Annotated in this window: 61 protein-coding genes (1 of these 61 running past the window's edge); all 61 read right to left on the bottom strand. The window is 43.9% G+C overall.

The window, feature by feature from the left end; all coding sequences use genetic code 11:
* Positions 1-621, bottom strand: the 5' portion of a protein-coding gene (locus tag LZ11_RS06740; RefSeq protein WP_148867138.1) for a competence/damage-inducible protein A. It extends 621 nt beyond the left edge of the window; only the first 621 of its 1,242 coding nucleotides appear in the window; its start codon is at positions 619-621; its stop codon lies off the left edge, out of view.
* A gap of 52 nt (positions 622-673) precedes the next feature.
* Complete coding sequence (locus LZ11_RS06735; protein WP_148867137.1) at positions 674-2,161, bottom strand: AAA family ATPase; 1,488 nt, start codon at positions 2,159-2,161, stop codon at positions 674-676.
* 18 nt (positions 2,162-2,179) lie between these two features.
* Positions 2,180-2,692, bottom strand: a complete 513-nt coding sequence (locus LZ11_RS06730; protein WP_148867136.1) for a hypothetical protein — start codon at positions 2,690-2,692, stop codon at positions 2,180-2,182.
* A 108-nt stretch (positions 2,693-2,800) separates the two neighbouring features.
* Positions 2,801-4,123, bottom strand: a complete 1,323-nt coding sequence (rimO, locus tag LZ11_RS06725) for a 30S ribosomal protein S12 methylthiotransferase RimO (protein ID WP_148867135.1) — start codon at positions 4,121-4,123, stop codon at positions 2,801-2,803.
* Positions 4,124-4,273: 150 nt separating this feature from the next.
* A complete protein-coding gene (locus tag LZ11_RS06720; RefSeq protein WP_148867134.1) occupies positions 4,274-5,128 on the bottom strand; it encodes a helix-turn-helix domain-containing protein in 855 nt (284 codons plus the stop codon).
* 88 nt (positions 5,129-5,216) lie between these two features.
* Positions 5,217-7,388, bottom strand: coding sequence for an FtsK/SpoIIIE family DNA translocase (locus LZ11_RS06715; protein WP_148867133.1), 2,172 nt, complete (start codon positions 7,386-7,388; stop codon positions 5,217-5,219).
* 82 nt (positions 7,389-7,470) lie between these two features.
* Positions 7,471-7,686 carry a YlzJ-like family protein gene (locus LZ11_RS06710; protein ID WP_148867132.1) on the bottom strand — a complete coding sequence of 72 codons (216 nt, stop codon included), beginning with the start codon at positions 7,684-7,686 and terminating at the stop codon, positions 7,471-7,473.
* 17 nt (positions 7,687-7,703) lie between these two features.
* On the bottom strand, positions 7,704-8,414 hold the full coding sequence (locus tag LZ11_RS06705) for a ClpP family protease (protein ID WP_148867155.1): 711 nt from the start codon (positions 8,412-8,414) through the stop codon (positions 7,704-7,706).
* A 175-nt stretch (positions 8,415-8,589) separates the two neighbouring features.
* Positions 8,590-10,257 carry a ribonuclease J gene (locus tag LZ11_RS06700; protein ID WP_148867131.1) on the bottom strand — a complete coding sequence of 556 codons (1,668 nt, stop codon included), beginning with the start codon at positions 10,255-10,257 and terminating at the stop codon, positions 8,590-8,592.
* A 46-nt stretch (positions 10,258-10,303) separates the two neighbouring features.
* Entirely contained in the window at positions 10,304-10,564 is a 261-nt protein-coding gene (locus LZ11_RS06695; RefSeq protein ID WP_148867130.1) for a YlmC/YmxH family sporulation protein, read from the bottom strand.
* 61 nt (positions 10,565-10,625) lie between these two features.
* Positions 10,626-11,075, bottom strand: a complete 450-nt coding sequence (dut, locus tag LZ11_RS06690; protein WP_148867129.1) for a dUTP diphosphatase — start codon at positions 11,073-11,075, stop codon at positions 10,626-10,628.
* Between the two features lie 99 nt (positions 11,076-11,174).
* Entirely contained in the window at positions 11,175-11,897 is a 723-nt protein-coding gene (locus LZ11_RS06685; protein WP_148867128.1) for a polysaccharide deacetylase family protein, read from the bottom strand.
* A gap of 98 nt (positions 11,898-11,995) precedes the next feature.
* A complete protein-coding gene (locus LZ11_RS06680) occupies positions 11,996-14,140 on the bottom strand; it encodes a polyribonucleotide nucleotidyltransferase (protein ID WP_148867127.1) in 2,145 nt (714 codons plus the stop codon).
* A gap of 75 nt (positions 14,141-14,215) precedes the next feature.
* On the bottom strand, positions 14,216-14,479 hold the full coding sequence (rpsO, locus tag LZ11_RS06675) for a 30S ribosomal protein S15 (protein WP_342782604.1): 264 nt from the start codon (positions 14,477-14,479) through the stop codon (positions 14,216-14,218).
* Positions 14,480-14,617: 138 nt separating this feature from the next.
* Entirely contained in the window at positions 14,618-15,586 is a 969-nt protein-coding gene (locus LZ11_RS06670) for a bifunctional riboflavin kinase/FAD synthetase (RefSeq protein WP_148867125.1), read from the bottom strand.
* 13 nt (positions 15,587-15,599) lie between these two features.
* Positions 15,600-16,493, bottom strand: coding sequence for a tRNA pseudouridine(55) synthase TruB (truB, locus tag LZ11_RS06665; RefSeq protein WP_148867124.1), 894 nt, complete (start codon positions 16,491-16,493; stop codon positions 15,600-15,602).
* Entirely contained in the window at positions 16,490-17,461 is a 972-nt protein-coding gene (locus LZ11_RS06660) for a DHH family phosphoesterase (protein ID WP_148867123.1), read from the bottom strand. Before LZ11_RS06660 ends, truB begins: the two co-directional genes overlap by 4 nt.
* Positions 17,462-17,465: 4 nt before the next feature.
* Positions 17,466-17,825, bottom strand: a complete 360-nt coding sequence (gene rbfA, locus LZ11_RS06655; RefSeq protein ID WP_148867122.1) for a 30S ribosome-binding factor RbfA — start codon at positions 17,823-17,825, stop codon at positions 17,466-17,468.
* Between the two features lie 18 nt (positions 17,826-17,843).
* A complete protein-coding gene (infB, locus tag LZ11_RS06650; RefSeq protein WP_148867121.1) occupies positions 17,844-19,835 on the bottom strand; it encodes a translation initiation factor IF-2 in 1,992 nt (663 codons plus the stop codon).
* Entirely contained in the window at positions 19,783-20,163 is a 381-nt protein-coding gene (locus tag LZ11_RS06645; protein WP_148867120.1) for a L7Ae/L30e/S12e/Gadd45 family ribosomal protein, read from the bottom strand. Before LZ11_RS06645 ends, infB begins: the two co-directional genes overlap by 53 nt.
* Positions 20,150-20,425, bottom strand: a complete 276-nt coding sequence (gene rnpM, locus LZ11_RS06640; RefSeq protein ID WP_148867119.1) for an RNase P modulator RnpM — start codon at positions 20,423-20,425, stop codon at positions 20,150-20,152. The genes LZ11_RS06645 and rnpM overlap by 14 nt, the downstream gene beginning before the upstream one ends.
* On the bottom strand, positions 20,415-21,470 hold the full coding sequence (gene nusA, locus LZ11_RS06635) for a transcription termination factor NusA (RefSeq protein WP_148867118.1): 1,056 nt from the start codon (positions 21,468-21,470) through the stop codon (positions 20,415-20,417). The genes rnpM and nusA overlap by 11 nt, the downstream gene beginning before the upstream one ends.
* The gene (gene rimP, locus LZ11_RS06630) at positions 21,467-21,955 is read right to left on the bottom strand and encodes a ribosome maturation factor RimP (RefSeq protein WP_148867117.1); all 489 of its coding nucleotides are present in this window, start codon (positions 21,953-21,955) and stop codon (positions 21,467-21,469) included. The genes nusA and rimP overlap by 4 nt, the downstream gene beginning before the upstream one ends.
* A 121-nt stretch (positions 21,956-22,076) precedes the next feature.
* Entirely contained in the window at positions 22,077-26,324 is a 4,248-nt protein-coding gene (locus LZ11_RS06625) for a PolC-type DNA polymerase III (protein ID WP_148867116.1), read from the bottom strand.
* Between the two features lie 14 nt (positions 26,325-26,338).
* Positions 26,339-27,001 carry an MgtC/SapB family protein gene (locus tag LZ11_RS06620; protein ID WP_148867115.1) on the bottom strand — a complete coding sequence of 221 codons (663 nt, stop codon included), beginning with the start codon at positions 26,999-27,001 and terminating at the stop codon, positions 26,339-26,341.
* Positions 27,002-27,646 carry a glycosyltransferase family 2 protein gene (locus tag LZ11_RS06615; RefSeq protein WP_148867114.1) on the bottom strand — a complete coding sequence of 215 codons (645 nt, stop codon included), beginning with the start codon at positions 27,644-27,646 and terminating at the stop codon, positions 27,002-27,004.
* A 59-nt stretch (positions 27,647-27,705) separates the two neighbouring features.
* A complete protein-coding gene (locus tag LZ11_RS06610; RefSeq protein ID WP_148867113.1) occupies positions 27,706-29,175 on the bottom strand; it encodes a proline--tRNA ligase in 1,470 nt (489 codons plus the stop codon).
* A gap of 16 nt (positions 29,176-29,191) precedes the next feature.
* Positions 29,192-30,628, bottom strand: a complete 1,437-nt coding sequence (gene proS / locus LZ11_RS06605) for a proline--tRNA ligase (protein WP_148867112.1) — start codon at positions 30,626-30,628, stop codon at positions 29,192-29,194.
* A 712-nt stretch (positions 30,629-31,340) separates the two neighbouring features.
* Positions 31,341-31,811: a hypothetical protein gene (locus LZ11_RS06600; RefSeq protein ID WP_148867111.1), complete on the bottom strand. Its 471-nt coding sequence runs from the start codon at positions 31,809-31,811 to the stop codon at positions 31,341-31,343.
* A gap of 235 nt (positions 31,812-32,046) precedes the next feature.
* Positions 32,047-33,129, bottom strand: coding sequence for a flavodoxin-dependent (E)-4-hydroxy-3-methylbut-2-enyl-diphosphate synthase (gene ispG, locus LZ11_RS06595; protein ID WP_148867110.1), 1,083 nt, complete (start codon positions 33,127-33,129; stop codon positions 32,047-32,049).
* Between the two features lie 22 nt (positions 33,130-33,151).
* Positions 33,152-34,153 (bottom strand): RIP metalloprotease RseP, encoded by a 1,002-nt coding sequence (gene rseP, locus LZ11_RS06590; RefSeq protein WP_148867109.1) that lies wholly within the window; start codon positions 34,151-34,153, stop codon positions 33,152-33,154.
* A gap of 21 nt (positions 34,154-34,174) precedes the next feature.
* The gene (ytvI, locus tag LZ11_RS06585; RefSeq protein WP_148867108.1) at positions 34,175-35,233 is read right to left on the bottom strand and encodes a sporulation integral membrane protein YtvI; all 1,059 of its coding nucleotides are present in this window, start codon (positions 35,231-35,233) and stop codon (positions 34,175-34,177) included.
* A complete protein-coding gene (locus LZ11_RS06580; RefSeq protein ID WP_148867107.1) occupies positions 35,230-36,048 on the bottom strand; it encodes a phosphatidate cytidylyltransferase in 819 nt (272 codons plus the stop codon). The genes ytvI and LZ11_RS06580 overlap by 4 nt, the downstream gene beginning before the upstream one ends.
* A gap of 1 nt (position 36,049) precedes the next feature.
* Entirely contained in the window at positions 36,050-36,790 is a 741-nt protein-coding gene (locus tag LZ11_RS06575) for an undecaprenyl pyrophosphate synthase (RefSeq protein ID WP_170240317.1), read from the bottom strand.
* A 259-nt stretch (positions 36,791-37,049) separates the two neighbouring features.
* Positions 37,050-37,571 (bottom strand): ribosome recycling factor, encoded by a 522-nt coding sequence (gene frr, locus LZ11_RS06570; RefSeq protein ID WP_342782603.1) that lies wholly within the window; start codon positions 37,569-37,571, stop codon positions 37,050-37,052.
* 40 nt (positions 37,572-37,611) lie between these two features.
* Positions 37,612-38,325, bottom strand: a complete 714-nt coding sequence (gene pyrH, locus LZ11_RS06565) for a UMP kinase (protein ID WP_148867104.1) — start codon at positions 38,323-38,325, stop codon at positions 37,612-37,614.
* 111 nt (positions 38,326-38,436) lie between these two features.
* Complete coding sequence (tsf, locus tag LZ11_RS06560; protein WP_148867103.1) at positions 38,437-39,051, bottom strand: translation elongation factor Ts; 615 nt, start codon at positions 39,049-39,051, stop codon at positions 38,437-38,439.
* A 77-nt stretch (positions 39,052-39,128) separates the two neighbouring features.
* Entirely contained in the window at positions 39,129-39,830 is a 702-nt protein-coding gene (gene rpsB / locus LZ11_RS06555; protein WP_148867102.1) for a 30S ribosomal protein S2, read from the bottom strand.
* 143 nt (positions 39,831-39,973) lie between these two features.
* Positions 39,974-40,945 carry an acyl-CoA dehydratase activase gene (locus LZ11_RS06550; RefSeq protein WP_148867101.1) on the bottom strand — a complete coding sequence of 324 codons (972 nt, stop codon included), beginning with the start codon at positions 40,943-40,945 and terminating at the stop codon, positions 39,974-39,976.
* Positions 40,920-42,029 carry an acyl-CoA dehydratase activase-related protein gene (locus LZ11_RS06545; RefSeq protein ID WP_148867100.1) on the bottom strand — a complete coding sequence of 370 codons (1,110 nt, stop codon included), beginning with the start codon at positions 42,027-42,029 and terminating at the stop codon, positions 40,920-40,922. The genes LZ11_RS06550 and LZ11_RS06545 overlap by 26 nt, the downstream gene beginning before the upstream one ends.
* Positions 42,001-43,011, bottom strand: a complete 1,011-nt coding sequence (locus tag LZ11_RS06540; protein ID WP_148867099.1) for an acyl-CoA dehydratase activase-related protein — start codon at positions 43,009-43,011, stop codon at positions 42,001-42,003. Before LZ11_RS06540 ends, LZ11_RS06545 begins: the two co-directional genes overlap by 29 nt.
* Before the next feature lie 26 nt (positions 43,012-43,037).
* Positions 43,038-44,489 carry a spore germination protein gene (locus tag LZ11_RS06535; RefSeq protein WP_148867098.1) on the bottom strand — a complete coding sequence of 484 codons (1,452 nt, stop codon included), beginning with the start codon at positions 44,487-44,489 and terminating at the stop codon, positions 43,038-43,040.
* Complete coding sequence (locus tag LZ11_RS06530; RefSeq protein WP_148867097.1) at positions 44,490-44,867, bottom strand: hypothetical protein; 378 nt, start codon at positions 44,865-44,867, stop codon at positions 44,490-44,492.
* Positions 44,868-44,880: 13 nt separating this feature from the next.
* Positions 44,881-45,234 carry a stage V sporulation protein AE gene (gene spoVAE / locus LZ11_RS06525; protein WP_148867154.1) on the bottom strand — a complete coding sequence of 118 codons (354 nt, stop codon included), beginning with the start codon at positions 45,232-45,234 and terminating at the stop codon, positions 44,881-44,883.
* A gap of 22 nt (positions 45,235-45,256) precedes the next feature.
* Positions 45,257-46,267, bottom strand: coding sequence for a stage V sporulation protein AD (spoVAD, locus tag LZ11_RS06520; RefSeq protein WP_148867096.1), 1,011 nt, complete (start codon positions 46,265-46,267; stop codon positions 45,257-45,259).
* A gap of 9 nt (positions 46,268-46,276) precedes the next feature.
* A complete protein-coding gene (gene spoVAC / locus LZ11_RS06515) occupies positions 46,277-46,729 on the bottom strand; it encodes a stage V sporulation protein AC (RefSeq protein WP_148867095.1) in 453 nt (150 codons plus the stop codon).
* 53 nt (positions 46,730-46,782) lie between these two features.
* On the bottom strand, positions 46,783-46,995 hold the full coding sequence (locus LZ11_RS06510) for a dodecin family protein (protein WP_148867094.1): 213 nt from the start codon (positions 46,993-46,995) through the stop codon (positions 46,783-46,785).
* Complete coding sequence (locus LZ11_RS06505) at positions 46,992-47,180, bottom strand: hypothetical protein (RefSeq protein WP_148867093.1); 189 nt, start codon at positions 47,178-47,180, stop codon at positions 46,992-46,994. Before LZ11_RS06505 ends, LZ11_RS06510 begins: the two co-directional genes overlap by 4 nt.
* Before the next feature lie 86 nt (positions 47,181-47,266).
* On the bottom strand, positions 47,267-47,989 hold the full coding sequence (gene sigF / locus LZ11_RS06500) for an RNA polymerase sporulation sigma factor SigF (protein WP_148867092.1): 723 nt from the start codon (positions 47,987-47,989) through the stop codon (positions 47,267-47,269).
* Between the two features lie 5 nt (positions 47,990-47,994).
* A complete protein-coding gene (gene spoIIAB, locus LZ11_RS06495; protein WP_148867091.1) occupies positions 47,995-48,435 on the bottom strand; it encodes an anti-sigma F factor in 441 nt (146 codons plus the stop codon).
* An 11-nt stretch (positions 48,436-48,446) separates the two neighbouring features.
* The gene (gene spoIIAA, locus LZ11_RS06490; RefSeq protein WP_148867090.1) at positions 48,447-48,782 is read right to left on the bottom strand and encodes an anti-sigma F factor antagonist; all 336 of its coding nucleotides are present in this window, start codon (positions 48,780-48,782) and stop codon (positions 48,447-48,449) included.
* Between the two features lie 114 nt (positions 48,783-48,896).
* Positions 48,897-50,066 (bottom strand): D-alanyl-D-alanine carboxypeptidase family protein, encoded by a 1,170-nt coding sequence (locus LZ11_RS06485; RefSeq protein WP_246110739.1) that lies wholly within the window; start codon positions 50,064-50,066, stop codon positions 48,897-48,899.
* A gap of 61 nt (positions 50,067-50,127) precedes the next feature.
* Positions 50,128-51,015 carry a site-specific tyrosine recombinase XerD gene (gene xerD, locus LZ11_RS06480; protein WP_148867153.1) on the bottom strand — a complete coding sequence of 296 codons (888 nt, stop codon included), beginning with the start codon at positions 51,013-51,015 and terminating at the stop codon, positions 50,128-50,130.
* Between the two features lie 58 nt (positions 51,016-51,073).
* Positions 51,074-51,700: a stage II sporulation protein M gene (gene spoIIM / locus LZ11_RS06475; RefSeq protein WP_148867088.1), complete on the bottom strand. Its 627-nt coding sequence runs from the start codon at positions 51,698-51,700 to the stop codon at positions 51,074-51,076.
* Between the two features lie 59 nt (positions 51,701-51,759).
* On the bottom strand, positions 51,760-52,929 hold the full coding sequence (locus tag LZ11_RS06470; RefSeq protein ID WP_148867087.1) for an endonuclease Q family protein: 1,170 nt from the start codon (positions 52,927-52,929) through the stop codon (positions 51,760-51,762).
* Complete coding sequence (locus LZ11_RS06465; RefSeq protein ID WP_148867086.1) at positions 52,929-53,471, bottom strand: NUDIX domain-containing protein; 543 nt, start codon at positions 53,469-53,471, stop codon at positions 52,929-52,931. Before LZ11_RS06465 ends, LZ11_RS06470 begins: the two co-directional genes overlap by 1 nt.
* A complete protein-coding gene (locus LZ11_RS06460; RefSeq protein ID WP_148867085.1) occupies positions 53,414-54,565 on the bottom strand; it encodes a DUF3866 family protein in 1,152 nt (383 codons plus the stop codon). Before LZ11_RS06460 ends, LZ11_RS06465 begins: the two co-directional genes overlap by 58 nt.
* Positions 54,471-55,373, bottom strand: coding sequence for an MraY family glycosyltransferase (locus LZ11_RS06455; protein ID WP_148867084.1), 903 nt, complete (start codon positions 55,371-55,373; stop codon positions 54,471-54,473). The genes LZ11_RS06460 and LZ11_RS06455 overlap by 95 nt, the downstream gene beginning before the upstream one ends.
* An 11-nt stretch (positions 55,374-55,384) precedes the next feature.
* Complete coding sequence (locus LZ11_RS06450; RefSeq protein WP_148867083.1) at positions 55,385-56,098, bottom strand: copper transporter; 714 nt, start codon at positions 56,096-56,098, stop codon at positions 55,385-55,387.
* 11 nt (positions 56,099-56,109) lie between these two features.
* Positions 56,110-57,243: a putative cytokinetic ring protein SteA gene (gene steA, locus LZ11_RS06445; RefSeq protein WP_148867082.1), complete on the bottom strand. Its 1,134-nt coding sequence runs from the start codon at positions 57,241-57,243 to the stop codon at positions 56,110-56,112.
* 118 nt (positions 57,244-57,361) lie between these two features.
* Positions 57,362-57,671: transposase (locus LZ11_RS06440; RefSeq protein ID WP_187695060.1), on the bottom strand; the 310-nt coding region annotated here is incomplete at its 5' end.

Genomic DNA, 57,671 nt, shown 5'->3' with positions numbered 1-57,671 from the left:
TATTGTGGGGTTTGTCTGGCCTTCAATCAAATCCTTAATTCTTTCTTCCAGCATTGATTCGCCGATGCCGTAAAATTTCAATACCCTTGAAAAAATCACGCCGGAAGACTTTTTTGATAGGAACGGGATTACATACGCCTTAAGCATGGGCTCCATCTCAAAGGGAGGACCCGGGAGCATTACGACTATCCTCCCATCTCGTTCCAGCAGTACACCCGGAGCAGTGCCCTTATCGTTCGGAATTGCAATCGCCCCTTCCGGCACCAGAGCCTGTTTCAAATTGTTTTCGGGCATTTCCCTGTCTCTTTTTTCGAAATATTCTCTGATTCTCGCAAGGCTTGGTTCATCCAACACCAGCCGGAGATTCAGGTATGAGGCTATCGTCTCTTTAGTGAGGTCATCCTGAGTTGGGCCGAGGCCGCCAGTCAATATAATGGCCTCGGAGCGGTTCCAGGCTGTGTGAAATACTTCCAGCAGCCGCTCGCTGTTATCTCCCACACTGGTATGATAGTATACGTCAACGCCGATTTCCTGCAGCTGCCGGGAAATTATCCGGGCGTTGGTATTGGTTATCTGGCCCAATAACAATTCGGTGCCTACGGAAATTACTTCTGCTTTCATAAAATCACCTTATAAAAGATTCTCCATTCTTCTCCATAACCCTTTTTTAAAATTACGCCGCCTTAAAATTTTTTAGATCCTTTAAAAAACTTCTGAAGGTTTCTCCGTCGATCTTTTCGTTTTCCATAAGGTAGTCGATGATGGTGTTCAGTTCGCCTTTATGTTTTTCTATAATTTCCTTTACTTTCTCTTTCTGGGTGCTGATTATTTTAGAAATTTCTTTATGAAGTTCTTTCAACGGGATAGAATCTCTATCAACGACACCTATATCGGACATTCCAGAGAATATAATTTCCTTTGCCAGTTCGACGGCGTGATCTATATCCCCGGAGGCTCCAGTGCTGCCGTCGCCGAGCATTATTTCTTCTGCGGCGGCTCCAGCCAGGGCAATAGCAATCTGTGCCTCTAGGTGATTTTTTGTATAAAGATACATATCGTCTTCCTGCTTCTGACGCATGTAACCCAGGGCTTCTCCCCTGGATGTAACCGTTATTGTAGATACGGAATTGGGTTTAAAATACTCGCTGATAAGGGCATGGCCGCATTCGTGAACGGCGATACGTCTCATCTCGTTTTTTGTGGGCTTCCTGTTCATTTTTTCACCCATTATGACTTTGTCGATGGCTTCCATAAAATGGCATTGACTTATAACCCTCTGCCCCGATCGCATAGCCAGGATTGCTGCTTCATTGCATAGGCTTTCCAGGTGAGCACCAGAAAAGCCGAAAGTTTCTCTGGCTATCTGTTCCAGATTCACGTCATCGGCCAGGGGTTTATCTTTGGTATGCAGCTTTAAAATCTGGTATCTGCCTTCTTTATCAGGAAGGTCCACCTTAACTATCCTGTCGAATCTCCCGGGTCTCAAAATAGCTGGGTCCAGGATATCGGGTCTGTTAGTGGCGCCGATCACCAGAATGTTTACATCGTCGTCCTTAGCCGATAAGCCGTCCATCTCCACCAGAAGCTGATTCAGGGTCTGGTCGTACTCCATGTGGCTGGTGTTTATACCCCTGACACCGGCGATTACTTCGATCTCGTCGATGAAAATCACGCAGTGTTTTTTAGAGTTTTTTTTCGCTAGGTCTCTTGCGGTTTTGAATAACTGCCTTACCCTTTGGGCGCCGACCCCCGCGTACATCTCTATAAACTCGCTCCCAGAAGCTGAAATAAAGGCTGAATCGATATAACTGGAAGCTGCCTTTGCCAATAATGTTTTTCCTGTACCGGGAGCACCGGTGAGAAGAATACCCTTAAGAGGCCTTATACCCATTTGCCTGACTTCATCATAGTTTTTTATAAAGTCCAGGGCTTCCAGTAATTCGTTTTTGGCGGTTTCCTGTCCTCCTATATCTTCAAAAGTCACTGATTTACCGCCTGTGGCTACTCTGGAGGGATTTTTTATAATACTGGACTTATCAATATAATTTTGAAGCACATAGGCAAGTAGGCCTATAACTGCCAGGGGCAGCACGTTTATACCGTTTATGAGCAGGAAGACCGTTACCGCCAGAGCTATTCCTATCGCAACTTCCACAAACAAGTTTCTCCCCTCCCAATTCTAACTCCTTTTTATAATTTTATAGAAAACGCTCCGATCGTTTTTTATTTTAAGGTAGAGATTTTCATCATCAAGAAAAACCGCGATGTCAATTTTATATTTGGCTTCCAGTTGATCGAGATGTGATCTCATTTGGAAAAATTCACCGGTTTTAATTCCCTCGTAGACGATAAACTGCACTTCCTGATTATATATATTTTCTAGATATTCGTCGGGCTTGTTTAAAATTTTTATAGCGAAAGGCCGCCCCTTAAGCAAGCCGAACGCGGTGTTGTAAATATCCCCATAAGTTTCCTGCAGGTTGTCCACATCTTTCAAGTAAATTTCGATAATAACCCTGCCGGTCTCTTTTTTAATATTTACTTGATCTACGTATTCTTTCTGGGAAAAAGTCTTCAATAGAGGCCTGTAAGCTACAAATTTAGAAAATAACAGTTGTCCACCCATCAATATTAACAGCGAAAGTAAAAACGCCGCAATAGTGTACCTCAACTTATTTTTATCGATATACAACGATTTCACCCCGGTTATAATTCGAATATATGTTTACATAAGATTATTATAACATACCACTCCCGCTATGTCATAAAAACAAAGAAGGCATTTTATGGAAATGCCTTCTTATGGTACAACTTCTCCCGTAAGGTCGTACTCGAAAGCTTCAGTAATTTTTACCCTGTAAAACCGGCCTAGCCGGCATGCCTCGCCTCGGAACATTACGGTACCGTCGACACCCGGGGCGTCTTTTTGTGAACGGCCAATGAACACCTTTCTTTCCGGGTCGTAACTTTCGGCGAGCACAGTTATTGTGGACCCCAGCATTTTTTCATTGTTCATCTTTGAAATGACTTGTTGAACCGCCATGAGCTGGTTGTACCTCTTTTGTTTAACTTTTTCGGGCACCTGGGGTTTAAGCGTAGCCGCGTACGTGCCTTCTTCACGGGAATACTTGAAAGCTCCCAAACGGTCAAAACGGTACGTTTTTACAAAATCGATGAGCTCTTGAAAATCTAGGTCCGACTCGGTGGGAAACCCCACTATAAAAGTGGTCCTTAGGGTTATATCGGGCACAAAGTGCCTTATCTTTTCGATCAACTTCTTTATCTGTTCGGAATTTAAGGGTCTATTCATAAGTCTTAAAATCCTGTCGTTTATATGCTGTAAAGGAATATCAAGATATTTTGCTATTTTGGTGCTCGATGAGATAAGTTCCAGAAGCTCGTCGTCTATATGTGTAGGATAAGCGTATAATATTCTAATCCAAAATTCGCCTTCGATGTCCACGAGGGCCTTCAGCAGGTCCGGAAGCGAAGGTCTGCCTAATATATCCATACCGTAACTCGTGGTGTCCTGGGCTATAATGTTTATTTCTTTAACTCCCTGTGATACGAGAAGCTCTACTTCTTCTTTTATGGATTCTATGGGTCTGCTCTTATAGGGCCCCCTTATCTGCGGTATGGCACAATAAGAACAGCCGTTGCTGCAGCCCTCGGCTATCTTGACATAGGAAAAATATTTAGAGGTTCTTACCCGCTTTTTAATATCGTAATTTATAAAGCTCCTGTTTTCGGTAATTTTTAACCTTGAATCATTTAACTTTTCAATTAATCCCGGCAGTCTATGAAAATCGCCTGTTCCGATAACGGCATCCAATTCGGGTATTTCTTTTAAAATGTCATCTCCGTACCGCTGGGCCAGACAGCCGGTGGCTATCAACATTTTACATTTACCATTTGTTTTATACTGGGCCATTTCAAGGATGGTTTCTATGGACTCTTGTTTTGCCGAGTTTATAAAACAACAGGTATTTATTATGATAATATCTGCCTCACTAGCGTCGCCCGTAATGACATAGCCGTTTTCCAACAGTGCTCCCAGCAGGTACTCAGAATCCACAAGGTTTTTATCGCATCCGAGTGATACGAGACCTATTCTGGCTTTCACCTTTTTCCTCCCTGTTTCACATATTTCACTGGAGATTTTTATGGCAGAATACCAGCCCGACCATAAACAGAAATTTTCTCAATATAATATAAACCTATAATAGTATACAACAGATTGAAAAGATAAGTAAAGCATAAAAAAATGAGGAAATTATTGTTTCCTCATTATTACCAGATCTTTAGCTTTAGTAGGGTTTTTAGCCGTTAGATTGACTTCTTTACCGTTAAGGTTTACTCTGACAACCGGTGGATTTCCCACCCGGATGGTTAGGCTGTCCTTTGCTTCCCATACCTTGGATTCCCCGGAGCCCAGATGACCTTCGAATTCTAGGATACCGTCCTTTTTTACCCGTATCCAGCATCTATCCCTTTCCACTTCAAATCTAACGTTTATAATATCCGCTTCCACAGTGTAGACAATCTTCCTGCCATCGTCTTCGACCAAGTGTATAACGCTGGTATTCTCTTTATTTTCTTCAGGAGGAGCCTGAACCGGTTCGGTTTCCACTGTCGTATCGCTGTTTGTAGGTGTGGGAGATGCAGGTTCAACAGGTGTTTGAGTGGAGATTATAAATGACGACACGACTCCTATAAGGACTGCCAGAATTAAAATCGCAGCCAAAATGAAGCTAAAATTTTTTAGTCGGGGTCTAAAAATAAATTCCGGCTTTTTCTCTTCAAATAAATGTTGCCGGGGGCTTTCATCTTCTAGAATTTGCCCGGAAAATTCGTCCTCAGTAGGAGTGGGAACCACTATTTCTTTGTACCGCTCCAGGATGGCTTTTGAATCCAAACCCACGGCTTCCGCATAATTTTTCAAAAAACCCTTTATATAAACTTCTCCTCCCGGGATTAATTCAAAACTACCGCTCTCTATTGCGGATAGGTACTTGATCCGAATCTTTGTGTCCTTCTGAATTTGTTCCAGAGATATATTTTTTGAAAGGCGCATGCGTTTTAAATATTCTCCGAGTTCTTTAAAATCTTTTACATCCTCAAGATCCATACTTTCCCCCCTTCTTCGTTAATTTATTATTTCCCAGGTAATAGCAAAATTAACATTTTTTAGATATTTTTCGACTAATAGCTTACTTTTATTCATTAAAATACTTCTCAAATTGTTCCCTTGTTATTAAAATCTGTCGAGGTTTTGTACCTTCAAATCCTCCTATGAATCCCTTTTCTTCCATCTGATCTATAAGTCGAGCCGCACGCGCATAGCCGATTCGCAGCTTCCTCTGGAGCATAGATACGGAAGCCTGGCCGGATTCTAAAACGATTGAAAGCGCCTCTTTGAACAGTTCATCAACGTTGTCATCGCTTTTAACTGATTGGGTCTCTTTAAAATCCGATAGATTTTTTTCGTAGCAAGGTTCCATCTGACTTCTTATAAATTCTACCACAGTTTCCACTTCTTTTTCGCTCAAAAATGCTCCCTGTATTCGTAGGGGCTTGACCGCACCCACGGGGAAAAACAGCATATCACCCTTTCCCAGGAGCTTTTCCGCTCCAGCCATGTCGAGTATAGTCCTAGAGTCCACCTGTGACGACACCGCAAAGGAGATCCTGGAAGGTATATTCGCCTTTATCAAACCCGTTATGACGTCCACCGAAGGCCTTTGAGTAGCCACGATCAGGTGAATTCCTGCAGCCCGGGCCATCTGTGCCAACCGGCATATGCTATCTTCCACGTCTCTCGGAGATACCATCATGAGGTCCGCCAGCTCATCGATTATGACGAGAATTTTGGGGAGTTTTTCTTGGCTGATCTCGTTATACCTGTTTATTTCTCTCACGCCGGCCTGGGCAAAAAGCTGATACCGCCTTTCCATCTCCGATACCATCCAGTTAAGGGCAGCAGCTGCTTTTTTTGGGTCTGTCACGACGGGTGTCAACAGGTGAGGTATGCCGTTATAGGTCGTCAGTTCGACTACCTTAGGGTCTATCATCATGAATTTTACCTCATGGGGAGAAGCTTTATATAAAATACTTGTTATAATGGCGTTTATGCATACGCTCTTACCCGACCCCGTAGCGCCGGCTATTAAGAGGTGAGGCATATCGGCCATGTCAGCAACTATGGGTTTACCGGCTATATCCTTTCCTAGAGCTATGGTCAGCTTTGAAGGGGAGTTTTTAAATTCCGGGGATTCTATGACATCCCTGAAATAAACCTTGGAGATTTCTCTGTTAGGTACTTCTATACCTATGGCAGCTTTACCTGGTATGGGGGCCTCGATGCGGACGTCAGGAACGGCGAGGCTTAGGGCGATGTCATCAGACAGGCTTACTATCCTGCTCACCTTTACCCCAGGTGATGGCTGTACTTCAAATCTTGTAATAGCAGGTCCGCAGCTTACCTGAACCACCCTTGCCTGTATACCGAAACTCTCCAGAGTTTTTTCGAGGATCTGTGCGTTGTTCAGCAGTTCTTTTTCGCTAAAGCTGCCCTGCTTAGACGGGCTTTTTTGGAGAAGGCTCACCGGAGGTAAGCTGTACTCGGAATCTTTAAACTGCTGGTCGACGCAGATGGCGATATCGGCCTTTTCTGCTGTCTTTGCCTTTTTGGAATCCCCATCCGCTCCTGAGATATCGGAGGCAGCTGAAATTAAAGGTTCCTCCTCTACTTTAAGTTCCTTTTCATCCTCTGTATCTGCCTTTTCCACCACCGTTGCAGCGGCATTGTTTACGATCTGAGGCTTTATCGTCGCAGATCTTTCTCTTTTTACGTCCACTATACTCTTTATCATTCCGGAGATGGAGATACTCGTGGCAAGAATCACGCCTATGCAAAGGAGAGCGCCTATCAGCACATAGGTTCCTATGGGTCCGAATAAACCGTAAAGTATCGATGTCCCCAGTTCTCCAAAAAAGCCGCCGCCAATTCCTTTTTCTCCCAAATCCGCGCTTTTTCTTAATCTGTCAAGGAAGCTTAGATGTGATAATTTAATGTGGAGGTTTATATGCAGAACCACTAATGTAGTAGCCATCACCATAAATATTCCATAGATTCTGGGAGTAAGGTTGGGGCTCTTTTTACGTAATATGCAGTATAGCCCCCATGCGAATACGAGGGAGGGTATCATCGGCGCCCCTGCGCCGGCCATCCCTTTAAAGTTTTTTTTCAACAATAGACCGAGGGTGCCCACTGTGTCAGTATATAATGAAATTATTCCCAGTATGCCTGAGCAAATTATTAAAATGCCGTAGATTTCCCATCGAATATCATTATGTACGCTGTGTACGCTTTTCCGAGGATTTTTCACGACAAAACACCTCTATGATTTTATTCTCCACTTTTTTCAAAAATCCTTTATTAAATAAAAAAAGGCTTTTAAGCCTTTTAATTTAACGGGGAACAAACTTTATTATGTTTCCAGGGTATAACTTAGGATTAAGGTACACCAAAGGATCGGTGCTAAATATACTTATTATTCTTCCTTTGTCTACATCCAGCGGCTCCACCAGGAGTTTGACGTTGTCAATCTCTATTTCTTTGAATTCGTATTTTCTGTCCATTCCTTCGAGAACCAGTTCCAGCGGAAGTGCTGTATACAGTATCATTGTTTTATACCACCCATTCACTGGACATTTTTCTTTCTTGCCCTGATAAGTTCCTCTAGTTTCTTAACCGCAGCCCCCAGACCTCCCACTTCGTCTATGAGACCGTATCTGACCGCGTCGGCTCCGACAAGCACGGTACCTATATCCCTTGCCAGCTGGCCGGTGTTAAACATCAGCCTCCTGAAGGTTTCTTCCTCGATTTTCGAGTGCTCCACGACGAACTTTATAACCCTGTCCTGCATTTTATCGAGGTATTCGAAGGTTTGAGGCACGCTTACGACGAGTCCTGTAAGCCTTATCGGGTGTATAGTCATTGTTGCCGTTTCAGCGATAAAAGAGTAATTACTGGCGACCGCTATTGGAACTCCTATGGAGTGACCGCCTCCCAATACCAGTGAAACCGTAGGTTTTGTCATGCTGGCAATAATTTCCGCAAGAGCCAGTCCGGCTTCAACATCACCCCCTATCGTATTCAGTATTATCAGGAGGCCTTCAATTTTAGGATTTTGCTCTATTGCCACCAGTTGCGGAATTATGTGTTCGTACTTGGTGGTCTTATTCTGGGGAGGCAAAATAATGTGACCTTCAATTTGGCCGACGATAGTTATGCAGTGAATGTTGCTCTCGGCTTTGGGTAATTCCAGTTGGCCTAATTGTTGAAGCATTCCTATCGGTGGAGCCGGGATATTTTTGTCGATTGGCTCTTCGGACATATTCGAAAAAATCATCATTTAATCTCATCCTTCCAGGGTATAATAGGTTGTTCAATAATAATAATTGTATATTTTTATCTAAAATATACAATTAAGGTATGACCAAATTTTGGCCATACCTTTCACTACAAAATTTATAGGACTTTACATTCCAGGGTTTTTCCGCTTCTTTCAGCGTCATTTGTATTACTCATACTTCCATTATGATAGGTAAAATCATTGGTCTTCTGCGGGTCTGTTCGAACAGGAATTTCCCTAAGGTATCTCTGACTTGAGACTTTATTGTTGACCATTCGGTGATTTCTTCTTCCTGGCATTTTCTCAAGGCTTGTCTGACAATCTCTCTGGACTGTTCCATAAGTTCCTCCGACTCCCTCACATACACGAAACCTCTTGAGATAATGTCCGGCCCGGCGACGACTTCGGCTGTTTCCTTGTCTATGGTTACTACCACGATCAAAATCCCATCCTGAGCAAGTTGTTTCCTGTCCCTCAAGACTATATTGCCCACATCGCCGACCCCAAGGCCGTCGACCAGGACCTTGCCGGCCGTAACTTTACCAGCCATACGGGCTGCATCCTTTGTAAACTCCACGACCCTTCCGTTCTCGGCTATAAAGATGTTTTCTTGGGGTATGCCCACCTCTTTTGCTAGGTTGGCATGGTGGATGAGATGCCTGTATTCGCCGTGGACAGGAATAAAGTACTTCGGTTTTACCAGGTTGAGCATTAGCTTCAGTTCTTCCTGGCTGGCATGGCCCGAAACGTGGACGCCTGAAATAGCCTCGTATATCACTTCGGCCCCCTGTTTGAACAGATGATCTATGGTCCTCGCCACAAATTTTTCGTTACCCGGTATCGGAGTCGCTGCTATGAGCACAGTATCTCCAGGAATTATCTCCACCTTTTTGTGTTCGCACATAGCCATTCGGGTCAGGGCGGACATGGGTTCACCCTGGCTGCCGGTTGTTATTATTACGACCTTTTCCTTCGAAAGCTTATTTATGTCGTCCAACTCCATCAGCAGATCTTTTGGAATGGAAAGGTATCCCAAATTCAGGGCAATGTTGACCACATTGACCATGCTGCGGCCTACAACAGCCACCTTTCTACCGAATTTAAAAGCGGCATCAAATACCTGCTGTATCCTGTGAATGTTTGAGGCGAAGGTGGCAACTATTATTCTGCCCTTTGCCCTGCTGAATATTTCCTCTATAGTATTTCCCACAACCTTTTCGGACATGGTGTACCCTTGGCGTTCAGCATTGGTGCTGTCGGATAGCAGTACGAGTACACCCCTTGTGCCGAGCTCGGCGAGCTTGTGTAAGTCGGCGATTCTACCGTCCACCGGAGTCTGGTCAAACTTAAAATCTCCCGTATGGCAGACGGTACCTAATGGCGTATGGATGGCAACTCCTATGGAATCCGGAATGCTGTGGTTTACCCTGAAAAAATCTACGGTGAAAGTACCTATTTTAACCGATGCCGGCGGTTTTATCACATTAGTGGCGATATTCTTTTTGAATTTGGTCTCTTTCAATTTGCCCTCAACAAGGCCCATTGTGAGCCTGGTGCCGTACAAAGGGACATTTATTTGCTGCAGCACGTATGGAAGGGCGCCTATGTGGTCTTCGTGACCATGCGTTATAATAATTCCTTTAATTAAATCCTTGTTTTCCACCAAGTACGTGATATCCGGTATCACCATGTCGATACCAAGCATCTCTTCTTCCGGAAACATGAGACCTGCATCAATGACCAGTATTTCCTTTTCGTACTGTACAACTGTCATATTTTTGCCTATTTCGCCTATTCCACCCAAAGGTATGATTAAAAGCTTCTGCTCATTTTTGGACAATAAAAAAACACCTCCACCATTATTCCGAATTTTATTCCGGTAATTATTATATTCCCCTCTCGAGATTGTGTTCTTCAATATTTAATATCACTGTATCCGGTCCAATTTTTTTAATGGACTCCCACGATACTCTGATGTAACTTTTTTCTCCGAACGCCAAAAATCTGCTTCTCCTGCCTGGTATCAGCAAGTACTCAATTTTACCCGTAGCTTCATCTACAAGAAGGTCACAGTAACCCAGAATTCCCAGTTTTACGCCTTTACTGAGATTAATGATCTCCTTGCCGCTCAATTCACCAAGTCTCATTTAAATACCTCCCCATAAATAATATTATGGGAGGTATTGATGGAAAATGCATATTTTTAATTTATACGCCCGTATGCCCGAAACCTCCGTTACCTCTTGTAGTGTCCTCCAAAACATCGATTTCTACCAGTTCGGCTCTGAAAACAGGTGCTATAACCAGCTGGGCTATTCTATCACCTCGCTTTATAGTAAAATTTTTGGTGCCGTGATTAATCAAAACCACCTTTATTTCCCCGCGGTAATCGGCATCTATGGTCCCCGGGCTGTTTAAAAGAGTTATCCCGTATTTGGCCGCAAGCCCGCTTCTCGGGCGAATCTGAGCCTCAAAGCCCGGGGGGATTTCCATTTGGATGCCGGTAGGTATCACTTCGTATTTTCCCGGCTCTATGGTTAAATCATGCTGGATATTCGCGGATAAGTCCATACCTGACGCCAGAGGTGTCATATATCTGGGCAAAGGCAGGTCTTCAGCGCCTTCAACTCGCTTTACTTTGACTTTTACACTCTCCAATGCGATTCTCCTCTCGGTTTTAAGGGGCAGCTTAAATTGGGTCAATTTTTATTAATTAAAAGTATACATGAATTAAACTGGGATTTCAACTTTTTCGCTTTAATGATTATCTGAAAGTAGATCACCGACTGTTGTTATTTTATAGCCTTTCTGCTGAAGATCCTGTATAATGGTCGGTAATGCTGTTACCGTCTCTTCCGTTGGATGCATAAGGACGATTTTGCCACTGCCGGCGTTCTTAATCACTTTGTCGACGATATATTTTACGCCCGGTTTTTTCCAGTCAAGAGTGTCAATACTCCACATTATCAATCGATAGTTCAGCGCCTCCGCAGCCTTAATTGTCTGCTGCGCGAACTCCCCATAGGGCGGCGCGAAAAGCGTAGTTTTTTCTCCTGTAATTTTTTCTATGACCTCCTCGGCCCTCTTTATCTCATTTACATTTTCCTCAAAAGATAGCTTTGAATGATGGGCGTGGCTGTAACCATGGTTCCCTATTTCATGACCCTTGGAATGTATCAGTTTCAGAAGATCCGGATTTTTCTCCGCCCATCGGCCTTCGATGAAGAAAGTAATCTTTACCCCCTTTTCTTCGAATATTTCCAGCATTTTAGGAATAAATTCGTTACCCCACGCTACGTTGCAGGTAAAAGCCATTATTTTTTTGCTGGTTTCGGCTTGATAAATCGGCTTCCCTTCGCTGAAAGTCGCCAGATTTTCGTTCACGAGGCCCGTCTTAACGAACATCCAGACCGCTATCAGCAAAAGTAAAACTGTGAATCTTATGGAGTTTCTAGGAACCTTATAAACGTAAAATCCCATAGGTGCCCCCCCTTTTTTTTAAATCATTCATTCAATAGAATCTTATTTATCTGATAGCGATTTATGACATAAAAAAACATAAACCGATGAGTCTCGGTTTATGCTTCTGCTTTGTTTTTATTTTTCGGGCGCTGTTCTGGGAAAACATCTTTATGGGAGAGGTTTATCCTGCCCTGTTTATCGATGTCCGTGACCTTTACCAGAATCTCGTCGCCGATTTTAACCACATCTTCGACCTTCTTTACGCGCCCCTTTGCCAGCTTTGATATGTGGACCAGGCCCTCTTTGCCGGGTAGTATCTCTACAAATGCACCGAAATTGGTTATTCTCAAGACCTTGCCCAGGTAGATTTTGCCTACTTCCACATCCTGGGTTATATTTTTAATCATATCCAGCGCTTTTTCACCGGCAACTTCGTTGGGCGCGGCTATATAAATTCTGCCGTCGTCTTCAATGTCTATTTTTACACCGGTCTCGGCTATAATCTTGTTGATCATCTTGCCACCCGGCCCTATAACCTCCCTGATCTTGTCAGGGTCGATCACCGTCGTGAATATCCTGGGTGCGTAAGGTGAAAGCTCGGGTCTGGGGCTCGAAATGGTAGCCAGCATCTTTTCAAGGATGAAAAGTCGCCCCTCTCTTGCCTGTTCAAGAGCATTCTTTAGAATTTCTGCATCGATACCTTTGATTTTGATGTCCATCTGTATGGCTGTAATTCCCCTGGATGTTCCCGCAACTTTGAAATCCATGTCGCCCAGGAAATCTTCGATACCTTGGATGTCGGACAGTATGGTTACCTTGTCATCCTGTTTTATAAGCCCCATGGCAATACCTGCCACCGGTGCCTTTATCGGAACACCCGCATCCATTAAGGCCAGGGTTGAGCCGCAGACACTGGCCATGGACGTGGAGCCGTTGGAACTGAGTACTTCGGAAACGAGCCTTATTGTATAGGGGAAGGTCTCTTCTGAGGGTATCATGGGTTCAAGAGCCCTCTCGGCCAGGGCACCGTGGCCGATTTCCCTTCTCCCCGGCCCTCTGAGCATCCTTGTCTCACCGGTGCTGTATGGTGGGAAATTGTAATGGTGCATGAACCTCTTGCTTTCTTCGAGTTCCAGTCCATCAAGTATCTGGACATCGCCCAGTGCTCCGAGCGTCGCCACCGTTAGGACCTGCGTCTGGCCGCGGGTGAACAATCCCGATCCATGAGTCCTAGGCAAAATTCCTACCTCGCAAGAAATGGGCCTTATATCCGTACTTTTCCTACCGTCCGGTCTTATTCCTTCGTAAGTTATCATGTTCCTTACTTCTTCTTTCAAAATATTGTATAGCACATCCGCTATCTCTTTTTCTTTTTCTGGATAGATATCCTGGAAGTGAAGCAGGGCATCTTCGTTAATCTTTTGCAGGTACACTTCTCTTTCCTGTTTGTCATATATTCTTATGGCTTTCAGGATTTCTTCTCTGGCATACTCCCGTACAGCTTTTTCCAGTTCCGGGTCTATTTCCTGAACAGGAACTTCCATCTTGGGCTTGCCCACTTTTGCTATAATCTCTTCCTGAAATTTCACGATTTTTTTAATCTCTTCGTGACCGAAGAGTATTGCATTTATCATCTCTTCCTCGGTTACTTCGTCAGCTCCGGCTTCGACCATCAAAATGGCGTCTTTAGTTCCGGCAACCACCAGCCTGAGGCGGCTTTTTTCGTATTGTTCGACGGTGGGATTTATTATAAAGTTTCCGTCAACCAGACCCACTGAAACGGCTCCAACCGGTCCTTCAAAGGGAATGTCTGATATGCAAAGTGCTATGGAAGCTCCGTTTATCGCTACCACATCGGGAGTGTTGTCCTGGTCTACCGACAGGATTGTAGCTATAATCTGAATATCGTTTCTAAAACCTTTCGGAAAGAGGGGACGGAGCGGCCTGTCGATAACCCTCGCTGACAGAATGGCCTTTTCGCTGGGCTTTCCTTCCCGCTTTATAAAACCACCGGGAATCTTACCGACGGCGTAGAGTCTTTCCTCGTAATCGACGGTTAACGGTAAAAAATCCACACCTTCTCTGGGCTCTTTGGAAGCGGTGGCCGTAACCAGTACCACCGTATCTCCGTATCTTGCGAGTACCGACCCGTTGGCTTGCTGGGCCAGTTTTCCAGTTTCTATAATAAATGGCCTACCTGCTATCTCTGTCTTGAATACCTCCAAGTAAATTGTTCCTCCTTTCCTTTTATAGAAAAACATAATTTTTATTCTACATCATTGTTATTATTTCCTTCTTTGGCTTTAAAAAATTAAAGCGGGGAATCCCCGCCTTTATTATTTCCTGAGTTCAAGTTTTTCAATGATATTTTTGTAACGCTCCATATCCTTGCGCTTCAGATAATTTAAAAGAGCCCTTCTTTTTCCGACCATTTTCAGCAGTCCGCGCCGAGAGTGATGGTCTTTTTTGTGTATTTTAAGGTGTTGGGTCAGTTGGTTGATCCTCTCGGTCAGGATAGCTATCTGGACTTCTGGAGATCCCGTATCACTTTCGTGAGTCTTAAATTTGTCGATTATGTTCTGTTTAATTTCCTTGTCCAGTGCCACTTGTTTCACCTCCTTTTTGTTCTTAAATCCCCTGTTACCCAGTCAATCGACGGAGGCATCGATTAACCGAGAAAGGGTTCATCGCTGTTTTGCAGCAATTATTATAGCACACAAAAAAGCTGATTACAAGCGCTACATGTAAGGTATTGGTTGTTTTGGTTCTTGCATTTTATCCAGGATGGACCTCGCCTTTAAAAAGTCCTGCTTCACCTGTTGTGCAAGGCTTTTTGCATCCGAAAAAAGCCTTTCATCCCTTATCCTCTCGATAAAGTATACCTCCACCTCTTCGCCATAGATCTGTTCATTAAAATCAAAAATATGAACCTCTAGAGTAGGTTGGCTGTTTGAAATTTTGCTTTTAAATGTAGGTTTTTCCCCCACATTGGCTATACCCTTATAAATTTTCCCTGCTCTCGAAACCAGAACTGCGTAAACGCCGTATGCTGGCATGACGATTTCTGGCGAAAATGAGATGTTGGCGGTTGGAAAGCCCAGCTTTCTGCCTATGGCTTCACCCGCTACCACCTTGCCTTCTATACTGAAGGGGCGTCCGAGTAAAGCTCTTGCTTCTCTCATATCGCCCCGTTCGATCATGGACCTTATTAGAGTACTGCTGACTACCTTTTCCTCATGGGTCACCGGGGGGATTATCAAGGTGTCAAATCCTTTCTCCCTTCCCATCATTATTAACTTTTCCACAGTTCCCCGGCCACCGCTGCCGAAGCGAAAGTCATAACCGACGACGACCAGCTTTGCTTTCAATTTATCGATCAAGACACAGTTTACGAATTCCTCGTAGGACATTTGAGAAAACTTCCTGGTAAACGGTACTACCACGAGGTTTTTTACTCCGTAAGCCTCTATAACTTTCTGTTTCTGTCGCAATAAGGTTATGAGCGGAGATGATTTCTCAGGGCATAGAATTTTTGAGGGATGGGGTTCGAAAGTCACAATAAACGACTCGAGCCCCTTTTTATTAGCCATCGTTACCAGCTCGTCTATTAGTTTCTGGTGCCCTAGGTGGACTCCGTCAAAATTTCCCAGCCCACATGCGGTTGGGGTCTCCGCTAATAATGTATCAAGTTCTCTATAAACTTTCATTAGTTCCTCAACCTCATTGAAAAGATTTTACCACTTTAAGGTAGACATTATCTTCCTGTTTCAGTATTTCTCCAACCCCTAAAAACTTATTTTCTTGATCGTAAATTCTAACATATTTACCGTTTGGTTCCATTGAAATCTCTTCTACGGGGAACAAAGCCCCTCTGAAAAAGGATTTTTGATCTCTCAACCGAATTCTGGTGGAGGGCATAAGGGGGGCAAGAGCTTCATCGACGAGCATGAAGATTTTCCAGGCCTCACCCTGGGATACATACATCTTTATATCCTCCAGAGTAATTGAGCTAGATATGTGAAACGGCCCGAGCCGGGTTCTTATAAGACACGAAAGATGAGCACCGCAGCCCAAAGCCCGTCCAATATCCTCGCACAACGTTCTTATGTATGTTCCACGGGAACAGCTGACCCTAAAAAGCACTCTCGGCTTTTCGTATTTTATAAGCTCCAGAGAGTAAATCTCTACTATTCTGGGTTGTCGCTCAACGGTTATGCCCCTGCGGGCAAGTTCGTAAAGTTTGCGGCCCTTGTAGTGTACAGCTGAATACATGGGAGGTATCTGCTCTATCTTTCCGATAAACCTTCTTAATACTTCGAGTATTGAGGACACATCGACATTAACTTCTTTGGTCTCTAGGACATGACCCAGATTATCTCCTGTATCTGTTGTCGTCCCCAGCGTCATTTCGGCTACGTATTCTTTTGTAGTTTCTTCAAACAATTCCACTGCTTTTGTGGCTTTTCCCACGAAAAGCGGTAAAACCCCGGCTGCGCCGGGGTCCAGCGTCCCACCGTGACCGATTTTTTTAATACCGAGTTGTTTTCTTAAGAAATCTACGACATCGTGAGAAGTCATGCCCGGCGGTTTTAAACAATTAATTACCCCGTTCACTGTAACCCCTCTTTTAAGTATTTATTAACTGACGCAAGGATAAGTTCCTGCGCTTTGTCCAGCGGGCCTTTTACGGTACAACCGGCGGCCTTGACATGGCCTCCGCCGCCGAACTCTTCAGCTATTTTACTGACGTCTACCCATTGGTTAGCCCTAAATCCCACTTTTACCTTCAAATTATCCTGTTCTTTAAAAATTATCGCGACTTCGACACCCTCTATTTCCCTGGCGTAATTGATAAAACCGTCGGTATCTTCTTCCCTTGCCCCCGTTTTTATCATCATATCCTTTGTGACTGTCATGTACGCTAGTTTACCGCCTGCGGATACTTTTAAAGTCCCTAAGACTTCTTTTAACAACATCACCGATTCCAAACTCTTCTTTTCAAAAACTTCTCTATTTACAATATCGGGTCTTACACCAAGTTCCACCAGTTCGGCCAGTACCCTAAGGCACGATGGGGTTGTATTGGAATATTTGACGGAACCTGTATCGGTAATAATAGATGTGTAAAGACAAATAGCGATATCGTAATCGATGTTTATATCAAGGCTCTTCAATAGAAAGTATACCATCTCGCCTACGGAAGAATAGCTGTCATCTACTAAATTCAGGTCGCCGTACATGGAATTGCTCCTGTGGTGGTCGATATTGACAACAAGCGGACATATGTCCCGGAGGTCTCTTTTAAATTCAAGCCTTTCCGAATCGCCTGAGTCCAGGCAGACCATTACTTCAGCCTTATCCACCTCCGGGATAAAGGGTCGCACATTCTGAGACCGCGGCAAGAATCTGTATTTTTTCGGAACTGCATCGTTTATAACCGGCAACGCCCTCTTACCGGCTTTTTCCAGCGCCATAGTAAGGGCCAAAACCGAACCGATAGCATCTCCGTCCGGCATTACATGGGAGGTAACTATAAAAGAGTTGTATTCGGTTAACAGGCTTTTGAATATCGAAAAGTCCATACGGTTAATCCTCATTTCCGCTATAATTGATGTCTTTTAACAGTTTTGAAATGTGGATGCCGTATTCGATGGATTCATCCAACTTAAAATTCAGCTCCGGTATAAATTTCAGTCTTACGCGGTTCGCCAGTTCTCTTCTTATAAAACCTTCGGCGTTCTTTATTCCTTCCAAAGCGTTTTGTTTCACGGATTCCTCGCCGTATATACTGAGAAAGATTTTTGCGTGCCTGAGGTCTTTTGAAACTTCGACTTTTGTCACGGATATTAAGCCCTGAATCCTGGGGTCCTTAAGTTCGTTGTTTATTATCTCACTAACTGCCTTTTTTATCTCACCTGACACCCTGTCGGTCCTGGAAAATTCCACCTTACTGCCTCCCCAGTTCTATTGTTGTTCGACGCGCTTATTTATAAAAGCCTCCAGTACATCTCCCTCTTTCAGGTCGTTAAATTTTTCTATCGCTATACCGCATTCAAATCCACTCATTACCTCACGCACATCGTCCTTAAACCTTTTCAGCGAAAGGATCCTGCCTTCATAGACCACTACGCCCTGCCTGATGACCCTGATGGTGGCGTTTCGCGTTATTTTACCTTCGGTTACATAACACCCGGCAACTATACCCACATTTGGCACCTTAAACAAGGCCCTTACTTCAGCCCTCCCGAGTACCACTTCTCTGTATTCCGGTTCCAGCAACCCTTTCATAGCCGCCTGAATGTCATCTACCACATCGTATATAACCCTGTAAGTCCTGATATCTATGTCTTCCTGCTCGGCCAGCTTTTTTGCGTTGGAATCTGGTCTTACATTGAAACCTATGACTATGGCGTTAGAAGCAGAAGCCAGCAGTATGTCGCTCTCGTTTATAGCACCAACGCCACCGTGGATTATTTTCACCTGTACTTGATCTGTGGAGCACTTTTCCAGGGCCTGCTTCAGCGCTTCAAGAGATCCCTGGACATCGGCCTTTAATATGATGTTTAAATCCTTGACTTCACCCTGTTTTATCTTGTCAAAAAGCCTGTCTAGCGAAACCTTAGGGGTCGCTATAATTTCTTTTTCTCTATGAATTTCCTTGGATTTTTCCGCAATCTCTCTTGCTTCTTTTTCGTTGGATACTACTCTGAGAATGTCGCCCGCGTTGGGTACTTCAGAGAACCCCATTACTTCCACGGGAATAGAGGGACCCGCCGATTTTACCATCTTACCACGGGAATCGAGCATTGCCCTAACTTTTCCATAAGACGAACCGGCTACTATCGCGTCTCCAACTCTCAATGTACCTTTCTGTACTAATACTGTTGCAACAGGACCCCGCCCTTTGTCCAACTTGGCCTCAATTATTACTCCAACGGCCTTTCTGTTATAATTGGCCTTGAGTTCAGCCATTTCAGCAACCAGGAGGATCATTTCCAGTAAATGATCTATACCGGTGCGGTTTTTGGCGGAAACATTGACAAATATAGTGTCGCCGCCCCATTCCTCCGGGATGAGACCGTATTCCGCCAGCTGCTGTTTCACTCTGTCCGGATTGGCGTTTGGTTTATCTATTTTATTTACCGCTACTATAATGGGAACACCGGCTGCCTTTGCATGATTAATAGCCTCTATCGTCTGGGGCATTACTCCGTCGTCGGCGGCAACCACCAGAACGACTATATCAGTGACCTTCGCTCCGCGCGCCCTGAGAGCGGTAAAAGCCTCGTGCCCGGGGGTATCCAGAAATACTATGGTCTTTCCATCTTTTTCTATCTGAGATGCCCCGATATGCTGTGTAATGCCGCCGGCTTCCGACGCCGCCACCTTGGTTTCTCTTATGGCATCCAGGAGCGTTGTCTTACCGTGGTCTACATGCCCCATGACGGTTACCACCGGAGGTCTGGGCTTTAAATCTTCAGGTCTGTCCTGTTCTACTTCCTGCTGGTTTGAAAGTTGCAGCTGGTTTTCTTCTTCAGCTTCATAGCCGAACTCCTTTACCAGCTTTTTTGCCGATTCGAAGTCTATTTCGGCATTTATATTAACCATGAGACCAAAATCCATTAATTTTCTTATTAGTTTAACGGGCTCAATACTTATACGGGTGCCCAGATCCTTGATGCTTATTTTGGGGGGTAGTATTACTTTCTGGACCCTGGGCTTGTTAATTTCCTCCTCTGACTTTCTAGGAAGCTCGGCACTTTTTTGCGCCTCGGTTTTAGGTTTCTTGCCGCCTTTTTCTTCGGAGATCAGATCCATTATCAGCTGAGCCATGTCGTCTTCCAAGCTGCTCATGTGGTTCTTTATGTCCACATCCAGGTCTTCGAGTATGGAAATTAATTTTTTACTGGATATTCCCAACTTTTTCGCCAGTTCGTACACTCTTATTTTCGACAATATACCCCACCTCCGTTGATTTTATCGCGTTGAACCGCTTTAATATCTCTTCTGAAAAACACCGATCGATGACGCCGATAACCTTTCTGCCGTCCCTGCCAATGGATCTGCCCAGAATTTCAGAGTGACCGAAAACTATATAATTTACACCGCGGGACCTGCATAAACTACTGAACCGGTCCCTGGTATTGATTGAAGCATCTTCTGATATTATAACCAGACGAACTTTTCCGGAAAATATTGCCCTTTCCACCGTTTCCTGACCGGACACTATCTTGCCGGCTTTTTGAGCAATGCCGAGTAAAGGTGGAATATCACAGGGCCTCACTCTTAATTAAATCCTCCTTCAATTTTCCTATCGTATCACTGGATACTTCGTGATCCAATGCTTTTGAGAGGCGATCTTCCTTTAGAGCTTTTTCCAGACACTTGGGGTCTTTGCAGAAATAGGCTCCTCTGCCGGAACGTTTTCCCGTTAAATCCAGCTCTATCGAGCCGTCCGGTGTTCTTACAATACGAATAAGTTCTTTCTTGGGTTTCATCTGCCTGCACCCGAGGCACATCCTTTGAGGTATTTTTTTAGGACTCATTTTCATCCCCTCTTGGATCGTTTTTTGAACTCTTTATATCTATTTTCCAGCCGGTCAGTTTTGCCGCCAGCCGTGCATTCTGTCCCTCTTTACCTATAGCCAGAGAAAGTTGTTGGTCGGACACCAGCACGCGGGCGATTTTGCTGTCTTCTTCAACATCTACGCTAAGAACTTTGGCCGGGCTGAGCGCGTTGGAGATATATTCGGCTACATTTTTGCTCCATTTTATGATATCGATTTTTTCTCCCTTTAATTCCTCTACAACAGCTTGAACCCTGGTACCTTTCGGTCCAACACAGGCTCCCACCGGATCTACATTTTCGTCCTTTGAATAAACCGCTACCTTTGTTCTAGAGCCTGCTTCTCTGGCGATACTCTTAATTTCGACAATACCTTCGTAAATTTCGGGGACTTCGAGTTCAAAAAGCCTTTTTACCAGCCCCGGATGAGATCTGGATACTATGATAACCGGTCCTTTGGTGGTTTTTTTAACTTCCAGAATGTATACTTTGATCCTTTCTCCGGGAGTATACGTTTCATTTGGAATCTGTTCGTTAGGAGGCAAAATCACTTCGGTTTTTCCCAAGTCGATAATTACATTTTTCTTGTCAAAGCGCTGGACGGTACCAGTAACCAGATCGGTCTCTCGTCCGGCGAACTCCTCGTAAATTATGTTTCGCTCCGCCTCTTTAATGCGTTGCATTACCACCTGTTTTGCCGTTTGAGCCGCAATACGCCCGAATTTTTGAGGAGTAACCTCTACAGAGATTATATCACCTATTTTGACCAGAGGATTAATTTTTTTAGCATCGAAAAGGCTGATTTCTAGAAGAGGGTCTTTCACGTCTTCTTTAACTGTTTTTTGAGAAAAAACCTTTACTTCCCCCGTTTCGCGGTCTATATTTATTTTTACGTTTTGCGACGTGCCGTAATTTTTTTTATAAGCCGAAACTAGGGCGGCTTCAATGGCCTCCAGAAGTATCTCCTTGGAAATACCCTTTTCTTTTTCGATTTGGTCTAGAGCCTCAATAAATTCTATGTTCATTTTTTCCTCTCCTGTCCATCAAAATTAAATTTAAATTTGAGTTTGGCAGAGGATATTTTTTCAAAGGGTATATTTATTATTGAAGAATCAACCTTCAATACCACTGTCCCATCTTTATAATCCATAAGCGTGCCCGTAAAGGCCTTTTTCCCCGATAAGGGTTCGAAGGTCTTAATTTCCACCTCGGAACCAATGTACTTTAAAAAGTCTTTTTCTTTCTTTAACGGCCTTTCAACGCCGGGCGACGACACCTCCAGTATGTAGCTATGGGGGATCGGATCTTCTATGTCCAGACGCCGGCTTATTTCCTCGCTCACTTCCTGACAATCGTCAAGAGTTATTCCCCCCGGTTTGTCAATGTAATAGCGAAGATACCAGGAACCTGCCTCCTGCACGAACTCCACGTCCACCAGTTCAAAGCCCTTGTCGTTTATCACTCGTTCTCCGATATCCCATACCTTTTTCAAAATTTGACTTTTTTGCATTTACATCCACCCTTTTGAAATGATTTATTAATATGAAAGAGTGGGATTTAACCCACTCTCGACGCTACAATTCTAATATTTCCTTGATTATTATAACATATGTTGATTTTTATTACAATATTTAAAAAAGACTTATCTGATTTGTTTCCTGGAGCCCGTTCAGTACCCCGTTCTGGCGGAGGATTTCCACCACATTTCTCGTCACTCTGGTGCGCATCCTAAGGTCCTCGACGGAGGCAAATTCGCCCTTTTGCCTCTCATTGTATATACTCTGAGCCGCCGAAAGTCCCAGGCCCGGTAAAGCGGTAAGAGGGGGGAGTATACCGTCTTTCGTGATTATGAATTTGCTGTAATGTGATTTATACAGATCGATCGGTATGAACTGGATTCCCCTCATATACATCTCGTTGGCCACTTCCAGAATCGTGAGGAGGTTCTTTTCTTTCGGCGTTGCGCTCTTTTCCTTTTTATTTATTTCTTCAATTACTTCTTTTATTTTTTTGGGGCCCTGAAGTATAAGTTCCGCGTCGAAGTCATCGGCTCTAACAGTAAAATAGGTGGCGTAAAAGGCTTCGGGGTAGTGAACTTTGAAGTAAGCTATCCTGAAAGCCATTATAACGTAGGCTACCGCATGAGCTTTGGGAAACATGTACTTTATCTTTTTACAGGAATCTATAAACCATTGTTCAATCCCGTTTTCTGTTAAAATCTGCTCCTCTTCCGGTTTTAACCCCTTGCCCTTTCTAACCCTTTCCATTATGTTAAAAGCCACTTTATGGTCAATGCCTTTTTCTATCAGGTGTATCATTATATCGTCGCGGGTTGCAATCACTTCTTTTAGAGTAGCCACCTTATTTTTTATTAAGTCCTGGGCGTTGTTAAGCCATACATCGGTGCCATGGGAAAGACCGCTTATCCGGATCAGTTCCGAAAAAGTCGTGGGTCGCGTCTCCTCTAGCATCTGCCTCACGAACCTGGTTCCGAATTCGGGGACTCCCAGCGTTCCTACAGTAGTTCCCACATCTTCAAGTTTCAATCCCAGAGGTTCCAGGGAGGAAAATATCGCCATTGTAGCTCTGTCATCCAGCGGAATTTTCTTTGCGTCAATACCTGTCTCCTCTTCAAGCATTTTTATAACCGTAGGATCGTCGTGGCCCAGGAGGTCAAGTTTCAATAATCGCTCGCTTATTGAATGGTAGTCGAAATGGGTGGTGATGACTCCGGATTCTTTGTCGTCGGCAGGGTACTGAATAGGTGTAAATTCAAATATCTCCTTGTCTTTCGGAAGGACCATCAATCCGCCCGGGTGCTGGCCGGTGGTACGCTTTACACCAGTGATACCTGCAGCCAGGCGCTTTATCTCATACTCGGACGCCGTTACCTTTTTTTCTTCAAGGTAAGCTCTCACAAAGCCGTAAGCAGTCTTTTCCGCGATGGTGGAAATGGTGCCGGCACGGAATACGTTGTTCTTACCGAACAGTTCTTCAGTATACTTGTGGGCGATTGGCTGGTATTCTCCTGAAAAATTAAGGTCGATATCCGGCACCTTGTCTCCCTCGAAGCCCATGAATACTTCAAATGGGATGTTATACCCGTCCTTTTTCATGAGGCATCCGCAGGTCGGGCAATTTTTATCGGAAAGGTCAGGGCCCACAATTCCTTCGACATTATCAGGGAAAATAGAGTTTTTGCACTTTGGGCACAGGTAGTGCGGCGGCAGGGGGTTGACTTCCGTAATGCCGCACATGGTCGCCACCAGGGATGAGCCTACAGAACCCCTGGAGCCAACAAGATAACCGTCGTCCAGCGATTTTTTGACAAGTTTGTGAGCTATAAGGTATATAACCGAATACCCGTTACTTACTATCGAATTCAGCTCCCGCTCTATTCTCTTTTTTACGATTTCCGGAAGTTCTTCACCGTAAATTTCTTTGGCCCTGCTATAGGTCATGTTTACGATCTCTTCATCGGCTCCTTCGATTTTGGGAGGGTAAAGTTCATCGGGGACCGGTTTTATTCCGTCTTCTATTTCGTCGGCGATGCTGTTTGGATTTTCGATGACCACTTCTCTGGCAGCTTCCTCGCCAAGGTATTGGCATTCATTCAGCATCTCTTCGGTGGTCTTCAGGTAAAGCCCCGAACTGATATCATTATCCTTATATCCCTGGACCGTCAGCAGAATTTTCCTGTAAGTCTCATCCTCTGGATTCAAAAAGTGCACATCACCGGTAATAACGACGGGTTTATTGTACATTTTGCCCAGCTGGTAAATCTTTTTATTTATCTCCTGTAGTTTCTTCTCGTTTGAAAGTATGCCTTTTTCTATCAAGAAGTTGTTATTCTGCAAGGGTTGAATTTCCAGAAAATCGTAAAAAGATACTATCCGCTTTATATCCTCACAGGAGCGGTGATGGATCAAACTCTGAAATAGTTCTCCCGCCTCGCACCCCGACCCCACAATAAGCCCATCTCTGTATTTTTTCAGGAGGCTTTTAGGAATGCGTGGATTCCTGTAAAAATATTCCAGATGAGAAATCGACACCAATTTATAAAGATTCCTCAATCCCTGGTTGTTTTTAACGAGTATAATAGCGTGATACGAATTGAGATACTGGGCGGCCTTTTTATTAACGCGATTTATCATAGAAAGGTCATCTATTCCTTGTTCTTTCAGTTTCTTCAGCAACTCGATAAGTATCAATGCGGCCGTGTTGGCGTCGTCGTCAGCCCTGTGATGTCTTCCCATATTTATGTTAAATTTTTTGGCTATGGTGTCTAGGCGGTGGTTCTTAAGTTCGGGAAAAATAAGAGCTGAAAGATTTAATGTATCCATTACTTTATTGTTAAATTCTATACCAAATCTTGCGCAATCTCTTCTAATAAAACCCGAATCGAATTCCGCGTTGTGGGCGACGAAAATATCATTGCCGATAAAACGCAGGAAATCAGACATTACGTCTTTAATGGGTGGTGCTTGACTGACCATGGCGTTGTTAATCCCCGTTAAGTTGGTTATATAAGGAGAAACAGGTCTGCCGGGGTTGACGAAAGAATGAAACCTATCTACGATTTGTCCTCTGTAAACCTTAACTGCACCTATTTCAATTATTGCATCCGTATCTAAAGACAAACCGGTGGTTTCAATATCGGTGACGACGTATACAAAATCATCGATGTTTCCTTCGGGAGGTTCGGTCATTACTGGATATTCATCGTCGAATACATAGGCCTCCACACCGTATATCGGTTTGAGCCCGGCGGCTTTTGCGGCTTCATAAACCTCGGGAAAAGACTGGACTACCCCATGGTCGGTAAAGGCCACGGCTTTATGACCCCAGTGTTTGCACAATTCTATTACTTCTTTTGGGGAACAAACCGCATCCATGGCGCTGTATCTTGTGTGAAGGTGTAACTCCACCCTTTTCTCACTGCTGTTGTCCGACCTCATAGGTTTTGGTATTATCTTAATGTCATGAGGTATTAATTCCAATTCTTCGGAGTAGCTGTTCTTTTCCACCCGGCCTCTGATTTTTACCCAGATTCCTTCTTGAATTCTTTCCACTGCGCATTTTTTATCGTTTGATGCAAAGATTTTTACTGCTAGGGAACCCGAACCATCGGTCAGTCCGAAAGTAACCAGTTTGGTATCGTTTTTAATTTCGCGACAGGCTACTTCAAAAACCCGCCCGTTCACGATTATTTCTTTAGCCTCGCCGGCGATTTCCTTTAATGAAACCGGCTCGCCCTCCACATCCCTCCCAAAAATCAGGTCCGCGGAAGTATAGTCCTCCAAGGGGGCTTCTGTTTTAACCTCATCGCTGCTAAGTAAAGCTTCAACCAGCTGCCGGTCTTCTTCGGATATATCGTAATACTCTACCTGTTCTTTTTCTTCAAATGAAACTTTCAGGTTAATGCCTAGTTTTTGAAAAAATTCCTCAATTATGCGGCTGCACTTTTTTTTCTGAAGGTACTCGATTCCGTTTTTCTCAATATAAATAAATAGAGTACCTTTATCGTACTCATATGTGCAGTTAAGCATCCATATTCTTGCGGAAGCCACCTTTCTAAAGAGATTTTTCAAACACTCAGCCCATTTTTCCTGGATAACTTCAGTGGCATCCTCCGATGCGCACAGACTTTTCCCTGAAAAACACAAGTTTATCGCGCAACAGCCTTTAAGTTTTTCCTTTAATTCCTCCCGAACTTTAGAAACCAAATCTTGAGATAGATCTTCCTCCGACGAAAGCTCTATTTTTATTGTTCTCTCGTGGGTACTTACGGCTACTTTTTTCACAGCCGTTTTTTCCAGCAACTGCTTTTCTTTATCGCTAAATTTTGATAGATCAAGCAGTATACCCAACCTGGTCATAAATATCCCCCAGTTTACACTTCAATACTATAAATTCCCTCTGTTTGAGAAAGTCGTGTGATCACTTCATCCAGCTTTACGTTTGACGGCAGCCGCAGTAAAAGCACGATAACCACTCTGCTACCTTCCGTACTTTCAATCCTTATTTTTTTTATGCTAACCCCCATCTCTCCCAGGATTGTGCCTATTCTTCCTATCTGGCCTGGCTTGTCGTCGACGACTAGAGACAGGGATTGCAGCAGCTTTTTTCCAACTATAAAGTTTTCAATTCGCGAAAGGGATATGAGGGTCACGAAGGTGAAGAAGGTGGCGGCGATTGCGGCCAAATAAAATCCGCTGCCCACAGCGAGGCCGATTGAGCCCACGGTCCAGAGGCTGGCTGCGGTGGTCAATCCCCTCACCGTTGGGCCTACTCTTATGATGGTTCCTGCCCCTAAAAATCCGATACCGCTTACCACCTGGGCGGCAATGCGAGCTGGATCCAAGGTTGTGAGCGCGCGGTACTTTTCAAACATGTATATGGAAACCAGCATCGTCAGAGTAGAACCAGTACAAACTAGAACATGGGTCCTGAATCCGGCGGGCCTATTGACACTCTCCCTTTCTATACCGATTATACCTCCCAGCAGTATTGAGAGAAAAAGTCTCAAAATTATTTCCGCTTGAGTTAGCCCCACTTAAAACACCTCTAGCTTCAATTTCAGTATGCAGAATAATATATCCCAGTACATCTTCATGCGGGCCAACCCACCCATTATCAAACCCCGCTTTTCCTCCTTCATAACATGGGTCAGATCCTTCAGTATCACCGGTTGTACCTTTAAATTTTCTCTTTTCGCCAGAATGGTAAGGGCCATCTCGAGGCCGTAATCTTTAATGCCGTACCCATCCAATTTATCGAAAACCCGCCGTTGGACGGCCCGTTGACCCGATAAGAAAGGGGCTATTTTTTGCGCGAGGTCTGTAGCTCCTCTACCGTTTTTAAAAATTCCCACGGTCATGTCGGCGTCTTCTTCCAAAACAGGCCTTAAAAGATCGGAAACGTGTTCTCTTTTCAGGCCGATCAAATCGGCGTCCAAAAGAAGTATTACGTCTGCGTCGGTACTTTTTACACCATGCATGACGGCACTGACTTTTCCGCTGTTTTGCGTAAGTTCTATAACTCTAACGCCGCAGCTTTTGCCTATGGAAGCAGTATTATCAGTGGAACCGTCGCTCACCAGGATGATTTCATCGATGAACTCAATTGATTTTAAAAGTCGGAGTATATTTCCCACGGTCTTTTCCTCATTGTAGGCCGGGATCACAACCGCTACCGGCATTAAGATCTCCCTTTCTAAACAGTTTAGCAAGAAAAATGTACCACAGTTGTTATAAAAATTCAACACCGGCTTCCAGGTTGAAAGTTCAACATCTCGCATACCTTCTCTGTTATTCTGTCGAATTCAACTTCGACCATTTCTCCGGTTCGCCGGAGTTTTATTTCTGCCACACCTTTTTCCAGGGATCTGGGTCCTATAGTTATCCTGATGGGAAATCCCAGCAGTTCCGCGTCTTTAAATTTCACCCCCGGACTTTGAGGCCTGTCGTCGATAATCGCCGGGATTATTTTATTGAGCTCCTCATAGACCTTTATCGAGCGGTCCAGCTGCCTCGCATCTTTAGTGTTGACGGGGATTACGACGACTTTATACGGCGCTATAAACTCGGGCCAGATTAAGCCATTATCGTCGCAGTGCTTTTCTGCAATGGCGAGTATTAAATTTTCAAGGAAAAAGGCAGCAGCCTCTATTTTTTTACCTTCGCAGACTACTTGTTTCCATTCAGCCACTTCTATACCCGACCCGGCATTCAGCGGTTTTCCGCAAGCGGGACAGGGATCCCCTTCCGCCGTCTCTTTTATATCCGCCAGTATGTCGATTCGAAAATCTCGCCCGGGATTTACGTTAATGAGATGATAATCTTTTTCATTAGCTCCCGTTACTACGTTATTCATGCCGGCAATTTCTGTATCGGCAATTATCTTAACTCCAACTAAGCCGCAGGGCCCTGCAAAGCCGTGTGGAGCTCCCGTTAACCGCTCAACGGTTTCGACGTTGGCCAGGTCAAGTTCATGCGCGCCGAGTGCCACTTTCAATTTTTTCTCATTAACACTTCTCGAACCCGGAACCAGAGCGGCAAAAAAGACCTCTCCGCCGTCTATGAGCGCTCTATATATCATCGTCTTGATGGTATCTTCGGGCTTTACACCGAGAAAGTCGCACAGATCTTTTATCGTCCTTTTATCTGGAGTGTAAACTTTTTCGACGGATTTTTCTTCTCCGGGGCGAGCAGCTTTATGAGGATAATTTAAAGGGAAATCACCGGTGGTCGAGTACCTGCAGGCAGGGCAGTTAAAGAATTCAAGAGGAGCCCCTTGCGACATTACCACTTTTGATATTTTATTCTCAGCCCTGCCCACATCCACCACATCCAGGCAGTATTTTTCCAGTATATGGTTAATCGTGTGGTTGATAGTATCCGGGCTTTCACCGATCTGGTACATGTCTAGTTGGAGCCCGCCGGAAGAGAAACTATAAAAAAATAGAGGTAGCTGTTTTGGTGAAGTTACCTCTTTTTGTAAATCCATGCAGGAAGGGCGTTTTTGTACTACCTCCCTGAAGCCCGATGACTTCAAATACCCTTCTATCGACTCCACTATATTCCGCAGTACCTCAACACCCAGCGTAAAAAAAGTCAAAGTTTCCCCCGTTCGCAAGATACCGCTCTGGTAAAGGTAACTTGCCGCCCGACCGGTTATCCCGGCCGGGAGGTTAAACAATGTGGTTGGAAAAATTTCGGTCATCCTCATTTCGCATTACCTTCCATCAATAGGATTTTGCAAAGTAAACCATTTTTTTAGCCTCTTTTCCGCAGACCACACATTTATCGGAAATTTGTTCCTGGTCGAAGGGGATACACCTGAGGGTTGCACCGGTCTCTTCCTTTACTCGTTTTTCACATTCCCCGCTGCCGCACCACATGGCTTTCACAAACCCTTTTTTGTTCTCTATAATGTTTTTCAGTTCTTCAAAATTGAAAGCTTCTCTCGTATTATCCTCCATGAATTTCCTGGCTTCTTTGAACATGTTCGCCTGGATATCATCGAGTAGGCCGGTCAGATAAGGTATTAAATCCGCTTCCTTTACGGAAATTTTTGCCCCGGTATCCCTTCTCACCAGCAGTACCTGATTTTGAGCTAAATCTTTGGGCCCTATTTCGAGTCTTACCGGGACACCTTTCATTTCCCATTCGTTGAACTTCCAGCCGGGCGTATATTCGTCGCGGTCATCCAGTTCGACTCTAAAGTAATCCTTGAGGGTTTGGTAGAGCGACCTGGATTTTTCGAGAATCTCTTCTTTTTGTTGGCCGAAAATGGGTACTATCACCACCTGGATTGGTGCAACCCTCGGCGGGAGCTTAAGGCCTCTGTCGTCCCCGTGGGTCATTATAATCGCACCTATCAGGCGAGTCGTCACCCCCCATGAAGTCTGCCAGACGTACTTCAGTTTGCCGTCCTGGTCCAGAAAAGTAATGTCAAACACTTTTGAAAAATGCTGTCCCAGATTATGAGACGTTCCGGCCTGTAAGGCCTTACCGTCGCTCATCATAGCCTCTATGGTGTACGTCCTTAAGGCGCCTGCAAACTTTTCGTTCTCCGATTTTCTGCCTTTTATGACTGGTAGTGCTAGTTCATTTTCGACAAAGTCGCGATAAACTTCGAGCATACGCAGTGTTTCTTCCTCGGCGTCCTCCTCGGTCCTGTGAGCGGTATGCCCTTCCTGCCACAAAAATTCGGCGGTTCTCACAAAAGGTTTCGTGCTCTTCTCCCACCTAACCACACTGCACCACTGGTTGATAAGAACAGGCAAGTCCCTCCAGGATTTTATCCATTTCGAGTACATGCTGCATATGATAGTCTCGGAGGTTGGGCGAACGGCTAGGCGCTCTGCCAGTTCCTCCTGGCCTCCGTGGGTCACCCAGGCCACTTCCGGGGCAAAGCCCTCCACGTGTTCGGCTTCTTTTTTGAGCAGTGATTCCGGTATAAAAAGAGGGAAGTAAGCGTTTTTGTGACCTGTTTCTTTAAAACGACGGTCTAAAAGTTTTTGCATATTTTCCCAGAGAGCGTAGCCGTATGGTCTTATCACCATACAGCCCCTGACCGGAGAATAGTCAGCCAGTTCGCCCTTTAGGATAACGTCCACATACCATTGAGAAAAATCCTCCGACTTCGCCGTAATCTCCTTGACGTATTTATCTTCCATAATCACTTCTCCTTCCGAAAAAATTTATTAAAAAAACCTTCGCACCGAAGGGGCGAAGGTTTTTCGCGGTACCACCCTGCTTAAAAAAGCAAAGCATAAAAAGTACTCATTTAGATAACGGTACATTTGACCGGCCGTTTCCGGCAGACTCCGGAGGTGGGTTCAGAAGCTTCCGATGGCGGGCCTTTCAGCCGGTGGGACCGCTCTCTTTTCATCGGGTGGACTTCTTACTGGCCTCCATCAACGCCTGTTATTAGTATTATTTTATTTTAAGTTATTTTATCAGATATGTCTTTTATTGTCAAAGGGACCTTACTATAAGTTAGTAAATAGGGATAACCTGTACAGAAATAAAAGCTATTGAACAAAGCTATTATGACGCATTACAGTTCAATCAAAAACGCTTTCATATATGAACCACGTATAAATCCTTATCAGTAGGCATATTATTGTCACCAATGAAAATAATATTTTTGTTTCATAAAATACAGGGCTAATGAAATGCATTAGTACACTCAATAAAGATCCAATTATAATTCCGATATCGGAAACATTTCCGTTTATAGGAACATTGCTTAAGAAAAGGTTATTTTTTACTGCCTTACTATAGCATTCATTGTGGTATGCTGATAAAGTAAAAAAATAAAACGCTACCACTAAATCATCCTTGCTTTCAATTAGCCCTCCGCAATGTTCACATAATAAAATATTTTTACCTTCCATATACATTCCCCAATCCATTCAAATCGGAACCTACAATCGAAACATCTTCAAATTCGTAAAGGAGTAGGTATTTCTTTTTTAATTTAAAATTAAGAATTAATCTACTAAGTTTTATATTATCTTCTTCACCCGAAGCTTGAATTGGCTTTTTAAAACCATTACTGCTGTAATCTTCCAAGAAATACACATATACACTATACTTATTATCTAAATATGAAATATTATATTTAATATTCCCCAATCCGGCTTTCTTTGCCATATCAAAAACTCTCTTTATTTCTAATAACTTATCCTTTTCTTTGTATTCTAAAACACTACCGGTTTCTATATCATTTAATATCTTTCTTAAATATTTCTCAGGAGTTGATTTTGTTGAATAGACTGTAAATATTAGTAAAAAAGCATTGATAAATAGCAGCAAAAATAGTAATTTTATAAAAACAGGAATTCTTCTATTCATTGTAGTATTATCCTTTCAAATCTCAAAATGTTATTAAACAATGATGAATCTATGGAAATATAAACAATACCATGCAAAATCATGAAAATAAGTAAAAATGACGTCTTTGGATTCTTCTGAAATCATGCATGAAAAAAATATAATGCTCCCAATCATTCTTTTTTATTATAATCAGCTCTCAAAATATTGTGAGTAGAAAAGTATTGTCCGTTTAAGTCCAAAATACCGGCGTATTTTATTTATCTTCCTCCAGCATTTTGTGTATCTCCGATATCAGGACCTCAACCGCTTCGCTTGCAGGTACTGTTTTTAGTATGCGCCCTTTTTTAAAGACAGCTACCCTACCGGTACCGCCGGCAATACCGATATCGGCTTCCCTGGCTTCCCCCGGACCGTTCACTATACAACCCATAACGGCCACTTTGATAGGTCTTTTTATATCTTTCAGTTTATCCTCAACTTCCCTTGCCATACCTATCAGATCTATTTCGCACCTGCCGCAAGTCGGACACGAAATGAGATTGACTCCGCTTTCGATCAAGTTCAAACTTTTGAGTATTTCTTTGCCCGCCCTGACTTCATCGACAGGATCGCCGGTCAGCGATACTCTAATAGTATCTCCTATTCCTTCGTAAAGCAGTATCCCTAACCCGACCGAGGATTTCACCGTGCCCGAAAATTTAGTTCCCGCTTCGGTTACCCCGAGGTGAAAAGGATAATCCACCTTCTGCGCCAGTAGCTCATAAGCTCTTACGGTGGTTAGCACATCGGAAGACTTTATCGAAATTACGATATCGCCAAAATCAAGCCCTTCAAGGATGCTTACATTCCTCAAAGCGCTTTCTACCAAGGCTTCGGCGCAAGGGGCCCCGTATTTATCCAGTATGTCCCTTTCCAGTGAACCGGAGTTCACCCCTATCCTTATAGGAATGCGTCTTTCGCGGGCGGCTTCAACCACCTTTCTTATCCTGTCCAGCCCTCCTATGTTACCGGGATTTATTCTCACTTTATCGGCTCCGTTTTTTACTGCCTCCAGCGCCAGCCGGTAATCGAAATGGATGTCGGCCACCAGCGGAATGTGGATATTTTTCTTTATTTCGGCTATAGCTTCGGCCGCCGCCGTGTCAGGTACGGCAACGCGCACTAGGTCACATCCTGCTTCCTCAAGAGACAGAATCTGATTGACAGTGGACCTGACGTCATGGGTTTTTGTATTCGTCATCGACTGGACGGTGACTGGAAAATCTCCCCCTATGCCGATCCCGCCCACATATACCTTTTTTGTCCTCCGCCTTTTTATTAAATACTTCTCTCTCACTTTGTACTCCCCTCATATGCCTTTACATGTATAATCTCACAAAATCCCTGTAGAGCACAAAACCCATCAATATCATGAGCAACGCAAAACCAATAAAGTGAATCAGCCCTTCTTTTTCCGGATCCACTGGTTTTCCCCTGAGGAATTCCACTACAAGGAAAATCAGGCGGCTCCCGTCCAGAGCTGGTATTGGTAAAAGGTTTATAAGCCCCAGGTTTATGCTTATAAATGCGGTGAGATATAGAACGTTAAAGATGCCAACCCTTGCAGCTTCGCCTACCAGGTGTACGATACCCAAGGGGCCGACCAGATCAGCTACCCCCTTTCCCCCCACTAATTGAGGGATTGAGGTGAAAATCATGCTCGATATCCACAGCGTTTTCTGAATACCCGACATTAGGCTCTGCAGAGGAGAATATCGGATGATCACTGATTTAATACCAATTATACCCCTTTTCGTATCAGGGTCCACCAATGACTTGACGTTAAAAGCCATTTTCCTGCCGTCTCTTAAAACTTCCACTTTCAGCGTCTGATTAGGCCTCTGGCTTATTAGGCTGACTGTTTCATCCCACGAGCCGACTTTGCGGTCATCGACGGCTAATATGACGTCCCCGTCTTCAATTCCGGAAATGTCAGCAGGCGAACCAGGTATCACTGTAACCTTTGTAGTGGCTACGCCGGCAAAAAATCCTATTACTGCTATCAGAATTACAGCCAGCACCAGGTTCATCATGGGGCCGGCAATTATCACCGCCATTCTCGCTGGGACCGATTTATTGCTGAAAGCTCTAGGGTCTTGCGTTTTCTCGTTCTCACCTTCCATTCTCACATAGCCGCCCAGAGGCAACACGCGGACGGAATACAGGGTTTCGCCTTTCTTTACCGAGAATACGCCTGGTCCGAAACCCAAACTGAACTCATTTACCTTTATACCACACAATTTTGCTGTTACGAAATGGCCCAATTCATGAAAAAATATTAGGGCGCCGAAAACTATAATGGAGACTATTAAAGTGTACAATTTTTTTCACCTTCCAGGCATTTAAGTTCTGTTCACCAGGGGCGGGATAAAACCAGACTGAATTACTGCCCTGACAATAACCGCCACCATCGGCCCTATGAATAATCCAAGAAAACCGAACACTTTTATTCCCACATAGATTGATATGAGAGCCACAATGGGGTTCAGCCCCAGATGGGTTCCAATGACTTTTGCCTGCAGGACCTGACGGCTTCCGACTACTACCAGGTATAGGACGATCAATGCTATGGCAAATTTTATATTCCCAACAATTGCAGAAAAAACAGCCCATGGAATAAAAATTATGCTTGGTCCGAAGATGGGAAGTATATCAAGGATTCCGCAGATTATACCTAGGGTCAATGCGTAGTCCACCTTTAGAATGTAAAACCCTGCTATTGTAATAATTGTCGAGATCATAACCAAAATTATCTGGGCCTTTATAAGACCTACGACGGACATAAAAAGCTCCAGTTGCATGTTCTCCAGCTTTTTATGCCAATTTTGCGGCAATATTTTTCTCATGGATTTTATTATTCTTTTTTTATCTTTTGCAAAAAAGTAACTGGATAAAAAGGTGAAAATGAGAAATACCAGCAGACTAGGTATTAAAACCAGTTTTTCTACGAGAAAAGTATAAAAGTTCGATAAAAATCCCGTCAAATAGGTGATAATCTGGCCCCAATTTTTTAAAAGATAATCAAGGACTGCTTGCGGAATAATATCGGAAATTGAAAACATAAAAGAACCAATGTCACTCAAAATAGCGCTCAAGTAATCGGTGTAGTTCGGGAGAATGTTTATCAACTTTCCTAGTTCAAAAGTTAGCCTTGAAATAGCCAGGATCGTAAGATACCCGAGAGCTGAGAAGATTGCGGTGAGCACCAACATAACCACAATGCCCCTGCCGATCCTCAACTTTGATTCAATGCGGTTTACGATCGGGTCTATCATTAAAGCTATTACCATACCTACTGCAAAAGGCAGGAGATATCTAAGGACAATAGCGATTACGATAGATACCACCACTATGGTAAGCCCCAAGTAAACAAGAGGTTTATAATCCGCCTTCAAAATCAATGAAAACCACCCTTTTGAATAGCGATTACAATATAATAATATGCAACGGGGAAAGAAAAAAGAGCGCTATCGAATCTATCCAGAACTCCACCGTGGCCTGGGATCAAATTTGAAAAATCCTTTATCCTGCAGAACCTTTTAATGAGAGAGGCAGATAAATCTCCGATCTGCGAGAGGATTCCCACCAGCAACCCCACCGTTACTGTGTCAAACAATGGTATCTGCGGCAATGTGAATCTGGCGAACAAAAAGCTGGCCACAATGCTTCCAAATATACCGCCAATACTGCCTTCGATACTTTTATTAGGGCTTATGTTGGGTGCAAGTTTGTGGCGGCCGGCGAACATTCCAGTGATGTACGCCAACGTATCACAGCTCCATGTCGTTACAAATACCCACCATACAAAAGCCACCCCGTGCTGAAGATTTCTAATCAGGATTATATGAGTAAGAGGGATGGAAGTATAAATAAAAGAAAATATCGAGAATACAATATCTTCCATTTTATTTCGTTCATAATTTACAATATTTGAGAAAAAGCTTAGTACTATTATAATGAAGAGGGGTAAAAATAATATTTTTACGTTGGGCAGAAAATAGACGGTTGTTAGCAGTAATGTACCGGTCAGTGTACTGTAGACTATTTTGGTATCTATACCGGACTTTTTAAAGGCCCTGTGAAGTTCCCAGTTGGCAACCGCACTCATCAGCACTACAAAAGACAAAAAGATTGCTTCTCCCCTGTTTATTATGAACCAAAGAAGAATAATCCCAACTATGGCACTTAAGACTCTGGTTATAAAACCTTCATCCATTTTATTTCGTTAAACCCCCAAATCTCCGTTCCCTGCGCTGGTAGTCAAGTATAGCATTTATCAGGTCTTCCCTCTTAAAGTCAGGCCAGTAGGTATCGCAGAACCACAACTCAGAGTAGGCTATCTGCCACAAAAGAAAATTGCTAAGTCTCAGCTCTCCGCTGGGCCTGATCAAAAGGTCCGGATCCGGAAGGCCTGCGGTAAACAGATGCTTTTCGAATAGTTTTTCATCAATGTCCCCGGGGTTCAACTGTCCGCTTGCAACCATCTGGCATATGTCTTTACATGCCCGTACTATTTCGCGCCGGGAACCGTAATTTAGCGCCACGTTTAGTATCAATCCAGTATTATTCGAAGTCAATTCGATAGACTTCTCTATTTCCGCCCTGACCCTGGGTGGCAGTTCTTGCCATTCGCCTGTCATCATTAATTTTATATTATTCCTGTTTAAATTGTCCACTTCTTTTTTCAGGTAATATACGAGAAGGTTGAGGATGGATTTTACCTCGTCCTGAGGTCTTCTCCAGTTTTCCGTAGAAAAAGCATAAACGGTCAGGACTTTTATGTTTAGTTCGGAACAAAATTCTACAATATTGCGAAGGTTTTCCGCACCGGCCCAATGACCTGCAATTCGGGGAAGCCCACGTTTTTGGGCCCACCGGCCGTTACCGTCCATTATTATGGCTATATGGTCCGGCAGTTTTTTTCTGTCTACCAAATCAAGATCTTTGATACTCACCATCTTATCCTCCTAATTTTGCCGAAAAGCCCCCTCGCAGAGGAGGGGGACATAATTTACCGAAAATAGGCCGCTAATAAAATGACGCCGTCGCCGTTGGGGCTTTTATCGACTCGCACAACTATTGCCCTATTATAATCATCTTTTTGTTTAATAGGAAAGGTGTATTTGATCTCGCTGATCCTGACACCTTCAGCTCTTAAAAAGGCCAAGGCATCTTCCAGTGTAAAACCGGTTAAGTCCAAATTGTTTTTCGTAATTGCTATACCTCCATGATTTCTTTTTCTTTATTTGCAAAAGCCTTTTCTATCTCTTCAACGTAATTATCGGTGAGTTTCTGTATTTCTTCCTGAGATCTCTTGCTGTCGTCCTCAGAAATTTCACCGTTCTTTTCCATTTTTTTCACCAGGTCGTTGGCATCCCTGCGTATGTTTCGAACGAGAACCTTGGCATCCTCGGCTTTCTTCTTGGCCATTTTCACCAGTTCCTTGCGCCTTTCCGAAGTCAGCTCGGGTAAAACCAATCTTATTACCTTGCCGTCGCTGGTAGGCGTCAGGCCAAGATCAGACTTTAAAATCGCCTTTTCGATGGCACCTAACATTTTGACATCCCAGGGCTGAATTAGAATCATCCTGGGTTCCGGTACGCTGACGGTGGCCACCTGATTTACGGGCGTAGGCACACCGTAATAGTCTATAAAGACTTTGTCGAGCAGCGCCGTAGATGCCCTGCCGGCCCTTATTGCCGCCAGCTCCGATTTCAGATTGCCTAGTACTTTTTTCATCCTCTCCTCGGTCTCTTTATAAATTTTCTTATCCACAAGATTAACCCCCTTTCACAAACGTGCCTATGTTTTCCCCAAGGGCGGCTTTTATGATATTGCCCGCCTTATTGATGCCGAATACAATTATGGGAATCTTGTTATCCATACAAAGCGAGGTGGCCGTGGAGTCCATTACGCCAAGCCCCCTGTTGAGTATGTCTATGTATTCCAGACTGTCGAATTTTTGAGCGTTTGGGTTTTTCATGGGATCTGAATCGTAAACGCCGTCAACTTTTTTGGCAAGTAGTATTACGTCGGCCTCTATTTCGGCAGCCCTTAAAGCAGCTGCTGTATCTGTAGAAAAATACGGATTTCCTGTCCCGGCGGCGAAAATCACTACTCTGCCCTTCTCCAGATGTCTCATGGCCCTGCGCCGTATATAAGGTTCCGCAATTTCCTTCATTTCTATGGCCGTCTGAACGCGCGTCTCTATATTTCTTTTCTCCAAAGCATCCTGCAGGGCAAGGGCATTGATAACAGTCGCCAGCATTCCCATATAGTCGGCGGTAGCCCGATCCATCTGCGGTGAATTCCTTCCCCTCCATATGTTACCTCCGCCTACAACTATGGCCACATCTATGCCGCATTCCCTTATTTCTTTTATCTCGTCGGCTATAGAATTAATAACATCCTGGTCTATGCCGAATTCTTTTTCTCCAGCCAGTGCTTCGCCGCTTATTTTTAAAACAACCCTTTTATACTTAGGTTCCTGCATCCATTAACCCTCTCTTTTTAAAAGTTTAATTCTATATTCTGGTTATAAATTCCTCTCTTATTCTGCTGTTTTTTTAAAAAAGAGACACTTTTAGTGTCTCTTTTTTAAAAACTACTCCTGCTCCGTTTTGGGCGCCGCTTCTCCTCTTTCAAAACGGGCAAAGCGGGTTATCGTTATGTTCTCTCCCAACAAAGCAATTTTTTCCATAATTAACTCGGATACTTTTTTATCAGGATCTTTTATGAAAGGCTGCTCCATTAGGCAGTTTTCTTCAAAAAATTTTTCTATCCTTCCGTCTACGATTTTGTCCACAATGTGGGCGGGTTTGCCCTCATTCAGCGCCTGTGCTTTTAGAATTTCCCGCTCTCTTTCTATAACCTCCTGAGGAACGTCGCTGCGGGAGATGTACCTGGGGTTGGCTGCAGCAATCTGCATGGCAATGTCTTTCACCAGGTTTCTGAATTCTTCGTTTCTCGCGACAAAGTCAGTCTCGCAGTTAACTTCCACCAGTACGCCTATCCTACCGCCGCCATGTATGTATGCATCAATAATTCCCTCCGCAGCGGTACGCCCAACTTTTTTTGCAGCTTTGGCGAGACCTTTTTCTCTGAGGATGACGATCGCTTTTTCCATATCGCCTCCGGCCTCGGCCAGTGCCTTTTTACAATCCATTATTCCCGCACCTGTGCGCTCTCTCAATTCTTTTACCTGTTCTGAACTTACCATCCCCAAAACCTCCTGAAAGATTATTAAAGGTAAGGATGGGAAAAGACAAATCACCCTTACCTTATAAGCATGAAAAATTACTCGGCAGCCATCTGGACTCCCTGCCTGCCTTCCAGCACAGCATCGGCTATTTTTTCCGTTAATAGCTTAACAGCCCTGATGGCATCGTCGTTGCCTGGTATTACGTAATCCACCTCATCAGGGTCGCAGTTGGTGTCGACAATGGCTATTATCGGTATCTTTAATTTTCTGGCCTCGGATACGGCTATCTTTTCCTTTCTCGGATCTACCACAAAGAGAGCGTCGGGAAGTGAAGTCATGTTCTTAATACCGCCTAAGTACTTCTCCAAGCGCTCTTTTTCTCTCCTGAGGTTCAATACCTCTTTTTTGGGAAGGATGTTGAAAACGCCTTCTTCCTCCATTCTCTCCAGTTCCTTCAGGCGCTCAATCCTCTTTCTTATTGTCTTAAAATTGGTGAGCATTCCACCGAGCCAGCGCTGGTTGACGTAAAACATCTCGCACCTTTTTGCTTCTTCCTGGATAGATTCCTGAGCCTGTTTTTTGGTGCCTACAAACAGTATCTTGCCGCCTTCGGCCGCCAGGTTTTTCACAAATTCGTAGGCTTCTTCCATTTTCTTTACGGTTTTCTGCAGGTCGATGATGTAGATACCGTTCCTCTCGGTAAAGATATACTCCTTCATCTTTGGGTTCCATCTTCTGGTCTGGTGGCCGAAGTGAACGCCAGCTTCAAGTAACTGTTTCATGGAAATGACCGACATTTTTTTACCTCCTTGGTTTTTTTCCTCCGCTGGTCTCATCTTTCAGAGAGACCTTCCGGCACCCTCCCTGAAATATCCCCAGCGTGTGAATTACCGGATGATAGTATATCACAAAAAAACGGCTTATGCAATATGAATTTGAATCATACCGCCATGTCGGCAGACCAGCGGCCGCACCGATCACCCCAGCGGGCGACGAGCTTGCCGTCGACGTAAATCTGTACTACTTCGCATAAATTCGGGCACCCCTGACATTCGAAGCTTCCTGCCGTATGCTCTCTAAAAGCTGCTTCAAAGCCTGCAAACTTAGTCTTAGCGCGTTTATTTTGAGCCATGAACTTCTTCGCAAGAATAGCAGCGCCCAACGCTCCCATTACATCGAAATATCTGGGTATTATGATTTCCATACCCAGTTCTTCTTCAAAGGCCCTTTTTATTCCCGTGTTTGCCGCAACTCCACCTTGAAAAACAACCGGCGATTTTATTTCCTTGCCCTTAGCAACGTTAGCCAGGTAGTTCCTTACCAGGGCCTGACACAGTCCTTTCAAAATATCCTCGACTTTATATCCCATCTGCTGTTTGTGGATCATGTCTGATTCCGCAAATACAGCGCAGCGCCCTGCAATTCTGGTGGGATTTTGCGACATCAAGGCAATATCTCCGAACCGCTCTATTGGTATACCCAGCCTCTGAGCCTGTCTGTCCAAAAAAGAACCGGTGCCGGCAGCACATACCGTATTCATCGCAAAATCAACTACAACTCCATCCCTTAATATTATTATCTTTGAATCCTGTCCTCCTATCTCCAGAATAGTCCGGGTATCGGGGTATTCAGTTATACATGCCACAGCGTGGGCTGTAATTTCGTTTTTTATGACGTCCGCCCCTACGATAACGGCGGCCAGTTTCCGACCGCTTCCCGTAGTACCGACTCCCATTATCTTTATGTCGTCTTCAAAGCTCTCTTGAATCATTTTCAGACCGTTAGTAATAGCTTCAATAGGCCTTCCCGCAGTCCTCAGGTAAAGCTTTTTTAACAGATTACCATTTTCATCTATCAGAGCGAAATTAGTACTGACAGAGCCTACGTCAATTCCCAGATAACACCCTGTCACAGCTCTTTTCCTCCTTTTTCTGGCGAATCAAATCTACAAAGGCTTCAAGGCGGGTTCTTACTCCTGCCTCGGCGGAATGCTCGTCCAGCACCAGCGTCATAACGGGAATCGAATGAATCCTGGCAACCGAGGGTATAGTACTTTTTGCAACTATTTCAGGCATGCAAGTAAATGGAAGAAGATGTATAACCCCGTCGAAGCCTTCCCTGGAGTATTTAACGATCTGTGCAATCGACTCCTGGCCGTGACCTCCCACAAAGCAGCGTATATAAGGTTCAGCCAGTTTTAGAACCTGCCCGTGTTCTTTTGGTTTCAAAAAAGAAGGCAAAAGGTTTTCTCTGACCCATTCGGTTATATATATACTCCTTTCCACTGCGGCTCCAAGTTCGCCCAGCTGCCTTTCCACGAAAAGGTTTACGAACGGTTCCAGGACCGTGTATATCTCTCCCACCAGACCTATTTTAACGGGTAATTTGTCTGGGTCTTTTTTAATTTCAGCCATTCTTTCTAGAATTTCTCGTCTTACACCCAACAATTCTTGCTCGCTTTCCGCTTTTGAGATTTGCTCTAGGGCATTTTTGTAGATGGCGTCGGTCTCGCCCCTGTTTAACTCCACAGGTCTGATGGCGCTGGCCATCTTATCCAGTTCGTCGAGCAACAATGCTTTAGCCCATGCCAGCCTTCCCGCTAAAGAAATTTGCCTGAAACTTTTCTTATTGGTTATCGCAAGGAGTTTTTTTACCAGGTCCATAAAATGTCCCTGAGGCGGATCCAGTACTATCATGTTGAACTTGTAGCCTAGATCCCTTAAAATCTCCCTCTGCACTTCGGAATAATAACCAAACCGGCAGGGGCCAATACCTCCGGCCATCACTATCGTATCGGCTCCCATTTCCAGAGCTTCTATAAAATTGCCTATGTTTATTTTCAAGGGCAAACAGGCAAATTCAGGAGAATATTTCACTCCGAGTTCCAGAGTTTTCTTGCTGCAGGGGGGCGGGACTATCACCTCGACCCCAAGGTTTTCAAAAAAGGTCTTGACGGGTATATAAAGATTACCCATGTGAGGAAACGTTACTTTCACCGCATCTTCTCCTCTCTAAGATATCCACGAATGCCTCGAGCCTCGTATTAAAACCCTCTTCACCGGCGTGTTCATCCAGGTTCAGATATAAAAATGGAAGGCTGTAATCACGGGAAACCTTGCGCTCTAAAAGTTCTCCTACCAGCGAATCTGGGCCGCACCCGAAGGACGCGACGTGAACTATACCGTCTAGCTTACAGTTGTCCATATAGTAGTAAGCGCTGCCCAGGATATTTTTGCCTAGAGTCCAGAATAATTTTTTATTCAGTTTTTTTGCCCCGGCCGAAATATTTCTCTCCGGGATTATCTCAGGCGTGATTATCTTTGCGCCAAAATCCTGTAATTTCTTTATTAAATTCATGCTCACATAGCGGTCGTAGATGTTATACGGATGACCCAACACCAGTACGTTGAATTTAAAAGAACCGTCTTTATATTTTGAATAATCCGGGGCAGTGACTTCAAAAAAACTCTTATCCCCCTCGTCTATCGGAAGTCTTCCGTTTTTTACTCTGAATTTTTTATAAGAATTATATTTGCTCGAAGCCAGCAAGTAAGCTCTTAAGGCTTCCTGCGTGGAATTGCCCAGAAGGCGCCCCACCCTGATTGCGTGTTCCATAAATCCCGTCTTATTCCGGTACAGGGAAAGTTCGCAATCGATTATCCGGGGGAGGCCTGCTACGCTGTTTCTTATCATATCAGGTAACCCCAGGAATTTGGGACAAATGAATTCCCCCGATTCTACACTGATAATTCGGGGAATAAAAACTGCATCCACCGTATTAATTAAATCAATTACATGCCCGTGAAAAACCTTTACGGGTAAACATGCGTCGTCAACGGTGGACTCCAGCCCATCCTTCAATATCTTTTTGTTGGTCGGACTGGATAAAACGACTTCATGACCGAGGGATTCGAAAAATATTTTCCAGAAAGGATAGTAATTGTAATAAAGCAGAGCTCGCGGAATACCTATTCGCATCCGAACCCCTTCTTCATAACATAATTTCATTTTATATTATTACCATTTTTTACATATTTTATTATATGTTCGCTTCTGACTTCGGGTATCGGTTTTCTCAGTAAAATGCTTCTTAACGCTTCCATATTCAATGGAAACAAAGGCCACATATAAGGAGTCCCATCGAAAGCACGGTACACAATCAACACCAAAATCATAAAAAATATGCCTGTTAAAAATCCGTACCAGGAAAACAAGCCTGTCAGTATGAGGATTATCAACCTGAATAATCTTATCGACTGGGCAAACTCTATGCTTGGAATGGCAAAAGTGCCTATGGCGGCAATTGCGGTGTACAGGATCGTCTCACCGGAAAAAAGACCTATTTCAACCGCAAACTGGCCAAGCATAACCGCACCCAGTAAGCCCAGGGAAGTAGCCAGGGCGTTTGGTGTGTGAATTAAAGCTATCCTGATCAGGTCGACACCCAATTCCAGAATTAAAAACTGAAGGAACAGGGGTATAGGTGTAGGTTCTTTTAGCCCTATGAATTGTAACCACGAAGGCAGAGCATCTTTATTTAGGGCGAGAACAAGCCACAGAGGTGTTAAAATCAACGATATTAAAAGCCCCATAAACCGCACCCAGCGGATATAACTGCCTATTACCGGGTTCTGGTAATAATCCTCCGCATGCTGTACGAAATTGAAAAAATAGGCAGGTAATATCATAACGCTCGGAGAGGTATCTACGATTACAGCAACATATCCTTCTAATAGATGAGCCGCAACAACATCGGGTCTTTCTGTAAAACGCGCCCTGGGGAATGGGTTCCATTTTGAACCCACGATAAATTCTTCCAGGCTTTTTTCAGCCATAACAAGATCATCGGTCTTTATCTCTTTGATCTTGGATTTAATTTTATCCACAAGCCGTTGATCGCATCTGTCCTTCAAATAAGAAACGACGACATCGGTTTTTGTGCGCGCACCTACCTTTATTATCTCATTTCTGAGATTGGGATCTCTCAGCCGTCGCCGTATCAGTGCGGTGTTGAACACCACGGTCTCCACCAGGCCGTCTCTCGGGCCCCGCGTAACTCTCTCAAGGTCCGGCTCTTCAGGGTTTCTTGAAGGGTATTGCCTTGCATCTATTATGATCGCCTCGGTTTCTCCGTCTATCAGCAGGGCTACCGGGCCTGCCAGCACGTTATCAATAACCTCTTCAAGGGTGGAAACCGATTCTACTTCGATATAACCTATTTTCGACTGTATAAGGGTTCTTATAACATCACGCCTCAGATCCTCCTTTTTTATTTTCAAAATGGGTTCCAGAATCCGCAGCATCACTTCGTCCTTGACCAGACCGTCTATGAATATGAGGCTGGCGTTTTTCCCCGCTATAATCAAGGGCCTGGAAATAACGTCAAAACTTTGTCCGATGCCCAGTTTTTCCTGCAGGTATTGCAAATTTTTTTCAAGATTTTTGCATACGTCCAATTAAATTCCTCTCCCGAAAAGATAGAGTATCAAAATTCGGGCAATGCCTACCTTAAAAAAGAGAAAAGGCCAGGGCCTCTTAAATGTAGCTGCCGGATTTATCAAATCCCAAAGAATTATTCCGTCTCTACCCTGAAGGCCTACTCCGATTAATATCAAAACTAATGGGGAAAGGTACGGCACGAAAATATTACCACCGTAATAATTAATTGAACTGAAGATACCCCCTGCGATAACCTCCGTTATCTGGGTGTTAAAAACCATTGCTGTTATTATGTCGAGAAAATTGGCAAAAAGACAAATTAGGAATACACGGCCCATGTATATAGGACTGACTATTAGAATGGTCAGCAACATTCCCACAATGTCAAGAAACATTTTCTACCTCGTTTTACTTGGGTTTCGGATTGAAGATCAGAGCCATTAAGTAGCCAAAAACTACCGCTGCCGTTATTCCTGCGGCAGCAGATCTTAAGCCCCCGGTTAATACTCCTAAAAGGCCATACTTATTTACTTCATCTATTACGCCCTTCACCAGTGTATGTCCAAAACCGGGCAACGGTACGGTTGCTCCGGCTCCTGCTATATCTACCAGGGGCTGATATAAACCAAGGCCGCTGAGTACCGCTCCCAGCGTCACGAATAAGACCAGTACATGGGCCGGAGTCAGGGGTGTAAAATCCATCAATATCTGTCCCACTGCGCATATTATACCGCCGATTATAAAAGCCATTATATAATCCATCATGAATTCCCCTCACGAAAGCCTATAAATTTTCTAAAGCCACCGCGTGAGCAATACACGGTATGGTCTCGCCCTGCTGCACGCTTGTAGTACTCAATAGCGCCCCCGTGGCAACAACGAGGATCCTGTTATACCTGCCCTTTTGCATTTCTTTGAAAAGGTATCCGAGAGTAACAACAGCCGCGCACGCACACCCGCTACCGCCGGCGTGTACGTCCTGCTGGGGACTGTAGATTAAAAGCCCGCAGTCGGTATACCTGTCAGAAATATCTATTCCCTTTTCTTTTAGCAGCCTTTCCACTATATCCTTGCCCACGCTGGCCAGATCCCCTGTTATTATTAGATCATAATCTTCTGGAGATCGATTTGAATCTTCCAGGTGTTTGACTATGGTGTCAACTGCCGCCGGCGCCATTGCGGTACCCATATCGTTTGGATTGACCTCGCCCATATCGATTACCTTACCCGTCGTCATGTAAGTAATCCGGGGGTTCTGGTTTTTAGATGAAATTACGGCAGCCCCGGCCCCAGTTACCGTACGCTGGGCGGTAGGAGGCCTCTGATTTCCCAGTTCAAGCGGGAACCGGTACTGTCTTTCCGCAGAGCAGAAGTGGCTCGACGTACCTACTACCAGATAGTCTGCATATCCGCCGTCCACCAACATTGCCCCCAGTCCAAGCCCTTCCGCCATAGTAGAACAGGCTCCGTAAATACCGAGAAAAGGAATTCCCAGCTCTCTCGCGGCAAAACTTGCGGATATTATCTGGTTCAGGAGGTCCCCCGCAACAAAATACTCGATTTGGTTACCGGGGACTCCGCTTTTTTTAATGGCCATTTCAGCCGCTTCTTTGAGCATTCTCTTCTCGGCTTTTTCCCAGGTTTTTTCCTGAAAATTGAAGTCGCTCAGTATGAGGTCAAAATAATCTTTTAAAGGCCCCTGACCCTCTACAGGCCCAACGATAGAAGCTGTTGCAATAATCGACGGCGGATTTTGAAATTTAACGGTTTGATTGCCCAGTTTTTTTAGAGCCATTTTATCCCCCTAAAGCTTTAAGAGATAGTAGATAAATCCGATGATTACCGAGGATGTTATTCCATATACCAATACGGGTCCTGCTACTACAAACATTTTTGCGGCTACTCCGAAAACATATCCCTCGCTTTTGAATTCCATGGCCGGGGCAACGATGGAGTTGGCAAACCCGGTTATGGGTACGATCGATCCTGCCCCGGCTCTTTTGCCTATTTCGTCGTATACACCTAACCCGGTCAAAAAAGCACCTAAAAAAACCAGGGTGGCTGATGTGGCCCCGGCGGCTTCTTTAGTTCTTTCAAGGCCCAGGAAAACGTAAAAGTTTAATATACCCTGGCCGATGGCGCATATCAATCCTCCGACGAGGAATGCCATTACCATATTTTGCAGATAGGGAGGTTTGGGCCTGATTCTTTTAACAAACTCCTGGTATTCCTTTTGCTCCTGTGAAAATTTTGACATGGGATTTCTCCTTTTTTGAGGCTTAAAAGCGAAGCGCCGGAAATGCCCGTAAATTATACTTCTGTAGTGCCGTCTACTTTGAAAGCAATAGCCACATCAGCTTTGTATTCCACTATCTTCCCACCCTCGACATTAGCGGTGTGATTCCGCACTTCCACACCCGTAATATTTTTTATTGTCTTACTGGCGTCGCGAACGGCGTTTTCTACAGCCTCCTGCCAGCTATTTCTAGACTCTCCTACCACTTCAATAACTTTTACTGTCATAGCTCGCACCTCCTGATTTTAATTTCGATTTTATTTTCTCCTGTTGCCAAATCTTTATTCTCCAGGTGGCCGATTACGAGCTTAGCGCTCTTGGGTATTCTGTCTTTTATACTTCTTGTATATATCATACTTACAGCAAGTATTAACAACAAAACCAATGCTATAAAAATCAAGTTCTTTTTCAATTTAGGTCACCTCAAAACTAGTATTTGTTTTACTTTGGAATCTTTATTCATAAAAAAAATAAGCCCCTTGTCAAAAAGGCTTTTTGCTAAGTAAGCATATTCCTTATTTTGGCGAGTATCTTTTTTTCTAATCTCGAAACCTGAACTTGAGTTATCCCTAGAATCTTTGCCACTTCCGTTTGAGTTTTGTCTTTAAAGTACCTCAGTATTATGATCTGCCTCTCGAGTTTATCCAGTTTTGACAAAGCCTCTTTGAGCGCGATGGTGTCAAGCCATTGGTTTTGCTGATGTTCATCGCCGTTTATCTGGTCCATATAGTAGATAGGAGAACCGTCTTCCTGAAATGCCACCTCATTTAACGAAATTATGGGCTGGACAGCTTCAAGCCCAATGACCAACTCTTCGGGGTCAGCACCCAGTTCTTCAGCCAGTTCTGCTATAGTCGGTTCCCTGTTTAATTCTTTGGCAAGTTTTTCTTTTGTATACTGTATTTTGATGGATAAATCTCTTAAAGATCGAGCCATTTTTATTGGCCTGTCATCCCTTATGTACCTTCTTATCTCACCGATTATCATTGGGACGGCATACGTTGAAAATTTAACGTTATACGAAAAATCAAATTTTTCTATTGCTTTTAGCAGCCCGATGCTTCCAATTTGAAATAGATCTTCAATCTCGTAACCTCTATTAGTGAATCTCTTTACTACGCTCCAGACCAGGCCCAGATTCAAAGAAACCAATTCACTTTTGGCTTCCTGATCTCCCTCTTTGGCTTTTTTTAACAATTCCATCGATTTGTTGGAATCCATAAGCGTTACCCCAGACAAGTTTTATTTTTTATCGTCTTGTACATCTTAACGATAGTCCCTTTGCCCGGCGCGGATTCAACTTCGAGCCTATCCATAAAATTCTCCATTATAGTAAATCCCATGCCTGACCTATCCAGTTCTGGTTTGGACGTCCATAAAGGCTGTCTCGCCTTTTCTATATCCTCAATGCCCTTTCCCCAATCCTGCACCCATATTTCAATTTCGTTCTCGTAAAGAATAGCTTTTATTCTTACTTTACCAACGGTATTTTCATAACCGTGAATTATGCAGTTGGTTACCGCCTCCGATACTGCCGTCTTTATATCCGCCAGCTCATCCAGCGTAGGATTTAACTGGGAGGCGAAAGCAGCCACCACTACCCTGGCGAAAGCTTCATTTTGTGATTTGCTTAAAAAATCAATGGTCATTTCGTTTAATATTTCCATAAAATCACTCCCTACATTTTCTCAATGGCTTCTTTTTCATCTTTATAGCAGGGTATAATATTAAAAAGACCCGATATTTCAAAAATTCTTCTCACCTGCTGACCGATATTAACCGCCCCTACCTTCCCGCCTATTTTTTGAAGGGATTTGTACCGTCCTATCAGCATACCTACCCCTGAGCTATCCATAAAATTTACATTTTTGAAATTGAACAATATCTTCTTAAAAGCTTGCCTTGCAAGGTACTCTTCTAATTTTTCCTTTACAAGATGCGCCATGTGGTGATCCAATTCCCCTTTTAAATTGACTATCAGAATATCATTGCAAGCTTTAAAAACAACCCCCATTTAGTTCCATACCCCCGTCCCAGCTCGCATAATATTAGTCTCGAGACAAATATAACTTTCTACAAATAAAAGGAAATTCCTGCTAAAATAAAAAAAACGCACAGCGTGCGTTTTTCAAAAGTATAACCACCCTCCTAACAGCTTTCTGAAGATATAAAATAATCCAGCTTTATCAACTTCCTCGGAAATTGTAAGTTCCACCTCTCCTACGATTTTTCCGTCCTGTTCTGCTATCAATTTACCTACTTTCTGTCCTATTACAACGGGGGCGTATATTCTATCGGGTAATTCCAACTTCGTCTTTATCGTTCCTTCTTTTCCTTTTTCAACTAAAATGTTAAGGTCGTCGGAGGCTATAACGTCAACTTCTTTTTTTACACCCTTCTCCACAGGAAGCTTGGCTAATACTGAATTTTTTTTCGCGACCTGTACCGAGTTGTACCTCCCGAAACCGTAATCAAGCAGTTTTTTTGTATCTTCAAAGCGTTCAGTGGAATTGGAGGATTTCAATACTACGGATATCAAGCGCAGGTCACCGCGCTTTGCGGTACCGGCGAAGCAGTATCCTGCTTTTGCGTGAAACCCCGTTTTTAAGCCGTCCAATCCCTCGTATTTTCCCAATAGTTTATTGGTATTGGCCAGCATTGTGGCTTCGCGCTCTTTATCGGTGTGCTCCAGATAATCGATCCATACGGTAGACCATTCAAAGAATTTGGGGTATTTCACAAGCTCTTTGGACATCAGGGCGATATCGTAAGCTGTAGTATAATGGTTGGGATCGGACAACCCGTGCGGATTTGTAAAATTGGTATTGTTCATCCCCAGGGCTTTGGCTTTTTCGTTCATCATCTTTACAAAACCGTCGACACTGCCGCCTATATATTCAGCCACAGCCACCGATGCGTCGTTGGCCGACGCTATTGTAATACACTTCATCAGAGTTTCCAGCGTCTGTTCCTCTCCTGGTCCTAAAAACACTTGACTTCCGCCGGTCTTCCACGCTCTCTCGCTTATCTTTACTTTATCGTCTAGTTTTACCTTCCCCTGTTCGATCGCTTCAAAGGCCACAAGCAGAGTCATTATTTTGGTTATGCTGGCCGGCTCCAATTTTTCATGGGGATTTTTTTCATAAAGCACCGTACCCGTGCCCGCATCTATCAGTATCGCCGAAGGGGATTTTATTTCAGGAAAAGGCTGGGCATATACCGTAAAATTGACGCCTATAAAAAAAATCAGGCTGAACAGGGCGATTTGCCGCCATCTATTTTTAAATGCTTGTGACATCACAAAGTCATTCCTCCCTTCAGTCATAGATTTTCCTTTAGGGAGGAATGTTATTCATCAGTTAAGCCCTCGGGTGGGTTTTGTCGTAAACCTCTTTTATCCTTGTCCTCGTTATATGCGTGTACACCTGGGTTGTAGATATATCAGCATGTCCCAGCATTTCCTGTACCGCTCTTAAATCGGCGCCGTTTTCAATGAGATGCGTCGCAAAAGAGTGACGCAGCGTGTGGGGAGTTATCTCTTTATTTATCCCCGCCTTACGCGCGTATTTTTTTATTATTTTCCAAAACCCCTGTCTGGTTAAAGCTTCTCCCATGTGATTCACAAAAAGGATATTGCTGCTCTTTCCTTTTAGTATCCGGTCTCTGGTTCCGTTTATGTACCGCCGCAGGTAATTCACAGCGAAAGAACCGATAGGTACGATTCTCTCTTTGGAGCCTTTCCCCAGGCAGCGCAAAAACCCCATATCAAGATTTACATCATCCACCGTCAGAGAAATCAATTCCGATACCCTTATTCCGGTCGCATATAATAACTCCAACATTGTTTTGTCCCGAAAACCAAGTGGATCACTGGTATCGGGCTGTTCTAAGAGTCTCTCCACCTCCTCTACGGTTAAAACCCTAGGCAGTTTTTTTTCTAGTTTAGGAGTATCAAGATTAATGGTGGGGTCTTCTTTAATGTAACGTTCGCGTACCAGAAAATGATAAAAAGATTTAATCGCAGCGCAAGCCCGCGAAATGCTGCTACTGGCTTTGCCGCTTTTCTGCATGAGCAAGAGATACGATATTATAGTGGTTTTCGATGTGAATTTGATATCCGTAATATTCTGGGATCTTAAAAAAAACAGGTAACTTTTTAAATCTCTTTTATAGGATTCAATTGTATTGCGGGCAAGGCCTTTTTCGATACTTAAAAATTCTAAAAATTGTTTTAATAAGTCCTCCATACCAATCACCAACATAAAAATTCCACATCAAAAATTTTTTTCCTTTATTTTTGTTTTTTTATATGTAAGATGTTATAAGTTTAATGAATAGGGGCGAAATATAACCCTCTATTAAACCTGCCAGTATTAAAAAAAAGCAGAAAAACAGGTTTGACAGCATGTAACTTAAAAGCATGCTGAAATATCCATCCTGATGCATTCTTCGCCGGTTTTTAATTACAGTTACCGCGAAATACATTCCTGTAACCCCTATCGAAATAATGGCCGGTATTATAATTATGTTCTGAGGAAGGATGGAGAGAAGGGCGAAAATGCTCCCCTTTATACCGAATTCCACGACCAGGAATCCCACAGTGAAGCCCAAGATATATCCTCTGAAAAAGATCACTATCAGTATTACAGGGAAACTAATGACTAGAAGGCCTGCAAGGCAAATCACCAACGCTGTTTTGAGGTTATTGAGAACCGATGCATAAAATACCGTAGATGAATCTATGTTTACATTTTGCACGTTGGTAAAAAACAGTTCAATGTAGTTTAAAAGCTCCTGCTTTTGAGGGTCTGACAGCAATTTGACCGACACGCTTCCTGCTATGACTCCTGCCACCAGAATAAAAGAGAGAATAAAATAATACCCCAAATTTCTTTTCATGTAATCGGCAAGCTTTATTATTAAATAATTCAAAGGATATCTCCTCCCCGTCCACTTATAAAATATTATGCTGGGAGGAGATTCAATATAACTCAAAACATTATCTTTCCGTACACGCCCCCGCCGCCGACTTTGAGCTTTAATTTCCCTCGAGCGGCAATTATCTTTTCCGTCACAATTGCCCCCACCACTTTATGGAGTTCCTCAGGGTCCGCATGGTGGACGATGTTCATCTCGTTGCCGAAAGCTTTTAACAGCCTTTCCAGCGTCTTTTTACCTATCCCGGGTATGAATTCCAGCGGTACCTGATGATAATAAGGAGGCCTTCCGGGGGGATGAACGGCTTCATCATAATCGGCGATAAACGTTATCCTATCAAGAGCTCCCATGACAACCTTGTCGCTCGTACACCTGGGACATTTACTAACCGGCGGCGGTTCCTCAGCTATGTAATTGCAGGAAAGACAACAGGTCCTGTGATACTTTCCCAATCTCGGGTCAAGACCGTAGTTAGCCAGTATCTTCCTTTGATCTGATTTGCCTTCCAGGGCATCAAATAAATTTTCGAAATCCGGTGCATCGAGCCGAACTTCATTATATTCTCTGCCTATTTTATCCAAGGAATGGGCGTCAGAATTGCTGACGAACTGTTTGCCGGCGAGCTCCTTTATTCTATCGGCCAGCTGCGTATCGGCGCTCAGCCCCAGTTCCACGGCTATAACCTCATTGAACCCTTCTTCAAAAGCCCTGGACATTCTATCGTAACAGCTGCCGTAAAGGCTTTTAAATGGGGTAAAGACATGGGCGGGAATAAGCTTGCCGCCCAAATCGTTGACTATGGAAAGCAGTTGCCTGGCTCTGAGTCGAGCCTTCTGTGAACTTAGCCCTATATTGTTAATAAATCTGCTCATTATTATGGAGAATTCTTCCATCTGTTCGATGTTCGGAAAATAGGCGACGCTGTGGGCAACCCCTTTACTTTCCTGGGTTTCTATTTCGGAGCCGAGGATCAGCGTCAACTTACCCTGATACGATAGTCCGCCTTTCGCCAGCTCTATCAATTCTCCCGAATTGATCTTATGTTTTATTTCTCTAAGAACGTAGGGTGACGCGCAATCCACCAATCCCACGATATCAATGCCTTTTATTTCCAGGCATGTCCTAATAATGCCATCCAGGGTCAGTTGCCGGGAAGCAGTTACCTTTACTGGCTTGCCGGCGGCTCGTCCAATGTGAACGTGTAAGTCTGCGAAATATTCCATTAAAATTCTCCTCTTAAATAGGAGTATGCCAGGAAAAGACCTACGATAGTCTTTGCGTCTTTCAGTTCGCCGCTGTACGCCATTTTTACTGCTTGTTCGAAGGGGATTTTTTCCATCTTAATATACTCGTCTTCATCGGCCTTTCCTGCCGCCTTCTTCAAATTCCGCCCTATAAATAAAGACATTTTTTCATTGGAAAATCCCGGCGATGTGTAGAAGTCAATGATATGTACAAGATTTTCCGCCCTGTAACCGGTTTCTTCTATGAGTTCCCTTTGGGCGCAGGCTCTCACATCTTCATTATCCTCTAGTTTACCGGCCGGTATTTCAAGGAGTTCCTCTTCTACTGGTTTGCGGTACTGCCTCACCATGAGAACACTTCCGTCGTCGTCTATGGCCACAATGGCCACCGCTCCCGGGTGTTCAACGATTTCTCTGGTGGATGTTTTTCCGTTGGGAAGTTTAACCTCGTCCAGCCGCAATTTTAAAATTTTACCGGAATAAATGTTTTTAGAGTTGATCGTAACCTCGAAAAAATCCATTGCCTCCAGCCTCCACCTCTCCTGTTCAGAATAATTTTCGCCGCAAATCTGCCGGCAGCGCTGGCTGCCAGAAAAAATTCCGGATCCTCTTCAAATCCCCTACCCATGGTCCTGGGTTCTATTCCCGAGGACCTCAGCACTTCTATCCCCTCCATACCTTCTTCCACTATTATGCTGTGTTTTTTGGCAATACCGCAATTTTTAAGTTGGGCCAGAACTATACCAAGCTTCTCGTCATGCATCTTGGGAATCACCACGAAGGCTCTGGTCAGGGCAATTTCGAGCAGCGATGTTATAGTATGGTGGCTCACTCCTTGATGGCGCTTTCTCTGGTCGCAAAAACTTATCCTCGGTATAACGACGGCGGTACCTTTAAGAATGTTGACCGCATTTATTATTTCTCCTTGTTCCAGTCCCGTATGGCCGTATTTGGTGCCGGTTCCCACTATTCCGGGTCCCATTGTCACAACCGCAATATCGCAACCCGAAGCCTTGGCCGCCAGCAAGCCTGAGTATATGTTGACCGCTTCCAGGTCACCGCCAAAAGCGTGGCCCGACGTAACAGTCAAATCAAGAAGCTTTTTTTCCTTCAGTTCGTATACATTACGGCTGAAAAAGATGGGGAGCGCTCCACCGTCGGTCATGACGTATGCTATCTTGAGGTCAGGGGATTTTGCTTTAATGGCCGCACAAGCAGGAGCCAGCATGCTGTGCAGTGAACCTATCACCACCGGCATTCCTGCCAGCGACTCGGTCTCCAAAAGTATATTCCCGACAGGGCTGGCCGCTTCTTCTGCACTCAGGCATTTTATCTGAAAAGGGGTATACCTGAGCTTTATTATGTGGCCAGGCCCACTGGCCTCAAGCCGGTGAACGGAATGATTGTATATTACAAAATGGAAGCCACCGGTTCCTAGTTTTAAAAAAAGGGCGGTAGTGTTGAGAAGGACCTTATCCCCTTTTCGGCAATAACCTGTAAGATCCGGGTAGTTTATCGCTTTATCCTTTTCGCCGTCTACTTCTACGAGAAGTTCCTGTATTCCCGGCCTCTCTTCCAGGACGTCGAGAACTACTCCCTCTCTTAATCTTATCATATATTTCCCCTTCATACATCACAAAATTTTTTCTGATCATACTTATTCTCTCTATTATCCGAGTAATGGAATAATGTTCCGCCAGCAGATGAATTCCAATTAAGAGGACAAGAACACTAACCCTTACGTTAAATGAGGTACCCCAGGCAATCTCTACACCCAAGCTCATACCCAGGACGTTGGCGCCTGTATCTCCCATCATTACTATTTCCTTGGAATCGTAAATTAAAAACACCATTGCTGATGCAACGAGTGGGAGGAACCATGCGATCAAACTTGTATTTTCAACGAATAAAAAGTAAAAAAACAATATCGCCGTTGAAAACAAAAAAAATCTGCAAGCTCTTCCGGGCCTCAAGTCCATCAGATTCAACAAATTGGCTGTAAGAGCTATTATGAGGGCGTTTACCACCACTTCAAGCAGGGAACCGCCCTTTTTCAAGGATATTAAATAGGCTACCGCAAGTCCCATTACGGCTTTTATGGATCCAGTGGTAATCCTGCCCCGAAACAATTCGGAAAAATGCCCCTTCAAGCCTTTGGCTGCATTGCTTCCGTAGACATCATCCAATAAACCCGAAAAACCCATACCCGCTGCAGCCAGTATGAGAGATTCTGAAATAGGGTGATACTTAATGATCACAGCATTGTATATATTCGTCAAAATTGCTACGATAACAAAGACGACTCCTCCTGCGGTTATAACTTGTTTATTCCTGTAGTTAATTTTTTTTACGGTCTTTTCCCATGTACGGAAATTTTCAAGAAACAAAAAGGTTATCAGTACAGATAAAAGTATTGCCGGCAAAGTCGGACACCTCAGAAGTTGTTCGTTAAAGAAATTATCATTCTGTACTTACCCATCACTGTATCGATATTATCGATATAAAATAACCTATCACTATCCTTTACGTCCAGCTTTGGTAAATTTGAAGATTGAACTATAACTACCGGTTTTAACCTGACCAATTTTTTGACAGTAGAGAGTGGATTATTTTTTTCACCGTTCCTTATTAGGACAATGAAATCCACCGAACGGTCGTAAACCCCGATAAACTCGATTAAACCCGCTTCTTTTAGATATTGGAACTTTTCGATATTTCCCGTTGCGAAAGCTTCGGCAAAGACATCGAGGTCCGAACCTTTAACCTCTTCGTTTACTATTGTAATGAATTGGACTTGGGCCCCGGCCTTTTTCAGGCAGTCTATGATTTCACCTGATTTATCCGAGTTTCCGAATTCTATTACTGACGCCTTTTTGCCTTGGAGCCGCCCCGCAAGTAACATATCAAAATTTTGAGCAAGAAATTCATAATCTCTTTTTTGGCTTTCGATAAGCAACGCCAGCTGCCTTTCTTTCATCCTACTGCTTTCCTTAAGGTGGGTATAGTTTTCCTCCAACTGATCTATAATTATTTTCTGCTGCTTTACCAGTAGTTTGTCGCTGTTGGCCGTAAAACCTATGGCAATTCCTATTCCCAGGGCAAAGAATACCGCAACCAGAAGAATTGTCATGTGTTTTATGTTGTACAAGAAAATCACCTCTATAAAAAACCAAACATCAACCTGACTTTAAGGAATATAAGCCTTAGTAAGTGCCTAACAGCAGGAGACGTTGTGCCTAATATAAAAATCGGAAAAAAGGCGGCTGCAAATAAAGCCGCTATATAATTTATCTTAATACCTCCTCTGTAAAGCTTATTTACTCCTTTAGCATCGATTAATATATGCCCGACCTTCAGGCGAACTAGAAAAGTGCTGGCCATCCCTTGACGACCTTTTTCCAGAAAATCAATGATATTAGTGTGAGTGCCTACCGCTACTATTAAATCAGCTCCGCTGTGATAGGCCAAAAGTAACGCCGCATCCTCGCTGGTACCCGTCACGGGCATTATATGATAATTAAGGCCCAGCTGTTTTACCCTGTCGAGCCCAGGTGCCCTGCCGTCGGGATAAGCGTGTACCACTATCTCGGCACCGCACATGAGTCCTTTATCGCTTATACTGTCCATGTCGCCTATTATAACATTCGGTTTCAATCCGAATTCCAACAGAGCGTCGGCCCCGCCATCTACGCCGATAAGAACAGGTTTGATTTCTTCTATATACGATTTCAAAGTCAGAATATCTTCCCTGTAATCTTTCCCCCTTACCACAACCATAACATGCTTTCTGTGCATGTCGGTCTTAAGTCGAGGCACCGAGTAATCCGACGACAAAAGTGCCCTTTCCCGTCTAATATACTCAAGGGTATTTATTGCAAATTTTTCCAACTCCCCTTCAAAATTTGCTTTTGCTTCCTCAAGTTTGGAGTTTATCAATTCTTGACTTAAAATCACGCCTCTACAAAGAAAGCGGCCGTTTACCATTATTTCGCCGTCTTCTTTTATTTGTACCATATCTCCGTCGCGTATCGCGTCAAATAACCCTTCCTCTGGAACATCTACAACCGGTATTCCGGCATTCAGCAGCACTACAGGTCCCTTGTTGAAAAACCGGCCGCTGATTGACGGCTGAAAATTTATTACGCCCCTGGCTTTCGATTTTACCAGGTTAATGGCGGCCAGTTCATCTATATCCCTATGAAAAATGACGGCTATATCACCGAATTTTATACGCTGTAAAAGTCTTTTCGTTTTTCTGTCAACAACGGCTCTTCCTGCCACACAAGTACCCATCGTGTCCCTCTCAATTGATGCGGAATAAAAGGTATTTTTATCTGATCTTATTATTTCCAGGAAACAAAAATAAAACACCCCTTAATTAGGGGTGTTCAGCTTGTAGACAAAGCCGCTTTTAGGTTATGCATCCTAAAAGCGGCTTTTTGTTGAAGGCGAAGAAAATTTTTAAGAAAAACGAATGTAAAGCGGGGACTGTTGGCGGAAACGTTCCCCGTCTTTTCTTCCATAAAGCCAGCTTTTTTAAATTCATGCATGCGAAAAGAAGCGTGAGGTAATGTCCGACTTTCCTCAAGCCTCGTAGATTTGTATAGCGCATGCCATGCTTTTCCTTCGCATCGGCAAATACCCGCTCGATGGTCTGGCCGCGCATTTTGTATAGTTCTTTACCCCATTGGGTGTGTCTTATATCTTCCGCTTTTTCCACG

It is taken from the genome of Thermosediminibacter litoriperuensis (genome assembly GCF_008124715.1).
Classification (GTDB): domain Bacteria; phylum Bacillota; class Thermosediminibacteria; order Thermosediminibacterales; family Thermosediminibacteraceae; genus Thermosediminibacter; species Thermosediminibacter litoriperuensis.
Note: the sequence above shows the minus strand (reverse complement) of the source record. Positions and strands in the feature narration are given on the sequence as shown.

Coding starts and splice junctions, on each gene's coding strand:
- LZ11_RS06720 (WP_148867134.1), bottom strand. CDS start 5,128: ATGGATCTTGAGGATGTAAAAGATTTTAAAGAACTCGGAGAATATTTA.
- LZ11_RS06710 (WP_148867132.1), bottom strand. CDS start 7,686: ATGATACTGTATACAGCACTTCCGCTGGAACTGGTTCTCGAAGGAATG.
- LZ11_RS06705 (WP_148867155.1), bottom strand. CDS start 8,414: ATGATTTTTTCGAATATGTCCGAAGAGCCAATCGACAAAAATATCCCG.
- LZ11_RS06695 (WP_148867130.1), bottom strand. CDS start 10,564: ATGAGACTTGGTGAATTGAGCGGCAAGGAGATCATTAATCTCAGTAAA.
- LZ11_RS06685 (WP_148867128.1), bottom strand. CDS start 11,897: ATGGGATTTTACGTTTATAAGGTTCCTAGAAACTCCATAAGATTCACA.
- LZ11_RS06680 (WP_148867127.1), bottom strand. CDS start 14,140: ATGTTTTTCTATAAAAGGAAAGGAGGAACAATTTACTTGGAGGTATTC.
- LZ11_RS06670 (WP_148867125.1), bottom strand. CDS start 15,586: ATGAAAGTTTATAGAGAACTTGATACATTATTAGCGGAGACCCCAACC.
- LZ11_RS06660 (WP_148867123.1), bottom strand. CDS start 17,461: ATGGACTTTTCGATATTCAAAAGCCTGTTAACCGAATACAACTCTTTT.
- rnpM (WP_148867119.1), bottom strand. CDS start 20,425: ATGAGTCCTAAAAAAATACCTCAAAGGATGTGCCTCGGGTGCAGGCAG.
- nusA (WP_148867118.1), bottom strand. CDS start 21,470: ATGAACATAGAATTTATTGAGGCTCTAGACCAAATCGAAAAAGAAAAG.
- rimP (WP_148867117.1), bottom strand. CDS start 21,955: ATGCAAAAAAGTCAAATTTTGAAAAAGGTATGGGATATCGGAGAACGA.
- LZ11_RS06625 (WP_148867116.1), bottom strand. CDS start 26,324: ATGACCAGGTTGGGTATACTGCTTGATCTATCAAAATTTAGCGATAAA.
- LZ11_RS06615 (WP_148867114.1), bottom strand. CDS start 27,646: ATGCCGGTAGCGGTTGTGATCCCGGCCTACAATGAGGAAAAGACCGTG.
- LZ11_RS06610 (WP_148867113.1), bottom strand. CDS start 29,175: ATGAGGATGACCGAAATTTTTCCAACCACATTGTTTAACCTCCCGGCC.
- proS (WP_148867112.1), bottom strand. CDS start 30,628: ATGGAAGATAAATACGTCAAGGAGATTACGGCGAAGTCGGAGGATTTT.
- LZ11_RS06600 (WP_148867111.1), bottom strand. CDS start 31,811: ATGAATAGAAGAATTCCTGTTTTTATAAAATTACTATTTTTGCTGCTA.
- LZ11_RS06580 (WP_148867107.1), bottom strand. CDS start 36,048: ATGGATGAAGGTTTTATAACCAGAGTCTTAAGTGCCATAGTTGGGATT.
- LZ11_RS06575 (WP_170240317.1), bottom strand. CDS start 36,790: ATGGTGAGTATCAAAGATCTTGATTTGGTAGACAGAAAAAAACTGCCG.
- frr (WP_342782603.1), bottom strand. CDS start 37,571: ATGAAAAAAGTACTAGGCAATCTGAAATCGGAGCTGGCGGCAATAAGG.
- pyrH (WP_148867104.1), bottom strand. CDS start 38,325: ATGCAGGAACCTAAGTATAAAAGGGTTGTTTTAAAAATAAGCGGCGAA.
- tsf (WP_148867103.1), bottom strand. CDS start 39,051: ATGGTAAGTTCAGAACAGGTAAAAGAATTGAGAGAGCGCACAGGTGCG.
- rpsB (WP_148867102.1), bottom strand. CDS start 39,830: ATGTCGGTCATTTCCATGAAACAGTTACTTGAAGCTGGCGTTCACTTC.
- LZ11_RS06540 (WP_148867099.1), bottom strand. CDS start 43,011: ATGCGAATAGGTATTCCGCGAGCTCTGCTTTATTACAATTACTATCCT.
- LZ11_RS06530 (WP_148867097.1), bottom strand. CDS start 44,867: ATGTTTCTTGACATTGTGGGAATGTTGCTGACCATTCTAATAGTCAGT.
- spoVAE (WP_148867154.1), bottom strand. CDS start 45,234: ATGGATTATATAATGGCTTTTATAATCGGCGGTATAATATGCGCAGTG.
- spoVAD (WP_148867096.1), bottom strand. CDS start 46,267: ATGGCTCTAAAAAAACTGGGCAATCAAACCGTTAAATTTCAAAATCCG.
- spoVAC (WP_148867095.1), bottom strand. CDS start 46,729: ATGTCAAAATTTTCACAGGAGCAAAAGGAATACCAGGAGTTTGTTAAA.
- LZ11_RS06510 (WP_148867094.1), bottom strand. CDS start 46,995: ATGACAGTAAAAGTTATTGAAGTGGTAGGAGAGTCTAGAAATAGCTGG.
- sigF (WP_148867092.1), bottom strand. CDS start 47,989: ATGGATTCCAACAAATCGATGGAATTGTTAAAAAAAGCCAAAGAGGGA.
- spoIIAB (WP_148867091.1), bottom strand. CDS start 48,435: ATGGAAATATTAAACGAAATGACCATTGATTTTTTAAGCAAATCACAA.
- spoIIAA (WP_148867090.1), bottom strand. CDS start 48,782: ATGGGGGTTGTTTTTAAAGCTTGCAATGATATTCTGATAGTCAATTTA.
- LZ11_RS06485 (WP_246110739.1), bottom strand. CDS start 50,066: ATGTCACAAGCATTTAAAAATAGATGGCGGCAAATCGCCCTGTTCAGC.
- xerD (WP_148867153.1), bottom strand. CDS start 51,015: ATGGAGGACTTATTAAAACAATTTTTAGAATTTTTAAGTATCGAAAAA.
- LZ11_RS06470 (WP_148867087.1), bottom strand. CDS start 52,929: ATGGAATATTTCGCAGACTTACACGTTCACATTGGACGAGCCGCCGGC.
- LZ11_RS06465 (WP_148867086.1), bottom strand. CDS start 53,471: ATGGATTTTTTCGAGGTTACGATCAACTCTAAAAACATTTATTCCGGT.
- LZ11_RS06460 (WP_148867085.1), bottom strand. CDS start 54,565: ATGATAAGATTAAGAGAGGGAGTAGTTCTCGACGTCCTGGAAGAGAGG.
- steA (WP_148867082.1), bottom strand. CDS start 57,243: ATGGGTACTTGTGTGGCAGGAAGAGCCGTTGTTGACAGAAAAACGAAA.